The sequence below is a fragment of the Alkalihalobacillus sp. FSL W8-0930 genome, assembly GCA_037965595.1.
Lineage (GTDB): Bacteria > Bacillota > Bacilli > Bacillales > Bacillaceae_D > Alkalicoccobacillus.
Genome location: CP150183.1, coordinates 3,515,343 through 3,573,013 on the forward strand (window position 1 = coordinate 3,515,343; position 57,671 = coordinate 3,573,013).

Here is a 57,671-nt window from a genome sequence, read left to right on the forward strand (position 1 = left end):
TCATTCCCCTTAAGTCGTCTGGTGTTAACACTTCACGTGTTGTCATCAAATGCCTTTCACCATAAAGTGTGTTTGTTGTCACGACATCAAAGCCAATCTCCTTTAGCTCCTGCCTTTGCTCGTTAAACCAATCTGTTTCAGCTAGATAAAATAAATCGTCTACGTCATCTACAATGTAGGGAGCTGTTAGCACACCCATATCAGGAACAAAGTTCATCAGAAAATCATACCCCGTAAAAATGATGACGTTACTCCCGAACAGCGCTTGTTCGACCACATCTGCTTCCGAACCGAGCTGGGAGCTTGGATAAAGATTAAAATCCAGGCGGCCATCACTTTGTTCTTCAGCAAGCTCCTTCCATTTATGAGCAACCTGATCAACCGGCTCTCCAGGCTGGTTCCCGTATGCCAGGTTGACGGTGTATACTTTTTCCTCATCCGATGAGGTTGGTGTTGAACATGCTGTAAAAATAGTTAGAAGTAGAATAAAAGAAATAGAATGTAGTGCCTTATACATTGAGGTAGCCTCCTATTCTTAGATAACGCTTTCATATACATGTAAAGATGAACCAAATGAATAGGTTCATTTGGGTTCATCCCTCATACTTACAGCGTGACCATGGCTTTAATGACTTTTGATTCTGGTTTCAACCATTCTTCAAATGTATCAATTAACTCATCAAATTCGCAGCGATGCGTAATATAAGCGTCCATATCATACTGTTTTGAATCTAATAGCCGAGCCACATCTTCAAAATCCTTTTTTGCTGCATTTCGACTACCAAGCAGCGTTAGCTCTTTTTTATGAAAGTCTGGATCGTGGAACGTGAGATCTTGTTTGACTAAGCCAACATATACAAGCTTTCCACCAAATCCTACATAATGAAAGGCTTGTGTCATTGAGTGAACATTCCCTGTTGCATCAAAGACAACTGTCGGAAGCGCCCCCATCGTATCACGAAGATCAGACTCAGTTGGTTTGCTTGAACAGATGGTTTGATCAACTTGACCCCATCTTTCACAGAATTCCAGTCGTTCTTCATTGATATCGAGTGCGGTTACGTTTGCCCCTTTTTGTTTAGCGAAGGCCATGACTCCAAGACCAATTGGGCCTGCACCAATCACAAGAACATTCTCTCCTGCCTGAATCTCAGCGCGATTAACGGCGTGTGCTCCGATGGCAAGCGGCTCAATTAATGCAGCATGATCTAAGGATAGATGATTTGTTTTGATAACATGTGATGCCGGTACAGCTATTTGCTCTCGCATACCTCCATCCGTGTGTACACCAAGAACCTTTAATGACTCACAACAATTTGTTTTACCAGCTAGACAGGCTGAACATTTTCCGCAATGTAGGTACGGAATCACCGCTACCTGGTCCCCGACTTTATATTCTTTAACCTCTTCACCAACTTCCCCAACAACACCTGAAAGCTCATGCCCTAGTACACGCGGGTATTCAAAAAAGGGCTGATTACCCAGATAGGCATGTAAGTCTGTACCACAGATCCCTACACGCTTTAGTTGAATAAGAACTTCATTTCCTTTTATTGTAGGCGCTTTCATATCTTCTCTAAATATAAACTCTTTTGGTTGATTACAGACGATGCCTTTCATCAGTTCCCTCCTGCTCTTCTACTTACTGAGATTCTACCAAGTTCGACAAGTTATAGATAGTGCGTAATTTGACCACTTTATACCTTTTATTGATATAATCATAGGGAGGTGATCCTATGAAGCTTGTTCGCAAGTCCATTGATCCAGGCCAACATTTGCCCGTTTCGATGACATACAAGGATACAAAAACACAACGTAATGAACTTCCGCATCACATCCATGATTGGAACGAACTGATTTATGTTTATAACGGAAAAGGCACGTTGTTAATTGATCAAACGTTATACGAAGTAACCGCAGGCGACCTTTTTGTGATACCTGCGAACATTGTTCATCGGGCCTTGCCCTCATCTGAACATTTGATTACCTCTACAGCGATCTTTTTTAGTCCGGCGCTTGTTCAACAAGCCGCATTTTTGTATGCGCATACAAAACAGACGATCTTTCATGTGGCTAGATCAGAACAAAATTATCGTTTCCACATGAAGCAAGAGACCATTACTGAGTTAGAAGGCTATTTGTCTCAATTACATAAAGAGATGAACCAAACGGTTGTTGATTCTGAGAAAGCTATTTTTCTATGGTTACAGCTTATCCTAGTTCACCTGAATCGTCACTGTGTACGTAATACAACCACGAACAAGTCAACAAATGAACCTGAATGGATCCGAGACATCCTATTTTATATTGAGAATCACATTGATCAAAAGCTTGAGCTAGAGGAGTTAGCACGGATTGCGTCGATTTCAACCGCACACCTCAGTCGGGTATTTAAAAAGTATCTGGGCATTGGTCTCTCAGACTATATCACGTCTAAACGGCTCGCTAAGGCTAAGCATCAGCTTCTTTATACGGATATGAAGATCGAGAGTGTAGCCGATTCATGTGGGTTTGCAAGTATGCCTCATTTTTACCGAACCTTTAAAAGACATACAGACTTAACTCCCGCAGCCTACAGAAAAGCAGAAGCCATAGATACGTAGGCTTCTGCTTCATCTTCCTTATGACATGTTTGCGATCAGCTCTTCTTTCATTTGTTTCTTTACGATTTTGGCTGCTGCGACCTTTGTATTTAATACTGGAGATATGACTCGCGTGTATGCGCCAGCTTGGATTTCTTTCTTTAGTTCAGCGGCCGTCTCGCAATGACGTGCAAACCGATTGTGAACGGCACCTAGATGAATCGGATGATGAGAGTCACTTCCACATACAACCGGTCGGCTGAGAGATTCTGCAAAAGCCAATACGTTGCGCTCCATTGTCTCTACTCCGTGCTCAAATAGGTCCTTCCCGTTTAAATCAAAGGCATCTAACCGTTGCAGCTGACTTACCGCATGCTGTGTAAGTGGCGTGGTTGAACGCAAAGGGTGCGCTCCAATTTTTAAGAAATGAAAGGACTCACCAATTTGCAAGAGCTCATCAAACGGGATAAATGTTTCTTTCGTCGTATGATTCTCCAGTTGGTTTCTTGTATAGAGCAAGTCATCCCTATGTCCAGTAAACAAAATATGACCTACTTCCATTACATCGATCTCCATACCAGTAAACACTTTAAACCCGTCAACATCATAATAGTTTCCTTTGTAGTCATAGCGGTCATTTAACTGTTCATAAATATCATAAAAACGACTTGTGTTAAAATGCTCTGTCATCGCCAAAGCATCTAATCCTACTTCTCTTGCATTTAAAACCATCTCCTCAAAAAACGTGATATCAAAATCAACTCGTTTTGCAAGTTTTACGTGTGTATGAAAATCAATCTTCATGAATGTTCAATCCTCTCAACTTAAAGTGGTAAAACATATCCTGCTGTATAAATAAGCGCGGTTGCTGCAACGGTCCAAACGATAAAATACGTATCTGATTTCGTATAGGTTAAGTGCGCTAATTTCAATTTCTTTGAGGCGGAACTCTCAAGCGTATAACTAAACCCTCTTACCTCAAGCGCTTCAACCGTTGTACGTGTTCGCTTGGCAGTATTAAGCATCATAGGATAGAAGGCAACAACCGCCATCTTTGCGTAATATACAAGATAATAAAAATAGAACCATCCCTTTTTATCAGGCTTCTTCCCTCGTAAGCGAAAGGAATGAATTAAGTTCTCATATTCTTCAAGCAAAATCGGTAACATCCGGTATCCGTAAGAGACACCAAAACCAAACTTAGCTGGAACACCAAAGCTGAGCAATGAATCACTAAACTTCTCAGGATCAATGCTTGTAAACACAGCCATTGTTGCGAGTGAAATGACAAGTAGCTTTAATGTTAAAGGGATAATAGAGACCGCTGCACTAAAGCTCCCACCAAGGAAAATGGCGAGTGTCACAATGTAGAAGAACTGCGAAAAGATTCCGATTGCAAGCAAAATGATTAACAATGGACTAACCTTTGCCTGGTACGCAAGTGCGCCCATAAAAATCGATAGCCCAAGGAGAATCGTCAGGTTATGTGTGAACCAAGGTAAGATGGTAAAAACCGTACACCATACGATTAACATCCGTGGATCAAGTTTCGAGAAATAGGTTTCCCCATGACCAAATGCTGTTCTCATTAACTCAATTTTTATGTTCTCCACTGTCAGCTTCTCTAAAATATTATGAGATCCATTCACTCTTCTCACCTCTTTCCATACAAGGAAAAACCTTTTCCACAAAATCTTGAATACTCAAACTCACTGGTGACATTCCTAGTTCGTGGCACAGAGTAACGATTTGCGGCTCCACAAGCGAAGCCTTTTGAAGAAGTGCCTGGTCCTCAAATAATAGATGTGGCGGCAGATCGGCCAGTACATTACCTTCGTGCATCACAATCACTCGAGTCGCCCATTCGGCAACTAGCTGCATATCGTGAGTAGCAACGACCGCTGTTTTAATTTCTTCATTAAGATTTCCAAGGAGCTTCATCATTTCTTTTCTTGTTGCCATGTCTAAGCTAGACGTTGGTTCATCCATAAGCATGATTAGAGGCGTCATCGCCATTCCGATGGCAAGGGATGTTCTCCGTTGCTGCCCCCCACTTAACAGTCTGCCATCACGCTCAGCAAGCTCTGTTAAGTTAAAGGTTTCCATCACATCATTTATAAAGTCGTGCCGGCCTTCTACTTTCCTCGTATCTAAGAAATGAGAAACATCTTTTTGGATGGAGTCCTGAATAAACATCTCCTCAGGCTTTTGATAAATAAGCGCTACACGCTCTGCAATTTTTTCAGGAGATGTCTTTTTTGTCAGCATCCCGTCCGTAATGACGTGACCACGGTAAGGCTTAATAATTCCTGAGATTAGTTTGAGTAATGTCGACTTGCCTGCCCCATTACTCCCAACAAGGGCAATCCGTTCATTCTCAAAAAGTTTAAGAGATACCCCATCGAGCACTTCTTTTCGTTTTCTAGTGAGAGACTTGTATCCATACTTTACATCTTTCATTTCTACTAACATCTCACCACGTGGATAGATAGGTTGCATCTTCATTGCAGAGACGTTTGAAGCTGGAACATATGGTTGGATAAGCTCTCTAGCCTGCCTAACTGTAACAGGTAAAGTTCCTGTAGGTCCAAACAGAGAATGGGCCGCCACTGTGACTTGAGGCGGAAAGATATCTCTTTCTGAAAGCTCTTCAACCCGGTTGAGCGCCTCTTGAACTGGCTTTTTCCACTTTATTGATCCATCTTCTAAAAGAATGACCTGCTTACAGTAGCTTGCAACAAATTCTGTATGATGTTCAATCACAATAATCGTCTTGTTATAGTGTTCGTTGAGCATTTTCAACTTCTCGTATAATGAAATGGCATGAGCCGGATCTAGCTGTGCGACAGGCTCATCGATAATCATAATATCCGGATTAAGAGACAAGGCTCCAGCCAAAGCCACAAGATGCTTTTGGCCTCCACTTAACTGCCAAATGTATTCATGTGCGATATTCGTTAAACCCAGGATTTCAAGAGCTTCCATTCCTCGCTCCTTATAATCTGGGTAACCGTAATTTAACGGAGAGAAAATTACTTCATCATAAACAGTTGGACGAACAAGCTGATTCTCAAAGTCCTGGTACACATATGCGACATGCTTTGATAATTGACCTACATTTGAATTGATCGTGCTGATCCCGTTAATGGTGATATCCCCTTCCAAATCACCAACATAATAGAAGGGAATGAGACCATTCATGGCTTTACAAAAAGTAGACTTCCCTGCCCCATTTCCACCAATAATACCAACAAATTCTCCTGGTTCAACATCGATTGAGATATCCTTTAACACCCAGTTTTCTGCGCCTGGATATTTAAACGAAACATTCTTAAAAGAAATCATCCAAAAACTCCTTCGCTCAAATTATGCAGCCCGGTCATGTGATTTTTTGGGTGTTGCCTTTTTTCTTTTTAGTAAAGCAAAGACGGTGTAGCCAATAAGTACAATTGTAATGCCAATCGCTGAATAGCCGATCCATTCGTATCCATCTTCAAACTGACTAATGAAATCAGTAGACCAGAAGGCGAGGCTGATCTCAAGCTCTGCGATAAATTCGCCGATCATGGCGATGAATAATAAGAACACGGACAAACCCATTAAGCCAGGTGTGACAAACTGACTCATTTTTGCCTCAACCCTCTTCTCTCTTGGCTTCATACCAAGTAAAGGTTCAATTTTTCCATATAATTTAGGAACTAAGTAAAGTGTAGGAATAAGACCAAATAGGACACCTGTAATCAACATTTCATTAATGAAGCTAATTCCTTCAAGCATGACAATACTTTCTGGCAGACCTGGAACAGCTTCTAATTCTTCTACTCCAAACCATACTTTTCCGATATCAACGAGTGAACTTAGGATTTGATCAATCGCTACTCCAACAATGGATGCGACTCCGAGTTGCCATTTGTTTAGTGGATTACGAATAAGGAGGCCGGCTATGTACATGGCAAGAGATAGCTGTATAAATGACTCAAGAGCGCCAATTCCATCGAATTTGCCCAATAACAAATCAGCAAAGACTATTTTTCCAACGGCCGCACCAATGGCTACTTGTAATGGATGAAACAGGGCAACGAGAACAAGAGGAATAAAGGCAAAGTAAGAAACAGACAAATCAATCGGACCAAATTCAATAGACGGAATGATGTTTGCAATTAGTTTTGACACCCCAAACAGTGACATAGATAGAACAAACACCATCATTTTTTGGGACTGAGTTAACTTTCTTTCTTGATTTAATTCTTGTAACGTATTCACGTGTACCCGCCTCCTTTATTAGTCTTACAAGGCTAGTATAAGCTCGAGATATGAAGTAGATATTAACCATTTGTAAATTTATTTCTTTTTCGAAAAAATGATAATTAACTTTCAAAAATGAAGTACAATGGTGAGGAAGGAGGCGTATTATGGTCCATTTTGATGCATACACACTGACAAAAAGCCAGCAATCAATTGCTGACTATCTTAGTAAAAACAATCATTTAATTCCTTATCTAACCGAACATGAGATTGCACGTGCCTGCTCAGTTAGTGTGGCAACTGTTTCAAGGTTTTGGGAAGCAGTTGGGTACGATAACTTAAAAGCATTTAAACGTTCTTATAAGGATTACGAAGCAACCATCACTCCGGCTAAAAAAATGGAGAAGGCTGTGGCAAAACATGAGGATACGTATTTAAGTGGGATGTTTCAATCCTCCATTGGTTTCTTAGAGGAAACATTAAAACATATCTCTATAGAAGATTTTAAGAATAGTGTCTTAGCCATAAGTCGATCATCTACTGTACATATTTATAGTAGCGGCCCGGCTGACGGTCTCGCCACGTTTCTAAAGTTCCGGCTGCGTCGGTTTAATGTAGATGTCACAAAGCTCGCTCAAAGCGGTCATGAGATCTATGAGGATATGATTCATATAGAGCCTGGTGACACCATTGTACTGTTTGGCTTTGTTCACTTTTCTCCAGAGATTCAAGTTCTACTTGATTATGCAGCCACCCAATCAGTTACCACCATTTTGTTAACCGACTTATTGGTCTCACCTATGATTAATCAAGCTACCTATGTACTTTACACAGAACGGGGCGAAATTGGAGAATTTCATTCGATGGTCGCACCAACTGCACTTGTTGAAAGTCTAGTCGTTGCTGCAGGGAAAGAGATCGGACCAAACGCATTGGAGAAGCTGCATGAGCTACATACCTTAAGAAAAACGTATGCTGCGAAACTGCCGAAGAAATAAGATAGGAAAGAAGAGGGTAGAACATAACATTAATGTGGTTGACAAAACACGAACATAGCAATAAATCCGCTTCAGGAGAATCCCTCGCTTTCCACGGGAACGGCCTCAGCCCCTTTGGCGGAAAATGCGCCGCTACAGTGTCTTCACCGCGTTCTGTTCCGTAGGAGTCTCGGGTTCTCCTTACGCTTGTCTTACTAAATAATTCAAAAAACACGAATGGCGAATGAATCGATCGTATAATCATTCGCCGTTTTTTAGTTGATTTTTAATTTTGTCTCAGTCCTACTTTTATTTATTAAACTTTAGCCCTTAGAATGCAGCTGTCCAACCGGCATCGGCTGCAAGAACTACACCGTTTACAAAGCTTGATTGATCAGTTGCAAGGAATAGTGCAACCTTGGCAATTTCTTCAGATGAACCTACACGAGGCATAACCGATGTTGTCTTTTTAATCTTTTCTAACCCAAACATGTTTGGTTGCTTCAGATTGGCGGTAATGTTCGTTGCTACTCCCCCTGGAGCAATCGCGTTGCAACGGATGCCTTCATTTGCATACATGTAGGCAGTGTTTTTAGTTAGTCCAACAACCGCGTGCTTACTCGCTCCATACGCAGCACCCGCATGAGCTCCACTTATTCCACCAGTGGAGGCCACGTTCACAATCACACCTTGTTTCTTTTCTAAGAAAACAGGCAACGCCTTACGCATCGTATACATCACACTTTTTGTATTAATGTTGAACAGTAGATCCCATTTTTCATCGGAAATATCTCCAACAGGCTCAAATGCATCCATGATCCCTGCATTATTCACTAGAATATCAAGTGTTCCATACGTATTAACTGCTAAATCAATCATTGATTCAGCTTGTACCTTATCAGCAAGGTCCACTTGAGTAGCTACAGCTTCTCCACCGGACTCGGCAATGAGGTTAACCGTTTCCTCCACACCTTCTTTATTAATATCAGCAGCAACAACCTTTGCCCCTTCTTTAGCGTATAAAACTGCTATTTCCTTACCCATACCTGATGCCGCACCTGTTACGATCGCTACTTTGTTTTCTAATTGCATGATGACTTCCTCCTATTAAGTTGATTAGAATGAAACGGGCAATGATGAAAGACCTTGCGTAGAGTGCGTGAACTGCCACTTTACTTCCTCAGGCGGAATACTAAGCTCTATGTTCGGTAGCCTTTTTAAGAGCGTTGTAAAAGCGACGTCTCCTTCCACTCGAGCTAAAGGAGCTCCAAGGCACATATGCATACCAAAACCAAAAGCTAAATGTCGGTGAATTGAACGACTGACATCCAATTCTTCGGACTCAGTAAATACTTCTTCATCTCGGTTGGCTGACTTGACTAGTACGAGAATCATATCTCCTTTTTTGATCTCTTGCCCATCTATTTCCACATCCTCCTTTGCGAAACGAGGACCTACACTTGTGGAAGGACCGTTAAAACGTAGAAGTTCTTCAACAGCTGTTGGTACCAGCTCTAGGTTTGATTTTAATTTTTCCAATTGCTCCGGGTGCTCAAATAACATCATACTACCTGTAGCAATCAGGTTTGACGTTGTTTCATGACCTGCAAAGATAAGAAGCGTTATCATTGAGATCAGCTCTTCTTCACTTAGACGCTCTCCCTCTTCTTCAATCTGAATCAGTTGGCTGATGAGATCATCCTCTAAATGAATTCTTTTCTTTTCTACAAGCCTTTTTGTATAATCCCCAAAATCTTTTAGGTGCTGCTGCACCGCTGGATCTTGTTTCCCCCAGCCTAAGCCTTTAGCTATAGCCGAGGACCATATTTGTAGATTTTCATGGTCTTCTTTAGGTACTCCTAACATTTCTGATATCACAATAATCGGTAGAGGATAGGCATAATCTTTTACAAGATCCATCTCACCTTTTGATTCAACTTGATCAAGTAAACCGTCTGCTATTTCCTGTATACGAGGACGTAGCCCTTCCATATATTTCGGAGTGAATGCTTTCGATACGAGCATTCGTAATCGCTTATGATCAATACCGTCAATAAAAACCATAGACTTACCTGTAAAAAAGGTATCAGGAGAATCATCTGGATCTGAAACCATTTCCTCTCTAAATCCACTTTCCTTTTTAATCGATGCAGGATCAACCGTGAACCGTTTTGAATCCTTTAGAACCTTTGTTGCTGTATCCATCTTAGTGATGATCCAAGCATTTTTGTTTGGATCACCCATTGGGTTAGGGATAGAGACGACCGATCCCAAATCTCGGAGTTCAGCAAATAAATGAAACGGGTTTTCTCCACTTTTTCCACTTAAGAAGCCTAACACTTTCTCTTTTACGTTCGCAGCATGACTCATGTTCCTTCACCCTCTCTTAAAAATGTATGCAGCTTTCATAGTAGACTAGCTAAAAACAAGTTATGATAAAGAAATCTCTATCCCTTTCTAACGTAGATATGATACGCTTACGAAAATTATATTGTCACTCTGTGACAAAAGTCAACGGAGGAAACTTGTAAAAATGATGAATGAATCTGACATGAAAAACGAGAGCTTGCGAGAATTAAAAAAACGAAAGGCTTCAAATGACATCGAATCAACTGCATTGCGACTCTTTTTAGAAAAAGGATATGAACAGACATCCGTAAAAGACATCACAGATGAAGTGATGATGTCCTCTAGAACGTTTTTCAGGTATTTCGCTTCAAAAGAAGATGTATTAACTGGGTTACCAATTACAACAAAAGAAGAAAGGTCCGCGCTTCTGCACGATAGCCCCACACTGGAGTCAGCTCTTCAAGCCATTTTCTCTTTATTCTCAGACAAATATGAGCAGCAAAGAGAAAATATTGTGACTCGCTATCAAATTTCAAGACAAGCAGAATCCATCTCTTCTTTATTTCTGTACAAGCTTTTAGAACCAGAGCCAACGATCTGTAATGAGCTATTTACTACATTTGATCAGCACGATAAAGAACAGATTCGCTTATTAGTTGCTATCCATATGGCTGCATTTCGTGTGTCTGTAGAGCTTTGGTTAGAGAGTGAAGAATTGTATTCGTTAAAGGACTCTTTTTTTCGTCGAATCCATCAGTTTTTGAGTTAGCAAAAAAGACGAGTGCCCACGTCAAACGTGAACTCTCGTCTTTTTATTTTGCTTGATAACTCCTAACGGCCTCAGATAATCGTCTGACTCCTTCTTGTATGTCTTCTTCAGTTAAACTGCCATACCCTAACACCATCTGTCTTGTATGATGACCTTTTTTCATGGCATAAAACTCCACCGGATAGACGACAACTCCATGATGCTTGCAGTGAGCCACAAAAGACTCATCTACCACAAGGTTCTTCCACTCAACTACAGCATGCATTCCTGCAGCCTGTCCAATGATTTCAAGCGTTTTGAATGTATTCCTAAGAGCCGCAACGAGTGCTCTGCGACGCTTTTCATATATTCGTTTCATACGCCTGACATGTTGATCAAGATGCCCCTCTTCAATAAATCTGGCCATCACCTGCTGCTCGAGTGTAGCTGTGTGCCGATCAGAGAACCACTTAAGCTCCTTAAAGCGAGTGATAAGATGTTTTGGTAAAATCACATAGCCGATGCGCAGTGCCGGAGATAGAATTTTACTAAACGTTCCTACATAAATGACGCGCTCGGGATCGAGTCCCTGCATCGAATATACCGCCGTTCCCTCATACGTAAACTCACTATCATAGTCATCTTCTACGATGTAGGAATCCATTTTGCGTACGTATTCCACTAATTGAATTCTTCGTTGGATGGGCAATATCGCTCCGAGCGGAAATTGATGAGATGGAATAACAAAGACAAAGCTCGGCTTACGACTAGTGGGCAATTCAGTTGGCTGAATTCCGTTTCGATCGGCTTTTATCGGTTCAACCGTTGCTCCCGCCTTCACAAAGATGGTACGCATTTCATCTGTCACTGGATCCTCTACTGCTACGTACTCTCCTTCTTTCATTAAAAGCTGAGTAATGAGCGACAACCCTTGAGTGGCGCCTGCAGTAATCACAATTTGCTCCGGATGACATGACACGCCTCTTGTTCTTGCTAAATACGTAGTAAGAACCCTACGTAACGTCTCATCCCCAAGTGGCGAGCGATAGCCAAACAAATCATCGTGGGAATCATAACAAACCTCTTTGGCTAGTCTCCCCCATATCTTCCTCGGAAAATGGTCCATCGCAGGATGGCTCGCTCTAAAATCAATGACATCGTCGTCCTGTTGCTCTGTTTCAAGCCATTTGGTTAGATTTTCTTCTCGTTTCGCGTTTTCAGAAGCCTTGAGCACAACCCCCTTCGCCACATATGTGCCAGAACGAGGTTTAACAAAGACATATCCTTCTAAAATAAGCTGGTCATATGCCTCTGTTACGGTGTTTCTAGAAACTCCAATTGAATCAGCCAGCTCTCGCGTAGATGGGAGCCTCACACCCTCACCCAACTGCTCTGTTAATATCAGGTTCCTAATTTGTTTATATACTTGCTGCACCAGCAGCACATCTGACTTTCGATCAATTGGAAACCAAAGCAATCTCCATTCTCCTTTCAAACTGGCACCTTCAAATTCGTTCAAAGCTGGATCTTATTCAGTCCAGTATAACATGCTACGATATTCATACAGAGAAACAGGAGGGTGTCACATATGAAGACAATTGGATTAATTGGCGGCCTTAGCTGGGAATCAACGGCCATTTATTATAAATTCATTAATGAATATGTAAAAGAAGAATTAGGTGGACTTCATTCCGCAAAAATTGTTTTACACTCGTTTGATTTTCAAGAAATCGTTAATTTACAGAAGCTTGGACATTGGGACACGGCTACTGAAAAAATGATTGAAGCTGCTCAAGCGTTAGAGCGAGCTGGAGCCGATTCGATTGTGATCTGTACAAACACTATGCATTTGATGGCAGATGCGGTTCAAGAAGCGGTTTCCATCCCACTTATTCACATAGTAGATGCTGTAGCGGCTTCCATAAAAAAAGCGAACATCCAAAAGGTCGGTTTACTCGGAACTGCTTTTACAATGGAGAAGTCATTTTACAAAGATCGACTAGCTATGCAAGGGATTGAATGCATTGTGCCTTGTGAAGTGGGTCGCGAAACAGCTCACACGATTATTTTTAGTGAGCTATGTCGTGGAGAGATACGAGAAGATTCCAAACAAAGATATCAACAGCTTATTAACGAGTTAGCAGCAAATGGTGCCGAAGGAGTCATCTTAGGATGTACTGAAATTCCTCTGCTCATTAAACAAGAAGACTCTATCCTGCCTGTTTTCGACTCCACAACCTTACACGCAGAAGCAGCCATTAAAGCCGCTTTAAACGAGCTCCCTGTGTAATCGCTTTATTAAACGACCTGAATAAGGTCGTTTTTTTGTGGATAAAACCGAGTTATCCTCAGCTTTATCCACATATCCACCGCTGATCAAGCTCTTTTTATCAAAGTTTTTTAAAAGTTGTTCACAGAATTAAGGTTGTTTTAAGACAGATATCCACAACCTATTTAGGGATGATTATTTTATCCTTGAGTGGTAAAGCCTAACGCGTAAAGAGGTTTTACATCTGACCCTTTTTGGGTACGGAATGGTTACACAATCATACCAAGCGAGGTGACATCTTTGAGAAAACAATTGAAAATAGTCGTGATGCTAGGGCTGCTTCTTTTAACAGCCTGTAACGAGGATGGAACCATTGCTGATCCTCATGCAAACTCAAACAACTCTACAGCACATGAAGATATGAATCATTCGAGTTCCACGGGCGTTGTACCTGAGAACCTGAAAACGGAAAATAACCCCACCTTCCCAACTGGAAGTGAGGCAATTATCCAAACAAATCATATGGAATCAATGGATCAGGCAGAAGCTGTGATCTCTGGTGCCTATCAAACCACTGCTTACTCAGTCTCTTATAAACCGACTACTGAAGGTGAAACGGTCTGGAACCATAAGTGGGTTGTCCATGAAGAATTGAAGGATGCGGGAGACTCCCCACTTGAACCTGGTTCAAAGGTAATCTTAAACGCCGATCATATGAAGGGAATGAAAGGTGCCGAGGCAACCATTGAAACAGCGAAGGATACAACTGTTTATATGGTGGACTTCGTTCCTACAAACGGTGATGATGAAGTGATGAATCACAAATGGGTCATTGAAGACGAATTGACTGCGCGATAAAAAACAATCAACTAATAGAAAAAACGCGAGTATAGAGAATCCCGAGTTAGTCAGATAAAACTCAAAGAGGCTGTGACATAACTTTAACGTGGATAGCAAAACACTAACACAGCAACTAATCCACTACAGGAGAATCCCTCGCACCTGCGGGAACGGCCTCAGCCGCTTTCGCGGAAAAAGCGCCGCTAAAGTGTCTTCACCGCGTTCTGTTCCGCAGGAGTCTCGGGTTCACACCCGCTCGTCTTACTAAAACCCGAAAAACACACGAATGGCGAATGATTCGATCGTAGAATCATTCGCCATTTTCTAGTTGATTTATAGTTTTGTCTCAGCCCCCATTCATTTCTTCATTCTGTCCAAGCACTTTTTGTACGTATCTATTCCTTCACTACAATATAAACGGCTTCGTCTACGATCGATACGTTATACGTTTTTACACAGCCAACGTCAGGAGCAACTGCTTCGCCTTTTCTCAGATCAATTTTCCAATCGTGCATGGGACAGAACACATACTCTCCGCTGACGATTCCATCAGACAATACGCCGCCTTTATGTGGACAACGGTTTTCCACAGCAAGCACATCATCATTTTCTTGACGGAATAGCGCAAGCTCCAAACAATCAATGGTTACCTTCTTACCGATTCCAACAGATAATTCATGCAGCTGTGCAACGTAAATCGGTTCATTCAGTACTTGAGTCATGAGTTCGCCTCCTTAGTTAATGACTTCCACTTCTTTTTTCTCGTAAAGCGTTGCTTGTTTATCCTTGCTTTCAAGTACTTCATTCCACGGATCCTGTTGACCCGTTAAGGCAAGCTCCACTCGCTCAATAAGCTGCGTGCGTGTTTCATCATCTGCAAGCACCTTTTTGATATGATCCAGCCCCACTCGTTCTACCCAATGTGATGTACGCTCTAAATATCTTGCATCCTCACGGTAGAATTGAAGGAATGAGCTTATAAAGTCGATGACTTCCTGGTCTGTCGCTACTTTGGCAAATAAGTCACCACCACGCAGGTCAACACCGCCATTTCCTCCAACATAGATCTCCCATGCTCCTTCTACACCAACAATTCCAACATCCTTGATGCCTGATTCAGCACAGTTACGCGGGCAGGCAGATACAGCCATTTTCACTTTGTGTGGAGTGCTTAATCCTTCGTACTTCTTCTCGATGCGGACTCCGAGTCCAATTGAATCCTGCGTGCCAAAACGGCAGAAGCTTTCTCCTACACATGTTTTAACTGTTCGAATGGATTTTCCATATGCATAACCTGAGCGCATACCGAGATCAGTCCACACCTTAGGAAGGTCTTCTTTTGCAATTCCGAGTAGGTCGATTCGTTGCCCGCCAGTTACCTTAAGTAGTGGCACATTATATTTGTCAGCAACGTCTGCGATTTTTCTGAGCTGATCCGGATTTGTAACGCCTCCATACATTCTTGGTACCACGGAGAATGTTCCATCGTTTTGGATGTTTGCATGCAGTCGTTCATTTACAAACTTTGATGTAGAGTCATCTTTGTATTCAATTGGCTGATTTAAACCAAGATAGTAGTTTAGGGCAGGGCGGCACTTGGAGCATCCATTCTCAGTAGACCAACCAAGTACGTTCATGACCTCCCGGACGTAGTTTAAGCCTTTGTCTTTGATTTCAGCTGTCACTTCTTCGTGTGAAAGATCCGTACAACCACAAATGGGCTCCTTCTGATTTGAAGCTTCTTCTCCTGTTGCATGAGTGAGGAGCTCTGCAACAAGTGGTTTACATCCCCCACAAGAGCGTGATGCGTTGGTGCATGCTTTGACTTGATCAACTGTCGTTAACCCCTGATCATTAATGGCTTTCACAATGTCACCCTTTGTTACCCCGTTACAGCCGCAGATGGTCTCGCTATCAGCCATCGCAACCACTACACTTTCACGTTCATCTGATTCATTTTCAGAAGGAAGAATGGCTACCTTACTCATTTTTGAGATGTCTTGCTCGTTGCGCATCATGGTTAGAAGCCGCGGCGAATCAGACGTATCGCCAAACAAGACAGCCCCTATCACTTTATTGTTTTCAACAACAACCTTTTTGAAAATTCCTTCGAACTCATCATGGACGCGAATTGATTTCGTATGCTCCCCGTCTTGGAATCTGCCTGCTGAAAACACATCCACACCGGAAACCTTCAACTGTGTATAAACTATGGAGCCTTGGTAGCCAGGCTTTGATAGAGGTTGATCTGCACATACATGCTCAGCTAATGCCTTCCCTTGCTCATAGAGCGGAGCAACAAGTCCGTACACAACACCGGCGTGCTCTGCACATTCACCAACTGCATAGACATTTTCAACTGATGTCTGCATGTAGTCATTTACAACGATCGCACGGTTGACCTCAAGACCGGAATCTTTAGCTAAAGAAACATTCGGCTTAATTCCAACAGCCATCACAACTAAGTCAGCATCAAGCTGTGATCCGTCTTTAAACCGTACGCCATCCACTCGTTTTTTACCGGTTAAACGTTCCGTATGAGCGTTTAGACGGAATGTCATGCCTTGCTTTTCCAGTTCCTCTTTCAGCATCTTACCCGCTTGATCATCAAGCTGTCGTTCCATTAAGTAATCAGCGATATGAATGACTTCGACTTCCATATTTAAATTCAACAACCCTCGCGCCGCCTCTAAACCTAACAATCCTCCACCAATGACCGCTGCTTTTTTATAATGCTTCGCTGTATCAATCATCGTCTCGCAGTCTTGAATATTTCTAAATGCAATGACGCCTTCCTTATCCGCACCTGGAAGCGGGAGCATAAAAGGATTTGAACCCGTTGCAAAGATTAAATGATCGTACGAACGGCTTATGCCGTTTTGACTTGTAACCGTTTGGACCGAGGTATCTACTTTTACAACCGGATCACCTGTGAATAACTCAATTTGATGCTCCGCGTACCATTCGTAGCTGTTTAACACAATACTTTCAATACTCGCATCCCCCTGTAAAACAGAAGAAAGAAGGATGCGGTTATAGTTTGGATGAGGTTCTTCACCAAAGACTGTGATCTCAAATTTGTGTGGGTCTTTTTTGATAATTTCCTCTAGCGTTCTAATCCCAGCCATTCCATTACCGATCAAAATAATCTTTTGCTTCAAGATGTCTCTCTCCTTTTTATGTGTATGATTAAGGTCTACAGTGATCCATGTAAAGGTTCTGTCATTTGTACCTGAGCAGGTAGCAATGCCTCCGTTATTTGCTCAGCATTTATAGCTGCCACTTGATATACGTCAAATCCAGCCTCCCTTAAACGTAATTTAGTTGAAGGATCGCTACATATAAATGTGCAGGTTTTTAGTGAGTCCACATTGATTCCTGATAAATCGATATATTCAAAAAATTCTAGGCATTCTTGATGAGTAAGAAAACAGATTGTATTAATATGTTCATCTTCAAATAATCTCGTTAATACGAGCTGATCACGGTGTGAGTATGTTTTCTGTTTTAAAAATGGATAAGCATAAACATCTGCTCCCCGTTCTTTTAATTGAGACCCTTCCTGGCTGTAATCAGTAGCTGTTGGGATCAACATGCCTCTTCCACTTAAAGGTTTTTGTTCAAACCAATTAAGCTTTGCTCTTAACTTTACGACTTCACCAACAAGAATAATTGCAGGGTTTTGTATGTTTGCGAGCTCCGCTTTTGCCAAAATGGTTGCCAGTGTTCCGCAGACCGTACGTTGTTTGCTATATGTGCCCCATTGTACAAGTAAAATGGGTGTATCTTTTGACATGCCATGATGAATAAGCTCTTTAGAGATTGTGGGTAAGTGCTTCATACCCATGTAAAAAATGATCGTATCTACGGCACTTGCAAGTGAGCTCCAGTTCACCGCTGGCTGACCATCCTTCGTACAGGTATGACCTGTGACAGTAGCATATGATCCTGAAAGCTTTCTATATGTAACTGGGACCCCAGCATACATACTTGCTGCACTCCCTGACGTAATGCCAGGAATGATTTCATACTTAATCTGATGTTGTGCACAAAGCTCAGCTTCTTCGCCAACTCTACCAAAAACAGCAGGATCGCCACCTTTAAGCCGCACAACCGTTAAGCCTTTTTTTGCATGGATCAGAAGTTCCTTTTGAATATCTTCCTGCCTGAGCGTATGTTTACACGGCTGCTTACCACAATAGACAAGCTTTGCCTCGGGACTTGTTTCCGTTAATAAAAATGGGTTCACCAGCCGATCAAAAATAACCACATCCGCTTTTTGTAGTAAGCGAAGACCTTTAACCGTAATCAATTCAAGATCACCGGGTCCAGCTCCTACAAAATACACTTTGCCTTGTACCAACTAGTCCACTCCTCCCTATCTATTGTGACATCATAATGGAGATATCTTAATAATTACGGTGGTTGGTCAGCATTTCTAACAAGGTTTTTTAAACGAAAAGCTGTGAGATCTTTTTACTAAATTGAATTTAGAACTACGATAACCGCAAGGACAGCGGGATTGCTAACTGATTTTTAGAAAGATATAGGACCTCGTCTCCCTTTACTCATTCGAAAATCGTTTTTTTGAGAGCACGTTTATCACTCCTATTTATAAGATGGAAATAACGAATAAGGAGAGAAGTGCTCAGGCCATGATTGTTCCCATTTGATGTTCCATCGCTTTGATTCTTAATCCTATTGCATGGATCCTCTCTCCATCGCTTCGATCCATGACCCTATCGCATGGATCCTCTCTCCATCACTTCAATCCATGACCCTATCGCATGGATCCTCCCGCCATCGCTTCGATCCCGCACCCTATCGCATGGATCCTCCCGCCATCGCATTAATCCCGCTCCCTCCAAAATAAAAAAACAGCAAGCCCTCTCTCCAAGGACTTGCTGTTCAATCATTTAACTATGCACGCCTTTTCCAAGCCAGGATCCTGCGGCTTCGTAAAGGGCTTCTGAGATGGTTGGGTGTGCATGGACCATTGAATCCAGTTCTTCTACGGTTCCTTCCAAGTGCATAAAGGCTGTTGGTTCTGCAATCATTTCTGTTACATGCGGACCAACCATGGTTACACCTAAAATTTCACCATGTTTAACGTCAGCAATTAGCTTTACAAACCCTTCTGCTTCTCCCATAGCTAATGCTTTACCGTTTGCAGACAAATCGGTTTTGACCACTTTTACATCGAGACCGCGTTCTTTGGCTTCCGCTTCTGAGATACCAACACTTGCTACTTCAGGACTTGTGTACACACAGCGAGGAATGATTTTCCCTTTGATTGAATCTCTTTCTCCTGCTGCATTTCCTGCAGCTACAAGTCCTTCTGCACTGGCCGCGTGCGCGAGCTGCCAGCCTCCAATGAGATCGCCCACTGCATAGATGTTCGGCTGACTTGTTTGCATCATATCATTCACTTTAACAAATGGGCCATTCATCTCAAGAGCCAATTTAGAAATAGCTGATAAGTTTGGCTTTCTTCCGACGCAGATTAAAAGGTCTTCGGTACCGATCACCTCTGTTTTCCCTTTGTCTGATTCAACCACTACTTGTTGAATATCACCTGCTTGCTTTAGCTCTGTTACCTTTGTATTCGTTAAGAGACGGACGCCTTTTTTCTTTAGGGTCTTTGCCAGATGTTTTGAAGCGTCAGGATCTTCACTCGGTATGATTCGATCACCCATCTCCACAATCGTTACGTCTACACCAAGACTTGTAAAAATGCAGGCAAACTCCACGCCGATAATGCCTCCACCAATGATAACGATGGAATCAGGGATTTTCTCTAGATCAAACACCGTATCACTTGTGTAAAACCGAGCAGACTCAATACCTGCAAGCGGAGGTACAAACGGTGTAGATCCTGTTGCAACAATGATCTTGTCCGCTTTGATTGATGTCTCTTTCTCTTGACCTCTAATTTGAACTGTACCGTCTGCCTCTACCTCACCAAGTCCAGCAAACACCTCAATGTTACCTTGCTTCATTAAATATTCAATACCTGTGCGTAGCTTCTTGATCACTTGATCTTTTCGATTAAGCATCTTTTCTAGCGACAACGTCACCGGACCGGCCTCAATGCCCCAGTCCTTTGCCTTTTCAATTTGTTCAATGATTTCGGCATGACGCAACAAGGTCTTTGAAGGGATGCAGCCCCTGTTTAAGCATGTTCCTCCGAGGTGCCCATTTTCTACAAGCGCCACTTTTTTTCCAAGCTTCGCTGCACGGATTGCTGCCACATAGCCACCTGGACCTCCACCTATTACGGCGATATCATATGTCGACACAGTTCTCTCTCCTTTACGTTAGCAGTTGGTATGGGTTCTCAAGTACTTGCTTGAGCTCCGTTAAAAAGGCCGCTGCTGGAGCACCATCAATCACACGGTGGTCAAATGAAAGGCTAAGACTCATCATTGGACGTAGCTCGATTTGACCGTTTATACCTACTGCTTTTTCCTGTATTCTCCCTACTCCAAGAATGGCTGACTCCGGCTGGTTAATGATTGGCGTAAAGACGTCTACTGCATACATTCCAAGATTACTAATGGTAAATGTACCCCCACGCATGGCATCTGGACTTAGTTTGCCAGCTCTGGCTGCGGTAGCTAGATGTTTCGCTTCCTCTGTTAATGCGCCCAATCCCTTATGGTTAGCACGGTTGACGACCGGTACGACCAGTCCTCCAGGGATCGAAACAGCGATACCGATATGAGCATCTTCATGATAAACCACATCATCTCCATCAAGTGAGACATTAATCTCTGGATGACGTACCAATGAATGCGCAACAGCTTTTGCGATGATCTCCGTATAGGAAAGGCGCTTGCCAGTTTGTTGTTCAATAAGTGGAAGCAGTTGTTTACGGACCTCCATAGACGCCGTCATATCTACTTCGCTTGTCAGCGTTACATGTGGTGCAGTAAAGGCACTCTCTGCCATTCGCTTAGCGATCATCTTGCGTGTGCCACTTAGCTTCACGCGTTTCGGCTCGCTTGTTGATGCCTCGTGATTTGCACTGGCCACTGTATCAAGATCAGCTGTGTAGATTTTTCCGTTTGAGCCGGTGCCTGTAACCTCTTGTAGGTTCAGTCCTTTTTCAGCTGCAACCTTACGGGCAAGTGGAGTGGCTTTAACCTTCTCTCCTTGCTCACCACGAGCCTCTACATCCGCCTTTTGAACTCGACCTCTTGGGCCACTTCCTTCAATCTCTAGAAGCGAAAGACCCTCATCCTTGGCTACTTTTCTCGCAGCAGGGGTGGCACGTACCTTTTCTCCGCTTTCTTGCTTCTTCGGTGCAGCATTCTCCTCTTGGCCAGCTGGTTTTACCTCATCGGCAGGCTCTGCGTCTGCATCTGAGACACCTGGAGACGAATCTGGTACGGCCTCGTTTGCTTCTCCAATGTAGCCAATGACGTAATTCACAGGAACTTCTTCGTCTTCACTAACATAGCGCTTGAGCAAGACCCCTTCTTCATACGCCTCTACTTCAATATTGATCTTATCAGTCATAATCTCGAATAGAGGCTCTCCGACTTCAACCGTCTCGCCTTCTTCTTTAAACCACTCCAGTAGCGTACCTACCTGCATCGTACTGCTTAGCTTCGGCATAAAAATTTCTTTAGGCATGCATTATGTCCTCCTTCCTATAGTCCTTTTAGCGTATCTTTTACAGCTTCCACGATGTCCTGAACCTGTGGAACCGCTGCTTTTTCTAGCTCAGGATTATACGGAATCGGAACCGCTTTTCCGCCTAATCGTTTGATGGGGGCATCTAAATAATCAAACGCTTCACTCTCTGCAATCATACTTGCGATCTCTCCACCAAATCCGCCACGTTTCACTGCCTCATGAACAACAATGAGACGGCCTGTCTTTTTTACAGACTCAACAATGGTTTCTTCATCTAAAGGTACAAGAGTTCGGGGATCAACCACTTCTACACTGATGCCCTCACTCTCTAATTGTTCTGCTGCTTCAAGCGATTTGTGTACCATCATCGCTGTTGCAACAATCGTGACATCCTTACCCTCTTTTTTGATGTCTGCTTTTCCAAGTGGAATCGAGTAGGCTTCCTCTGGCACCTCACTTTTTGTGCGGTAGCAAAGCTTGTGCTCATAGAACACGACCGGATTATCATCATCCATTGCAGCTTTTAAAAGTCCTTTGGCATCATAGGCAGTTGAAGGCTGGACTACTTTTAAACCTGGAATATGAGTCATCCATGCTTCTAAGCTTTGTGAATGCTGAGCTGCTGCTCCTGTTCCGGATCCAGCAGGTGTACGCAGTACCATCGGAACCTTTCCTTCTCCACCATACATATATCTCAGCTTGGCAGCTTGGTTGACCATATTATCCATCGCAATCGTAATAAAATCGGAGAATTGAAGCTCTAAGATGGGACGCATACCTGTTAGCGCAGCTCCAATGGCCGTACCTGAAATAGCCGCCTCTGAAATCGGCGTATTCCGTATCCGCTCCGGTCCAAATTCCTCAATCATTCCGCGCGTTACACCAAACGCTCCACCATATACTCCGATATCTTCACCTAAAATAAATACGTCTTCGTTTGTACGCATTTCCTGACTCATTGCTTCTCTGACTGCTTCTAAATACGTTAGCTCTCTCACGGCTGCTCCCTCCTTAGGCATAGATATCCTCCATTAACGTCTCAAGACCTGGCTCAGGACTATTTTTGGCAAATTCAACTGAATCCTCAATTTCCTGCTTCGCTTCTTTGCGAAGTGCTTCTGCTTCTTCCTCTGTGAAGAACCCCTTGGCAATAAGCTGCTCCTTGTAACGAGCAATCGGGTCCTTCTCTCTCCACTCTTTTTCTTCTTCTCTTGTGCGGTACTTTTTCGCATCACTCTTAGAGTGACCTTTCCAGCGATATGTTTTGGCTTCAATAATCGTTGGACCTCCGCCATTTCGTGCAAAATCAACAGCTTCTTGAACGATGCTCATCACGTCAAAGACATCATTGCCTTCTACGACATGACCTGGAATTCCATACGCCTCGGCACGCTGTGCGATGTTTTCGATGTTCACCATCTCTTTTACAGGGCCTGACATGCCGTATTGATTGTTCTCACAGAAGAAGATGACAGGTAGCTTCCAAATTGATGCCAGGTTTACTGCTTCATGAAAACTTCCTTCATTCGATGCTCCATCCCCAAAGTAACAAAGCACAACCTTTCCTTGATTTTTCATCTTAGAGGTAAGAGCCGCACCTGTTGCGATTGAAAACCCGCCTCCAACAATCCCATTGGCACCAAGGTTTCCTTTACTGACATCAGCAATGTGCATGGACCCACCTTTTCCTTTGCAGTAGCCGGTTGTACGACCGAATAATTCGGCCATCATACGATTTACTTCTGCGCCCTTTGCAATACAATGACCGTGCCCACGGTGTGTACTCGTAATCATGTCGTCTTCATTAAGTACTGCACAAGATCCAACAGCCGTTGCTTCCTGTCCAACAGCAAGGTGAGTCGTCCCATGAATCATCCCTTTTGCAAAGAATTCATCTACTTTCTCTTCAAAATAACGAATTAACCACATCTGCTTGTAAAGCGGGATTAGTTTCTCTTTCGAATCAACGGTATCTTGCTTCAATTCGTTCATAATATAGCCTCCTATTTATCATTTGTTCAGACTACGAACAAATGTAATTATTAGCGAAAAAAAATGTCCGATTGCTCCTTCCCAATTCCCACAGGGTGGGAACAGGGAGTAGAGAACATTATCGGTCTTCGTTATCGTGGTCAAACTCTTTGATCACATCACGAGATTGCTTGATATCTTTAAACATACGATAGGGCTTACTGATAACTCGCACTGGTAACGAGAAGAGAAATCGACTTAAGTCTTCACGATATTCCTGCGTCATTCGTTTTGGCTTTGTCGCCACTCGTTTTTGCGTTTCCTCGTAAAACTCTTTATTTAAATCGAGATTAATCTCTAGATCATGACGGCACTCTAAGCATTCAATGCTTTTTAGTTGATTATTCACATACGTAATCTCATGTGGGACCTCTTCTTTACAATGAATGCAGTAGAGGTCCGCCTCCATTTGACTTGAATTCATGACACACACCGCCTTTCTTTAGGTGTTTGTGGCAATATTATTGAAGCGTATCGTCTTGTAGCTTGCGTAGCTGCCAGATGAACGATTCTTTTGTTTGAGTCACATCACTGTAAGAGATGTACTCTCCTTTTTTAATTGCACGGTTCACACGTACGTTCCGATCAACCAAACCAAGTGGTAGCAACTCTTTTTCTTTTGCTTCTTCTGCTTCTAAAATACTGCCATACACTGTAAACCCACCGATACTATCCAGATGCTCTCCAGCTTCTAGATCTCTTTTGGCAACCGTTACTGTTTCAGCAACAAGTCCTTTCCAAGGAGCAATCGTTGCTTCACCGTAGAAATAAGCGCGTGCAACAGAGATTGGTGTTTCAAGACTTGTTAAGTGGTATGGACGATACAGTACGTAGTAAGGTCCATCCCCCATGCTCAAGTATTTCATTTCATGGTTTACTTCCTCTTGATCGGATGCAATGATTGCAAATACCCCAGGAGCGACACCGTTTACAAATTCGACGATTTGCTTGTTTTGTACCTGCCCACCATCTGCGACAGAGCGGAACATAGCTGGTAGGTCTTTCACTTCGCCTGTTAATCCGTTCATACCTGGTTTGTCAGGTAAGAATCCTGTCGCGTTTGCAACCGCAGTCATCTCAACCATTGTTTTAGATCCATCCTGGAAGGAAGCAATCATTTTAGGACTTGCTCCTTTTTCAGCAGCCACTTGTGCAACAGAGTCTGGGTTAGCTTCTAGGTTAAGCGGGTTATTCTTACCTTTACCAAGAGCAATGACCTCAAATCCACTTGCATCTGCTAAGTCGTTTAACTCCATGACTGCTCCTGGCTCGTCTCCTGCAGAACCTGTGTATACGACGCCGCTTGAATCAGCTAGTTGCTTAAGAAGTGGTCCAACCGTTACATCAGCTTCAACATTTAGCATAACGATATGTTTTTTATTCATAATGGTATCCCAAGCAATTCTTGATCCAATATCTGGTACACCAGTTGCATCCACAACGACATCAACAGATGGTAGAGAAGTAACTAGACTTGAAGATGAAGTACTTACTACTTTTCCTAAGCTCACCGCGGACTCTGCTTCTTCTAGATTCGTTGTTTCCACAATTTGATCAGCTGCAACTCCTGCTTTTTTGTATGCGTTCACTGCATTCTCAACTTGAATGTCAGCCGTAATGACTACGCGCATCCCCTTCATTCCTTCAATTTGTGCAACCATTCCTCTACCCATTTGTCCTGCTCCGACTAAACCTACATTAATGACTTTCCCTTGTTGTTCTAGCTCTTGTAGCTTGCGATTAATTCCTAACATGTGACCACTCCTATTTTTCTATTTTTTAGTTAACCTCGATAGAATGCAAGTTTCCCGCCAACCTCAAGCTTTGGAACAGGTTTCTTCTCTACGCAAATCGTTCCTGGTAGGTCTGAGACAGACTGACCACTGAACTCAATCGTGCAATGACCTAGATCTCTTAATGTGTCATTGGCTTTTTCTCCTACAAAAAGAATCTTGTAATCGTTTTCTTGTATGCGCAACGTGTCCCCAATAGCTACTTCTTGCTTGAACTCTGTTTGTTTGTGAACAGCTGATATATTCTTCAGATCAGCTGGAACCGTTTCATTAAAAATGACAAGCATATTTTCTTCTAGGAATATTTCTGTCTGTTCTCCTAGTTCGATAAATGTTGATTCGTAGATGGTTGTTTTTGTTTGTTCCATCTTACACACTCCTTTTTAATGATTTTTTTAAGAATACATTCCAAAGCTAAATAGATACGCGATGATAACTGCTAAAGGACCTGTGATCATACGTGACATAAGTACGGCTGGCACACCAACCTCAATCGTTTCTGGTTGGGCTTCACCAAGTGTTAAACCCACTGGTACAAAGTCAGCCCCAGCTTGTGGGTTAATGGCAAACAATGCTGGTAAGGCAAGTTGTGGTGGAATATTCCCCCGGCCAATCTCAACCCCAATTAATACTCCAACTACCTGCGCAATAACGGCTCCCGGACCAAGCAGCGGAGACAATAATGGAACCGAACACAAGATTGATAGAATTAACAGTCCAACAAAGTTCCCAGCAAGTGGTGATACAAAGTTTGCGATGAGGTCACCAATTCCTGTGAATGTGATAATCCCTATTAACATACTTACAAAGGCCATAAACGGTAGAATGTTTTTAATGACTTGTTCAATCGTTTCACGACCAGCCTGATAAAAGACACCTACAACCTTACCGGCTCCTCTACCAACAACCTCAATGATATTGGCTTTCTTCTTAGGCTGTTGAAGCTTTGCTGCCTTTGCTTTTGCTTCTTCCTTAATACGGTTTGCTTCACTCTTATCCAAGCGAGTGGAGTCTTCTTTTTCAGTTGCAGCAGCCGTTTCTGGAGCTGCCCCTTCTTCTGCTTTTACATTTGAAACCTTTACACCCGATACAAAATTATCTTCTTTAATAAATCTCATTAGTGGACCTGATGGAGATGTCGGATTCAAGTTGATCGTTAGGACTCCCATTTGCGGATACACTCCGCAACGCGCCGTGCCACCACAATCAATAACCGCACACGCCATCTCTTCTTTATTTACAGAGGACTTGAATCCATCAACTGCCTCTGCCCCTGTCATGTCTGCAATGTGTTGAGCAAGTGGATCAATTCCCCCACCTGTTACTGACACAACATATTTCTTTTGTTCTGTTGGTTGGATGATGAGTGGTCCGCCCCAACCGCCGCTTCCTTTTTCAACTTTTACTTGTTTGTAGTCTGCCATGTTCATTACCCCCTACGATTCTCTTAAGCTTGTGAGGCAAGTTCTTGCTCTCTCTTTTTAATTAAGCGACCTGTGATAATTTCAGTAACGATTCCTCGAATGAGAATGACAATTAGACCTACAATAAAGAAACGAATAGCTAGCGGTCCAAGTGATAATCCAAGTGTTGTAATCCCAGAAGCGATGCCCATATACACGAAAAGCTCTGCCGGGTTACCATGTGGGAACAATCCTGTAATCGGGTGAACAAAGGATACTGCTGAGTCGTAAAATGCCGGTTTTTGATGCTCCGGTAGAAATCGTCCAAATGTGTAAGCCATCGGATTGGTTAAGAAGAAAACAGCTAAAAACGGGAAGAGTGAGTAACGTAAGATTATATTTTTTGTACTCTTCTGAGCTAATCGGTTAATCCGTTCCTCTCCTACCATTTTAATGACAGCGTTTACAGCGGTGATCAAACAAATTAATGTTGGAATAATTCCGGTCACCATCCCAATAAAGGTGGTACCGCCCTCTTCAAACATGCCAATAAATCCTTCAGCAAGCTGTACTAAAAAATCCATTTACGCTTCCCCCTATCCCACGAGTGTTTTCTTACGTTGTGTATTTATTTGTTCTAGAGATGATTCAATGGCCACGCGGAGTGGATGTTCATGGATCATTTCCTTTATTTCTTGAACTAAAAGTCCGTTAAATGTGTGAAATGGAGCAAATCGAGAAAAGACCGTGACACCTGCCATCTTTTGCCCATCTATTACCATTCCATTCTCGTCGGTTACAAGAATGACGATACTACCTACCCCAATTCGTTGCTTATGAATACCTACACCTAAGAATCCTGAGGAACGTTTACTCATTTCTTTTACTGTTTTCTGATAGTTCTTCATTTGCACTCGTGTTAAAACGAGTTGTAAGACCCAGGTGAAAGCAAATAATCCAATGAGCCAACCCCACATACCATCTCACCTCTTTTACATTTGTTCTTTACTGTTACTTATGTTTGTATTATAAAAGCGCTTTCAACATTCGTCAAGTAGATTTCTAAAAAATTTGTCGAACTCTACTTTTAAATTTGAAAGCGCTTTATAAAATATAGATTTAAACAAGCTCATTTAATAATGATTGTGCAGTTGAGTCATCAAGTATTAATACATTAAGGTAGCCTGTTTTTAAAGCGATAAGCAGACTTTCCACTTTATGCGCACCTTCTGCAACACCAACAACCTCTGGAATCTTTTTTAATTCATTAAGATTTAATCCAATAACTCGATCATTTAACGGATGTTTAATTTGCTCACCAATGACATCATAAAACCTTGATCCGATATCTCCTACAACCCCAGATTTACGTAAGGAAACTAAATCTTCTTCTTTTAGATAATCCATTGTACTCATTGTTGAATTTAAGAGGGGGTTTCCAATTCCAACTAGGGCCATCTGCACCTGTCTGCCCTCTTCAAGAACGTTTGCAATATCCTCACTTTCAATTAAGCGTTGCTTGAGGTCTTCACTCTCAACCATCGCTGGAGCATACAAGTATGAACAGGTTCCATTTACCTTTTGTGCAAGCTGATAGGCAAGTAGATTTGAATGAATGTCTACTAGTTTCCTACCCATCCCTCCGACTAGTGGCACGATGTTGAGGTCAGGTCGGTTTTCGTAAGGATATTCTTTAACGAGGTTATATAAAGCGGTCCCCCACGATATGCCCATGCTCGTAATACCTTCTAGGTTTTTACTGACATAATAAGCAGCTGCTTTACCAACTGAGCGCCGAATCATCTCGGGAGTTAAGCCTGCTGTCGGAACAACCATCGCTTCTTTTAAGTTAAACTTTTTTTCCAATTGGTGCTCAAGTGTTGCGGTATGGGCATTCTCATCCTTGATATAAATTTCAACAATGCCTAGCTCTCTCGCACGGTTAAGCATTTTTGAGATGACTGGTCTTGATACAGACATCTTTTTCGCAATTTGCGCTTGTGTCCAGCCATCAAAATAATATAGATTCGCAGCTTTGACGAGTAATCGACGATCTTCCCAGTTACTCATGCATTTCATTCCTTTCTCTCTATTGATCAATCTAGTTAAAGTATATAACAAATGTTCCACATGTGCACATACGTCTCCATGACATTAAAAACGCAAATAAATTCCAAGTGGTAGAAATAGTCCAAGTAAGATCGTAACAGATAGAAAAATAATAAAAGATATCGTTGTAAATCTCGTTAAATCGCCTTTATTTAGATGCATCAGGAAAATCTCACTCATTCCAAGACTTATAATCCCAAATAATAGTTTTGCTCCTCGAGCTAACGAAAATGGCATCAATGGAACAAGTAAGATACCCGTGGCAAGTACACCTAAAAAAGAGAGTCTCATAAATTGGTGTAGGATAATGGCTTTTTTTGTTTTTCCTCTTTTGTAGAAAAGAAAGACAAAAATAAATAGGATACAAGTAATGCTTAATGCAAGTAAGTGATAGCCTGTGATCAATGGAAAACCTCCTTTATGTCAGTGTACTTGAACAGGGTACATTAGACCAATGAACAATCCATAACAAAAAACGAGAATAGAACATTATAGTAAACCACTCATGAAAACACGAACATAGCAACAAATCCGCTCTAGGAGAATCCCTCCCTTTCCACGGGTACGGCCTCAGCCCCTTTCGCGGAAAGGCGCCGCTACAGTGTCTTCACCACGTACTATCCCGTAGGAGTGTCGGGTTCTCCTTTCGCTCATTTTTGCTAAAAGTACGAATGGCGAATGATTCACTCGTGGAATCATTCGCCATTTTCTCGTTCATTTTGAGTTATGTCCCATCCTCGTTAAACATGTTTACTTAATAATCTTAGGCTTCGCTGACCGGTACATGAGGTACAGGATATAAGGTGCCCCTATCAGTGCTGTTACAACACCTGCAGGTAGTTCCTTTGGTGAAAGTACAACCACTCCAATCCAATCAGCTGCTGCAAGTAACAGTCCACCGATTAACGCAGATATGACAACGGCCTGCCGGTGATGAGGTCCTACTAGCATTCTTGCAGCATGTGGAGCAAGTAATCCAATGAATCCGACTGCTCCAACATTTGCTGCAGCGATTGACGCGAGTAGCACAGCAATGATAGCCACATACAGCCTTGTTTGTTTTACCTTTAATCCAAGTCCAGTTGAGCTTTCTTCGCTAAAAGAAAGTAAGTCTACTTTTCTTCCTTGCCACCAGGCTAACACAAAGAGAATAATCACGGCTGGCACTAGCACACGAAGCTCACTCCAACCACGTCCATAAGCACTTCCTGCCATCCAGGTGAGGGCAGGGGCTACAGATACCTTTGCATAGACAATTAGGATATTAATAAAAGCGGCTCCTGCGGCTGCTACGGCAATTCCAACTAATGTTAGAATCATTGGATCAAGCCCACGTCGCCACGAAACAGCGTAGACAATGGCCGCAGCAACTGATCCCCCAATTACCGCTCCGATCGGAAGCCAGATCCCAGTGAGCGACGGGAACACAACAATAACTAACAACGCACCGACCCCTGCTCCACTTGTAATCCCAATTACTTGAGGATCACCTAATGGATTGCGAATCGTGTTTTGAATGAGACTTCCACTTACGGCGATCGCCATACCGGAAATTCCCGCAATGAGTAAACGTGGTAATCGAAAATCAAACAGGATTTTCTCGTGAATCGCTTGTCCTTGTCCAATTAAGGCGGCCCATACATCTGTTAGAGGAATGTACAAACTACCACTTGTTAAGCTGAGCGTCCATACAACTAGCATAAGAGTAGTGAATATCGATACTAGCAAGCCGAACGAACCAATTCGCTTAGAGCCTCCTACACTCATGGACATGTTTGAGCTAAAGCCCTTGCTTCCCTTCACTTGCTTCGACATGCGCAGAGCAAGCCAGATAAGCCACGGAGCTCCAATGGCTGCTGTAATTGCGCCAGCCGGCAATTCTCCATAACTATCAATAAAACTCCTCGCAATCGTATCTGCTAAAAGAAGAACTACAGAACCCCAGATTGCACTAATCGGCAACAGCCAGATATGCTTTGAGACACCCATCATTCGTACAAGATGCGGTGCGACTAGGCCGATGAATCCAATAGGTCCCACAATGCTTACACTTACACACGCAATCACGACCGCAATACCCATTGCTAAAAAACGAGTCAGTGCTACATTTTGCCCAAGGGACTTCGATGTTTCTTCCGTTAGCGTTAAGATATCAAGCTGACGTGCTGCAAAACAAACAAGCAGAATCCCACCGGCAACCCATGGCCACGAAAAGCTGGCTCCACTCCAGTCATTTTGGATAAGAGATCCAGAGCCCCAAAGAAAAATGCCTTGGACGGTTTGCTGGTTTAGCATGATAAGAGCACTTGTTATGGAAGAAAGAACAAGTGTTACAATCATCCCTGAAAGAGCCACACGAATCGGTGTGCTTCTTCTTCCGCCACCAAGCGCAAAAACGGCAGCCGCTGCTCCCGCCCCACCTGCAACCGCAATAGGAAAAGCAAATTGTGATTGAAGCGTAGGAAAGAAGATCATTCCCGCTACAACTGCTAAGTATGCTCCGGCATTTACACCAAGTGTTGTTTCAGATGCAAGGGGATTTCGCGTTACCGTCTGCATGAGTGCGCCTGCAACAGCGAGGGCAGACCCTGCAATAATCCCCATGACTGCTCTCGGAAAACGATTGGACCACACTAAATGGTGCTCCGTTATATCTTGACGATTAAACAGAGCTCCGACTACATCGCTCACGGACACATCTGCTCTCCCCTGTGTCAAACTAAAGAAAAGCGTCACAATTAAAGCAGCAAGACCACCAATACATAAAATTAGCGGTCTCAAGCTTTTTTTGCCTTGGAGATCCGAGGCTGCAAGTCCCATCTGTTTAGCAGCCTCAAACTCTCTTTTGTTCTTACTCATTGGTAATTGCGTTTACAACCTTTTCTGCGTAAACCTGAGCAGAGAGAGGTCCTCCATATGGCCACGCATCGCCACCTAATGGATAAATACGATCTTCTTCAACAAAGTTTAACCCGTTCCAGATTGGATTGTCTTTTAATTGATTTTCAATCACATTGTCGCTATCTTGAATAATCGTAAAGAAGTTTACATCTTCAATGGCAGGGAGCGCTTCAACGTCTGCGGTTGTGAAGCCATATCGTTCAAACTGCGATGATTGGAATCCATTCACCATTCCCATTTTTTCAATCATAGGTGCAGCCATTGACGTATCATCATGAAGACGGAAGGTCACAGCGTTCTGATCACTATAGGCCATAGCTACAACAAACTCCTCGCCACCTTTTCCTGCATCTTCAATTTTTTGTTTAGAGTCTTCATACATATCTTCGATTCCAGCAAGCACTTCTTTTGCTTCTTCTTCCTTGTCCATGATCGTCGCAATCTCATTAAACGTCTCAATCATGCGATCGTATTGAGTACCTTCGCCTTCCTCTGGATATGGATCATAGACAAGAGTTGGGGCGATATCGTTTAATTCATCATAGCTTGTCTCTACATTAGACTCGAGTCCTACAATCAAATCAGGCTGAAGTGCAGTAATTACTTCAAGGTTAGGGGTGTTACGCATCCCTATATCTTCTATTCCCTCTGGCATCTCCATACCGATATCAACCCATTGCTGCATTCCTTCGATATCAGCAACACCAACAGGTTCAATTCCAAGCGCTAAAAAGTCTTCAACATAACCCCATTCAAGTACAACAACTCGTTCGGGAACTCCTTCAATATCGGCTGTCCCTCTTGTATGTTCAAAAGAACGTGTTTCTGTTGCATCGCTTTCATTATTTGTATCAGTAGTTTCATTATCGGTCTCTCCATTGCCGCATGCAGCAAGCATAACGACGGATGTAGCAACCATTCCAGCAACCCATTTACCTTTTTTCCAATTCATCTTTCATTGCCCCCATTATATGTAATCGTTTTAAGCAGTAATAAAAATCATTCTCAATTAGAATAGCAAGTTAGCTTGGTTCCGTCAATATGCAGTTTATCATAGGTTCATTTCCTTTTAATTGTAAATGAACTCAAATTTATACCGATATACTCTATATATGTATAAGGGGGAAAAGCATTGAAGCTACGAATAAATAAATCAAAACCATCTGACCAATCAGAACTTGATGTAACCGTTCATTTTCAACCACCAAATGATATTAAACATCAGCTGGAAATGATTCAACTATCTAAAGATGATCTTGTTCATCTAATGAGATTGAAAGAGGTCGTGTGTATCTCTATTGACGAGGTAACCGATGTTTTTTACGAATCAATCATCAAACAACCGAACCTGCTTTCTATTATTAAACAACATTCTACAGTTGAAACATTAAAGAATACGTTAAAAAAGCACCTACTTGATATGTTTTCTGGCGTGTTGGATGACGAATTCGTTAGTAAGAGAAAACGTATTGCCACTGCACATGTTCGTATAGGGCTTGAATCCAAATGGTATCTGGCTGCGTTTTGTAACCTACAAACCGTTCTTTTTCAGATTATAGCAAACACCGACTCATTACCTTTGCAGCAAAAGTTTAATTCTCAAATTGCCTTGGCAAAATTATTAAGCTTTGAACAACAGCTAGTTATAGATTCCTATGAAGTGCAGAGTCAACGACTAAAAGAACAAGAGCTCATTCGACGCACGGAAATGCTTGAACAAATGAATCAATCAGCAAATGAGCTCGCAGCCATATCAGAGCAAACCAATACATCAATCGATTCTACAGAAGGATCTGCACACACGATCGATCAAATGGCAAAAGAATGTGCAGAGCGGGCATCGATTGCAGATGAGCTTTGTATAAATGGACGGAACGATATGCACACTCAAGAAGAGCAGATGTCACTATTACAACGCCATCTTAGCCAAGTAAATGGTCAAGCAGAACAGCTCCAAGTCACAACAAAAGATATCACGGCTATTGTAGAACTTGTTCAAAGTATTGCAGATCAGACAAACCTGCTTGCCTTAAATGCATCAATTGAAGCCGCTAGAGCAGGTGACGCTGGTAAGGGATTTGCAGTGGTTGCCTCAGAGGTTCGCAAGTTATCAGAGGAAACAAAGTCAGCTACTTCCACAATTGAAGAACTAGTAACAGCTACTACTGAGCAGGTGAATCAAGTGACTTCAGGACTTGAAACCATTGATACAGCGGTTAAGCAAACAGCTACTTTAACAATCCAGGCTGCATCTTCCTTCACCAGAATTCAAGAATCAACAAACCTCAGTAAACAGCAGAACGCCGCCATTACAGACAAAATTGCCGCTCTTCTTAACCAATTTAAAGAAATGAAGCAGAATGCATGGGGCGTGTCCCAAGCGGCCGAAAGGTTAAAGGACATGAATCAAGAATAATCCTCACGTAAAAGGCAAATGATTCCGTTTCGAATCATTTGCCTTCGTTTACTTTCTTAATCAATCAACCCAAATAATCGAGGTAACCATAAACTAATTTCTGGAATAAAGGCAACTGCCAGTAGGGCTACTACCATTGGAATATAGAAAATCAGTAACGGCTTAATTACTTTCTCGACGCTCACCCCACCAACTTTACTTCCAATAAACAGTACTGTGCCAACTGGCGGAGTTGTGGTTCCTATGGCCAAACCAAGTGACATAATCATCCCAAAATGAACAGGGTGTATACCAATAGATGTAGCAACAGGGAACAGAATAGGTGTGAAGATAAGAAGTGCTGGAGCGATATCCATAAAGGTTCCAAGCACAAGTAATAGTAAAAGCATGATTAACAGAAGCAGGATACCATTTTCCGTCACACCCAGTAGGGCAGTAGAAATCGCTTGTGGGATTTTTGAATAAGACAAAACCCATGACATCGCACTTGATGCCCCTATCAGCAGTAGAATGATCCCACTAAAAATAACGGTATCCTTTAAGATAATAGGGATATCTTTAAATTTTAGACTGCGGTAACAAAGACTTAAAAAGATTGAATATAAAACCGCTACTGCGGCCCCTTCTGTTGCTGTGAAAATTCCTGCAGCAATTCCACCTATAACAATGACGATTAAAAATAGAGAAGGTAGCGCCTGTAAAACGATTTTCATTCCCTCTGAAAAAGGTACCGCCGTTTCTACATGATACTTTTTCCGCTTTGCAATAATATACGCCACGAGCATAACTAATAGCGCCATTAAAAAACCTGGTAAGTAACCGGCTATAAATAAAGCACCTATTGATGTCCCACCTGTTAATAGAGAATACAAAATTGGCGTTCCACTTGGTGGAATTACTAACCCGGTAGGCGCAGATGCAATGTTAACAGCGGCCGAATAGGAAGGATCATACCCTTCTTTCTTTTGCATTGGTCCCATAATTCGACCCATTGTTGCTGCAGATGCAATGGCTGAACCCGAAATCGAACCAAACAATGTGTTCCCTATTACATTTGTATGGGCTAGTGAACCTGACATTCGGCCACCAATAAGCTTGGCCAAATTGATCAGGCGAAGGGCTATTCCTCCTGTGTTCATGATACTTCCAGCTAGTGTAAAGAACACTAATGCAAGTAAAACAAAGCTATCAATTCCGGTGACAAATTGCTGTGTGATAACCATCAAAGCGTCCCAAAAAGGCATAATAACCAGCCCTGCAGCTAAAGAGGCAATTCCAATACTTATACTTATTGGTACACCGATGACAATCAAAAGAAAAAACACAGCAAAGAGAACGATTCCAGTCAACACGATACTACTCATGCGGCTTCCCTCTTTTCTCTTTCCAATTCTGCTGCATCTATCTTAATGTTGATGATCTGATAGAAGATGATTAACACGCCCGCTAATGGTAACACTCCATACACAATACCCATTGGCAGTCCTAGTACTGGGGAAATTTGATTTAGCGTTGAGAGCACAAGTCTCATTCCTCCAATGACAAAGACGACCAATACAAAAGCAATGATACAGCCATCAATAACTAGGTTTGACACATTCTTTTTTTCCTTCTTAAGCTTTGACGTTAAAAAGGTTAAAGCAAGATGTTCTTTATGGCCAAACGCATAGCTTGCACCTAAGAACCCAACCCATATAAGTGAAAATCGCAACACTTCCTCTGTAAAAACGCTGGGATTTTGTAATACAAATCGTGTGAACACCTGCCAGATGGCTCCTGCTACCAGAAACACAACAAGCACACTTGCAATTCCTATAATCGTTCGATCAATCCATTGCTTCGCTCTCTCCACGTTAGACCCACCTTCTACTCTAGATTTGAAAACGCATCCAAAATTTCTGCCACCTGTGGGTTATCTCTACTCTCTTCTAGTAAAGGCTCTACTAATTCTCTAAATGGCTCCTGGTCGACCTCATTAAATGTGACACCCATTTCTTCTTCAGCTTGGACCACCCCTTCTTCCACCATGTCCTTCCAACGAATGTTATGTTGAACAGTTGAAGCTCGAGCTTCTTCTTTTACAATGTTCTTCTCTTCATCTGTTAAGCCGTTCCACGTGTCTTCACTCATAATCAGGAAATCAGGAATTCGTGTATGCTCATCGTAGGAAAAGAACTTTGCCACTTCTCCATGATTCGCATCAACTAAAGCCATTGAGCTACTTTCTGCTCCATCAATGACACCCTGCTGAAGTCCTGTATACACCTCTGATGCTGGTAATGGAGTTGGAGCGGCTCCGAGTAATTTCATCGTATCGATTGACGTTTTATTCGTCATCACTCGAATTTTTAGTCCTGCCAAATCCTCAGGCTTTTCAATTGGATGATTTGCCGTATAGAAGCTTCTTGCCCCTGCATCAAAGTAGGTTAACCCTCTCAAACCAATATCAGATAGACTAACGTACATATCTTCAACGGTTTCAGAATCCATGACACGCTCAAAATGATCTTCATCACTAAACACATACGGCAAGCTAAACACCGAAAAAGATGGATCAAAGCTTTCAAGTGCTCCTGCATTGACCTTAACCATATCGATGACACCGGTTTGAACTAGTTCAAGCATGACACGCTCATCACCTAACGCACCATTTGGAAAGATCTCAAGATCCAGGCGATCTCCAGCTCTCTCTTCGACACCCTGTGCAAACTCCTCAAGACTCTGATAAACAGGTGCAGAGTCATTATGGATATGAGCAATGGTTAATGTTTTCTTATCTGCACTTTCTGCAATCATTTTCGGAAGAATGAATGAAGCGCTTCCAATTAAGAGTACAGATAAACCTATGCCCAAGCCTTTGACTGCTTTCATTTTTCACACTCCTTTATCATTACGCACGAAAAAACTGTTAATATAATGATACAAATCCCATTATATTAACAGTTTATCGATGCGTCTTATTGGAATAAGAAATCGTTCTCAAAATCGGAACTATATTGCATAATTAGACAAAAAGAGTAGAGATCGTCCCTTTTTGAAAGGCTTCGGTTAATTGCTCACGAACTCCTTTGGCATATAGTAGCTTTGTACTCGATTCATATCTCTTTAACTCTTCCGGAAACTCTTTGACGTGATCAAGCTGGTCATTTATCTCTCCTAATACCTGAACATGAGTAGCTGCTGTCTTAAAGTCACACGGCGGAGTTGCATTCGTTTCATGTACAGCCTTTAAGCACCAATTTAATTTATCAATATGAGGGACATGTGGATTTCCATAGTCCTCTGTTGTGCCATCCTTGAAGGTCGCTCGCATGGAAGGCTCCGCGTCTTCTGCACTAAAGCTGATTGAGCCCTTTTCGAATTCATATTGAAAAATAGGCCCTTCCGTTTCTTTAACGGCATGAGAGGCTAGGAACAGCAGATCCACATTGTCTGTTGTTTTCATTTGAACGGCGCATGTGTCAAAGGTTTCGATTGGGTTTACACGATATAACTCGGCTTCTACCTTGTTCACGGATGCACTAGTTTCGATTGCATCTCCTAATATATAGAACATATTGTGTAGAAAATGAGCGGTTGCATTATTCGCAATGCTATCCATGATATACGTACCATCCGGGCTATACTTTTTGCCAGCCCAAGCTGAGCGATTAAAGTACTCTTCCGTACGTGGCCAAAGCACTAATGTCTTCAGCTGAATGGCACGGCCAAATCGACCGTTTAGAATGTCTTGCTTTAATGCTTGAATGGATTCCGTAAAGGACCAGTTAAAACCGACCGCAGCCCACTTTCCTGTATCTTTAGAGACAGATTCCCAGATAGGCAAATCATTCGGATCTCCAGTTAATGGCTTCTCGCATAGCACATGACTCCCATGCTCCATTGCATACACTGCCTGCTTAGTATGCAGATGAATGGGCGTGGAGATGATCGCTAACTCTGCGTTATGATTCTCATAAAAAGCCTCAATTGTTTTATAGATTGGTATCGATCTTTCTTGGAGAACGTCAAAGAAGCCACTCTTCTCAGCAGCAATTTCAACAACTCCCTCGAGGGTTGCATCCTCACGTTCTAATAACCAACGCAGATAACTCGCCCCATATCCATTTATTCCGATTAATACAACCTTTGCTTTAGTCCCGTTGGTCATTTGATTTCCTCCCAGCCAGTTAAACGCACGGCTTGTTCCTGTGCTTCAATTGCAAGTTCAGACACGCGGAATACATGCTCTTGCGTCATGGCCTGATCTGTTCCATTTTGACAATCCTTGATGAGATCGTAGAAGTATGGCTTACCGACACGTCCTTCTACCGGTACATGCAGCTCCTCTTTTTGATCAACGATGTACAAATGATTTCCTTCCGATGTACGCCCAACATCAAGAGACTTACGTAGCTCGATATATCCATCGGTTCCGAACAAAACTGTGCGACCGTCTCCCCATTTTGCCAATCCATCAGGCGTAAACCAGTCCACGCGAACATATTGTGTGGCTCCATTATTACCTAGCAATGTAGCATCACCAAAGTCTTCCCAATCCTCAAATTCAGGATGATGATAATTAGCTGTTTTACTATGCATAACTTTTGCATCTGTTGCACCTGTATAGATTAGAAATTGATCAAATTGATGGCTTGCAATATCAATGAGGATGCCTCCATTTTTGTTTCGATCAAAAAACCAATCATCTCTTTTTTCCTTACTTAATCTGTGCGGCCCAGATCCAGTCACTTGATACACCCGACCGATCAAGCCCTTGTCAACAAGAGCTTCTGCAAGGATCGCTGATTCCACTCCTAAACGTTCTCCAAAGTAGATTGACCAGCTCTTTGTTGAAGCACCTACAGCCTCACGTGCCTGCTTCACTTGATCTAATGTTGTAAAACCTGCTTTCGCAGAAAAGAAGTGCTTATCCTGAGCAATGACTCGCAGACCAAGTGCTGCCCGCTCCGCAGGGATAATAGCTGTTGCGACCATGTCCGATGAATCTTCTAATACCTGTTCAATAGATTCGGCAGCTATAGCTGTTGGGTATTTGTCCAGAAGCTTCTGTTGCTTCGCTTTATCACGATCATACACATGATGAAGGGTTGCGCCTGCACGGCATAACCCATCCACCATACCAAAGATATGTCCGTGATCCATTCCTATCACAGAAAAAGAAAAAGGCTGATCAATTTGACGGTCTTGTTCAAATGACTGAATGATCTCTTCGATCGTTTCTTTTAATCCCATTGATGAACCTCTCCCACCTATCTTTTTTATACGTGTTCTACAAATCTTTCTTTCATTAGCTTAAGAACTTCATCCCCCGGACGGTCCCAAAGCTCTTGATTCATAATCTCTACTTCAATCGGTCCATGGTAACCAGCGGCTTCGACTTGCTTACGCATGCCATAAATGTCAATTGCGCCATCACCCATCATGGAACGACCTTTAAACATATCTAAAATAGGAACCTTCCAATCAGACACATGGAAGCCCAGTATCGTACCTTTTGCTGCTTCGATTTGCGCTGCAAGTTCAGGATCCCACCAAACGTGGAACACATCTACAACTACGCCAACTTGTTTTGATTGATACTTCTGCACAAGAGCGTTCGCCTGTCCGAGTGTATTCACAACGGAACGATCTGCTGCATACATCGGGTGCAATGGTTCAATTCCTAGCTTAATACCATGCTGTTCGGCATGAGGAATGATAGCCTCAATTCCTTCTTCTACCCATCTTCGTGCTTGCACAAGGTCCTTATCCGGAGCCGGTCCGCATACTAAAACTAAAGTATCGGTTCCAATCTCTGCTGCTTCTTCAATTGCGCGCTTGTTATCATCAATCCGTTTGGCACGTTCCTCGCTTGTTGCTGCTGGGAACATCCCTCCACGACAAAGACTGGAAACCTTAATACCACTTTGCTTTAGGTGTGCGGCTGTTTGCTTCACACCATATTCTGCAAGCTTGTGACGCCAAATCGAAATCCATGGTACCTCGTTTCGCTCACAGCCATCGATTGCTTCTTTAAGCGACCAGTTCTCCGTTGTAATCTGATTTAAACTAATTTTACTGAGGTCTGCCTTGTCACTCATGCGTGTACCTCCTGTTCAATTCCAGCTAGTTGAAGTACTTTATCCATTCGTTTGATGGCAAGCTCCTGATCTTGAATGAGGTTTGCCTCATCCATTAACTTAAAGAGCTTCGTTAAATGTTGAATAGATCGAGTCCCTTCTGCTCCACCAATCATTTTGAAATGAGACTGATGCCCATTCAAATAAGCCATAAAAACAATTCCTGTTTTGTAAGCATAAGTTGGTGTTTGGAAGATATGACGACTTAGCTCAACCGTTGGCTCGAGTACTCGCTTGTACGTCTCTAGATCATGATGATCTAATGCACGTAAAGCGTGTGCGGCCGCAGGGGCAATCGCATCAAAAATTCCAAGAAGAGCGTGGCTGTACCCTTGCTCATCTCCTGCAATCAGTTCCGGATAGTTAAAATCGTCCCCCGTATACATCCGTACAGATTCTGGTAACAATCGACGCATCTTAATCTCTTTATCTTTATCTAGTAGCGAGATCTTAATGCCGTCTACCTTCGCTTCGTTTTTATGGATCATTTCTAAGCAAATGTCCATTGCCCGGTCATAATCCTCTTCTCCCCAATATCCTTGTAGTGCAGGGTCAAACATTGGTCCAAGCCAATGTAAAATCACTGGTCTAGCCGTTTGACCAAGGATCTGACTGTAGACTTGAAGGTAGTCCTCAGGTTTCTTGGCCGTTTTTGCTAGTGCTCGGCTTGCCATTAAGATAATTCCACTGTCCTGACTTTCAACAAATTCACATTGCTCTGCATAGGCGCGAACAATATCGTCCAATGAGTGCTCCACACTCAAATCAAGATGATCAGTGCCTGCACCAGACGCAATTAATCCACCAGCACGCTTCGCTTCAACAGAGGATTGTTTGATTAACTCCTGTGCACTTTCCCAGGATAAACCCATTCCACGCTGAGCCGTATCCATCGCTTCAGCTACGCCAAAGCCAAGGGACCACAAGTGTCTACGGTAGTGCAGTGTTCGTTCCCAATCAATGTCTCCCCCAAGTACGGGATGACTAGAAGATAAAGGATCTGCTACAACATGGGCTGCAGAGTAAGCGGTACGGGAGGAAAATCCTCCCGAACTGCTGAATGCAGATGGCGACCCTTTTAGTTCATATGTTTCAAGTGTACGATTTTCTGTTGGAAGTTTAATTGAATAACCCATCATACGCCTCCTATAAACTTAAGTCTGGTACGTCTACCCACTTACGTCCGTGCCAAGCTTCTAAGCCAAGATCAGATAGCTGTGTTCCTTTTGCTCCTTCAAGTAGATCCCATGGGAATGCATCATCTTGATGAATATGCTTAAGGAAAAGCTCCCATTGAATCTTGAATCCGTTATCATAGACTTCGTTCTCAGGTACCTGCTCCCACTGCTCCTGGAAGTTGAATGGATTCGGGATATCCGGATTCCATGTTGGACGAGGAGTCTGCACGCGATGCTGCGTCTTGCAGTCACGTAGGCCTGCCACTGCACTTCCAAGCTTTCCATCTACCTGAATGGTTAACAGATCATCACGATCGACACGAGTTGTCCATGATGAGTTCGCTTGGATGACGGCTCCGCTCTTCATTTCAAAAATAGCATACGCTGCATCATCCGCTGTTGCTTTATACGTTTCACCGTTTTCATCTACACGACTTGGAATGTGTGTCGCACCTAAGCAAGTAAGTGATTTGATTTCACCAAACAGGTTATCAATCACATAACGCCAGTGCGCAAACATATCAACAATGATTCCGCCGCCGTCCTCTTCTCTATAGTTCCAGCTTGGACGTTGACCTTCCTGCCAATCTCCTTCGAAAACCCAATATCCAAAGTCAAGTTTCACAGAAAGAATTTCTCCAAAATATCCGCTATCAATTAAACGTTTTAATTTTAATAGTCCTGGTAGGAATAATTTATCTTGTACAACTCCATTTTTCACGCCAGCTTCTCTTGCTAATTTTGCTAGTTCAAGTGAACCTTCTACGCTAGTAGCAGTTGGTTTTTCACAATAGATGTGTTTGCCTGCAGCAATTGCCTGCTTAATTCCTTCTGCACGACGATTGGTTGTTTGGGAATCAAAGTAGATCACATTATGATCATCGGCAAGGGCCGCTTCAAGATCTGTCCCAATTCGATCAATTCCGTGTGTATCTGCAAGAGCTTGAAGCTTTGCTTCATTACGTCCAACAAGAATTGGATCTGGATAAAGAACGTCTCCATTTGCGAGCTTAACTCCGCCTTCAGAGCGAATCGCCACAATCGAACGAATTAAGTGTTGGTTCGTCCCCATTCTTCCTGTTACACCATTCATGATAATACCAATTTTGTGAGTTGCCATTGTCTTGTTCCCCTCTCTCCCTTTGAATATCTCTATCATAATTAAAGCGCATACATAAATCTTATTAGTTCAGGTAACAAATTCTCAATTTCGGAACTAGTTTTATCGACAATCTCTAGCCATATTCACGACAATCTCTGCATATACTTCCTATGGTCAAAACAAAGGAAAGGATGATTTATGTGAATGAGCAAATCGAATGGACCATATCAGATCCGTATGTATACGCAAAAGCATCAGAACTTGTTGGGGCAATGGCGGAGGTGCAAACAACTCATGGCGCGGTTCGAGGAACGTTAAAGGATGTTCAACCCGATCATATTGTCGTTGAGATGGGTGGCACTCCTTTTTTCATTCGCACGCAGCAGATTGTCTGGTTTTTCCCTGTTTCTTAAACTGAACAAATTCAATGAGGAACGGAGGATGTCTTTATGATTAAACGAATTAATAAGTTAGCCATTGAACTGCCACGTCCTGAGCATGGTGATGCCAACGCTGCAGCCGCTGTTCAAGAATTGTTAGGTGGAAAGTTTGGTGAAATGTCTACCTTAAATAACTACATGTTTCAATCCTTTAACTTTCGTGGCAAGTCAAAGTTCAAGCCCTTTTATGACTTGATTGCAAGTATTACAGCTGAGGAGTTCGGGCATGTTGAACTCGTAGCGAATGCCATTAATCTTGTCTCATACGGCACGACATTCCCTGGAGATCCTGACACAGCCCCTCTTCAAAATGGCAAGGATAAACGATACTCAACCCATTTCACAACGACCGCACAAACAGCGTTTCCTGGAGACGGAATGGGCAGACCCTGGAACGGAACGTTTGTGACCAATAGCGGGGCCTTGGTTGAAGATCTCTTACACAATTATACCTTGGAAATCGGAGCCCGCCACCATAAGATGAGAGTATATGAAATGTCAACAAACCCTACCGTCCGAGAACTATGTGGGTACTTACTTGTCAGAGGCGGTACCCATATTATCGCCTACGCAAAAGCGATCCAAGTCGCTACAGGTGTTGATATTGGTAAGATGCTTCCTGTTCCTTATCCGGACAATACGAAATTTAGCGAAGCCAACAAATTCATTGATCAAGGCCTCTACAATGTCCTCTACACATGGGGCGAGCCGGAGTACCGCGACATTGCTCAGATCTGGAAAGGTGAAAATCCTGAAACAAAAGAGCCGCTTCGTGTCATTGACGGTGTACCCGAAGGCGCACCAATTCCGGATTTAGAAGAAACACCACAGCTATTCGCTCCAGGAGTCGACCCAGATGACTATGCGAAAATTTTAAAACGACTAAAAGAAAATATCTAACAAACTGACAGAGACCGGGAAAAACTATAAATCAACTAGAAAATGGCGAATGATTCTACAATTGAATCATTCGCCATTCGTGTTTTTCGTATTTTAGTTAGACGAGCGGGTGTGAACCCGAGACTCCTACGGAACAGAACGCGGTGAAGACACTGTAGCGGTGCTTTTCCCGCGAAAGGGGCTGAGGCCGTTCCCGGCGGGTGCGAGGGATTCTCCTGTAGCGGATTTGTTGCTATGTTCATGTATTCATCAGCGAATGAATGTTTTGTTTCAGTTTCAGTCTTTTTTTAATGAAATTTACCCTAAAAAACCACGTAAGCGCAGTCATTTTTTGAACTTTTTCTTTTTGAGTGATATGTCTAGACATCACCCCGATTATGTTTTATCATAACCGCTTGTGCTGGTAAAAAAGTTGATTGTGAGGGGTGATGAAATGAATCGTTTACAGGCTTCAAGAAGAACTGTTCTCATCATATTTATGCTTTCCACATTTGCAATTGGAATGACTGAATATGTAGTGACAGGACTGCTTACTCAATTCTCGAATGATTTAGATGTACCAATTTCCACAACAGGGCTACTGCTCAGTGTATACGCATTAGGTGTTGCAGTATTCGGACCGATTTTACGAATGATTACGATAAAGTTCTCCACTAAAAGATTACTCATTGTATTCATGGGGATTTTTGTAGTCAGTAATGTTATTGCGGCTACCGCACCTAACTTTGAAATGCTGCTTGTTTCGAGACTATTGTCTGCAACGATGCACGCGCCATTCTTTGGGTTAAGCATGGCTGTGGCGGTTAACATTTCCACCCCTGAGAAACGCACGGCAGCAATTGCCGCTGTACAAGGTGGATTAACGATTGCCATCATGCTTGGTGTTCCATTCGGATCTTACCTCGGTGGGATTTTTGACTGGAGATATGTGTTCTGGTTTATCGCTTTACTTGGTGCGATTGCCTTCATCGGGATTATCTTAACGACACCAAATCACAAACCAATTGATACACCTAATTTGAAAAAAGAACTTGGAATGTTTAAAAATAAAAGTGTACTTCTCGTCATTGCAATCATTGTCTTTGGATTCTCTGGAGTCTTTACAGCGTATACTTTTAAAGAGCCAATGCTCCGTGAATTCGCTGGATTTGAAGTAACGGCCATAACCGCAGCTCTGTTCTGTTTTGGGCTCGGAGCCGTCATTGGAAACTTTGTCTCAGGACGCGTCCTTCCACGACTACTCACTGAACGTTTAATGGCAGCGCTCGTTATGCTTGCCGTTGTTCTGGTATCGTTCACGTACCTGTTACAATTTTCAATTACAGCGTTTGTTGTCTGCTTCTTATTTGGTGTTGGAACCTTTGGAACCACACCATTACTCAACTCAAAGATTATCATTGCAGCAAGAGAGGCTCCTTCTCTTTCAGGTACGGTTGCCGCCTCTGTGTTTAATCTAGCCAATGCCATCGGTGCCTTTCTTGGTACTCAGGTGCTTGAGGCGAGTGGTAGCTATACAACCGTCACGTTTGTTGCAGCGAGCTTAATAACACTTGGACTTGTGATTACGTTTATTACGCACAAGGTTGAAGATAAAGCATTGTATGAATGAGAAAAAGGCATCTTCCGTTTTTTGGAAGATGCCTTTTTTTGTTCAGATCAAAGTACGTTTCTATCTTTCAATTGTAAGCACATCTGTCTGATAATCAGCTTTTTGAACTGCTTCTGCTAGAACGCTTTTGTAATCTCCTGTATTTGTGATAATCAGAGGAGTAACTGTAGAATATCCTGCTGCAGTAATCTTTTCTAAATCAAATGTAAGCAAAGTATCTCCTTTTTTAACTGTTTGTCCTTGTTCAGCTTTAGCAGTAAAATATTTCCCCTCTAGATTCACTGTATCGAGCCCAACATGAATAAGAAGCTCAACTCCACTATCTGATCTAATTCCAATCGCATGACTAGTTTTAAAGAACGTCACGATTTGACCATTAAATGGTGCTTTAACAACACCTGTTGAAGGTTTAACTGCCACACCCTTACCCATAATCTCTTCAGCAAAAGTAGCATCTGCCACTTTGTTTAAAGGTACAACTTCACCTTCAATAGGACTTTGGATGATAACTTTTGATCCTAACTCTGATTTTTCAGAAGATGAGACATTTGGATTCTCTTCTTCTCGCTTCTTCTTACCACCATCATCCTTAAATCCAAAAATAAATGTCAGCGTCATCGTTAGAGCAATATTAATTGCAAAACCAATAATAAGATAAATGAATTGCGGACCAGTAAAGACTGGCAGAGCTGTCAATCCTGGTAGAACAAATGCAGATGCAGTGACATTAAACCCTGTAATAAATGCACTACCTACACCAGCCCCTATAAGAGCAGCAATAAACGGTCGTTTAAGAGGTAAGTTAACACCATACATAGCTGGTTCTGTAATTCCGAGGAACGCAGAAACAGTTGAAGAACCAGCTATTGTCTTACGCTTCTTGTCTCTCGTTTTGATAAATACGGCTAGAGCTGCAGCTGCTTGTCCCATATTCGCCATAAAGAATACCGGAATTAAATAATCAAAGCCAAGGACAGCTACGTTCTGAATCGCGATTGGCATTAAGCCATAATGCATACCCACGATAACAAGAAGTGGACGTGCGGCACCTAGCAACCCACCAGCTAGAATTCCAGCATGCTCAAATAACCAAGTAACTCCTTCAGCTAATCCAAGTCCAAGATATGAACCCAGTGGTCCAATGGCAATTAACTCTAGTGGAATCATTATTAATAAAACAATAGTTGGTGTAAAGATCACTCGTACTGCATTAGGCATGATTGCATCTACCCAACGACTTACGTAACTAAGTAACCAAACAGCAATAATAATCGGTATAACAGTAGAACTATATTGAATAAAAGGTAATGGTAAACCTACTATTGAAAGTCCTGTGGGACCACCTTCCGCAATGGCTTGAGCACCTTGGAGAATGGTCGGATACATTAATCCCCCTGCAAGAGCAATCGCAATAAACTCGTTGGTTTTAAATTTGCGAGCCGCTGAAACGGCTAAAAAGAATGGCAAGAAATAGAAAACCGTATCAGAAACTAGAGATAGTAATCGTACAATATCACTGTCAGCTGGTGCCCAGTTAAATGCAGTAACAAGTCCTAGTATTCCCTTTATTAACCCCGCTCCAGCAATAGCAGGAATAACTGGTGTAAAGATTGCAGCAATTACTTCAAAGAAACGTCCAATCAAGTTGCCTTTTTTCTCTGTAGGCGGTTTACTTTCTCCATTATCTTCCGTTAATTGATCATCTAAATTTAACGCTTTGTAGACTTTAGCTACTTCATTCCCAATGACGACCTGAAGCTGTCCACTTTGCTCCTGAACTTTAATTACACCTGGCAGTTCTTCTAATTCCTTTTTATCCACTTTACTATCGTCTTTTAGATTGAACCGCAATCGTGTGTAACAATGTGTTGCATAGCTTATATTGGTTTCTCCGCCGATACTTCTTAGAATATCATTTGCTATTTGCTTATGATCCATAGTGCTTTCACACCTTTCTAAAAATTTACATATAAAAAAATGACCTAATCAAAGAACCTAAATAGTATCCACTCTTTTTAAGAGGGTCTACTTAGTCCTTCTAATTAGGTCATGCCTGCTTCCCAGTAACAATCCTAGTAAGAATGTATTTAGTTTTAAACAGTGGTCAGTCGTTGTATATGGATCGTTAAATAGGTTAGTTCATCATAATGAACCTTCCAATTCATCGAAGTTTCGAGTAACTTTTTAATTTTAATAGCGCATTCATAAGCCTTAGGATACTTTTGCTGAATAACGCCTTGGAATACATCCTCTTCTTCTGACGTATTCTCTTCTCCTGCCATCTGACGAAGTATAAAATATCGTAAATGAGTGATAAAGCGTGCGTAGTGAAGAGAATCTTCATTTAAATCTACAAAGTAATGATAATGAATAACATCAATGATTTTTGATACTAACGCTGTCATTTCATAGGTTTGATGATAACTATTTGCTCCATAACGGGCATTTACAAAATGCATCGCAATAGGGACTACTTCCGAGGGAGGCAATACCCTACGCGTACGTTTTTGAATAGTTTGCAATGCTTTTTTAGCAAATGTATATTCCTCTGGATACATGTGCTTCATTTCCCATTTTAGAGGGTAATCTATTACCGTTTGATCATCTAATCGCTTTAAAGCGAACCAAATATGATCTGATAGGGGAATAAGAAGATGATCCCCCACATGTTTTCCTAATAAAACTTGACCATCCTGGATGAGATCGCTTGTTAATGCAACAATCTCTAAAGGAATCTCATCAAAAAAAGTTGTTAATTTTTCTAGTGGATGACTACCTAAGGACAAAACAAAAGTTTTCTCAATCAGCTGTGTATCTACTTCATCTCCTGATTGCTTTTGAAAACCAATACCTTTCCCCATTAATATTTTTTCTTCGTCACCATCTTTAACGAGTGAAACATTATTATTAAACACCTTTTTTATAATCATTTACATTCCCTCGCATTTGCTTTTACTCATCCAAATGGTCAGTACAACCGTTTAATCTATAGCTTTTCTCCATTAGATTGAATGACTTCTTGGTACCAGTAAAAACTGTTTTTCTTAATTCGTCTCATATCTTTGAGATCAAAGTTCTCGCGGTTAACATAGACAAATCCGTAGCGCTTGTCCATTCCATTTCTACCACTAACGACGTCCATGAATGTCCACGCACAGTAACCGAACACGTCTACACCATCATTTAAAGCTAGTTTAACTTGTTTAATATGCTCCTTTAAGTAAGAAATACGGTATTCATCCTTAATAGAACCATCGTCTTCTAGCTTATCATAAGCTCCCATACCGTTTTCTGTAATAATAATAGGCAATTGATAACGTTCATGAAGTTCACGTAATGTTAACCTAAGTCCTACAGGATCAATCTCCCAACCCCAATCCGTAGCTTGAAGTCGTTCATTTTTTACAACTTCAAATACTCCAGATTCAGCTTCAGCAAGTAGCGCCTCTTTTTGATATCCAAGTGGGTACTCATCTGATACAGGAAACGCTTGAACCGTCTCTGAGAAGTAATAATTCACCCCAATCATAGTAGGGGGGTTTTGCTTCATCAGCTCCAGATCTCCATCTTCCATCTTAGGGGTGAACTGACGATCTTTAAGATACGTTTGGAACGGTTTAGAGTAAATCCCATAACAATGAAGATCAAGTAAATAGTTATGTTTGATTAACATAGCATCCTTACTAGCTAAGACATCCTCTGGTGCAGAGGTTGCTGGGTGGACCATGGAATACGATACGGCAGGCCCAATCTTTCCAGGTAACCCCATGCTGTGATAAAGCTCAATTGTTTTTGCTGTTGCAACGCACATATGGTGATTGGCTTGATATCCTAGTCTCATTTGTTCATATCGATCATCTCCTGTTAATCCCAGCCTGCTAGGAATGCGAACAACATGATCTTGTTCATTAACAGTTAACCAATATTTCACGCGATCTCCATACGTTTTAAATAGGAACTCTGCATAATTTTTATAGTCATCGATACTCTCTCTGTTCATCCAACCACCGTACTGCTCAACGAGACCTTGAGGATAGTCGAAATGATAAATTGTTACTAGGGGCTCAATTCCTTGTTTAATCAATTCATCAATTAAACGGTTATAAAAGTCTACGCCTTTTTGGTTAACTTCTCCATTTCCTTCAGGGAAAATACGTGTCCATGCAATGGAGAAACGGTAAACCTTTAATCCTAACTCTGCCATCATTGCTACGTCTTCTTCCATTCGATGGTAATGATCAGAAGCAACGGAGAAATCGGTGATATTTGGATTCTTCTTCATTACATCGATAACAGATAATCCTTTTCCATCTTCTTTCTGAGCACCCTCTACCTGAAAAGAAGAAGTAGCTGCGCCCCACAAAAAACCGCTTCCAAAAGACTCATTATGCTTAACTTCCATGTCACACATTCCTTCCTCTGATCCTGACTAATGGCATAAAAAAAGACCTAGAAGCAGACCAGTAGCCAAAAGCAAAAACTGGTGTTACTTCTAGGTCATGCCTGATCGAATCAGTAACAATCCTTATTTATTTAGAGAGTATCATCGTTGTCGAATAATGTCAACAGTCATACGATCTTCTATTGTTCAGTTCCCAAATACGTAGTCCGGTACCGATTCGGTGGGACCCCCACCTGCTTTTTAAACACACGGTAAAAAGTAGAAAGTGATTCAAAGCCCACTTCAAAACAAATGGTCACAATATCCAGATCTGTTTCCGTCAGCATTTTCTTCACACGGGTTAATCGGACTTCGGTTAAGTAACGCATAGGCGTTTGATCATACACTTCCGTGAACATCTGATTCATATACCTGGAGCTAATCCCCATCTTTCCAGCCATCTCTTCTATACTGGTAATTTGATAAAAGTTTGAATCAATATACTCCTTAAGCCAACTAGAGCGGAGCGTATTCGAGTCCAGCTGCGCCATCGACTGATTGGTTCTCATGAGGATAAAGAGAAGCTGACTAAGCAACAGCTTAATGCCGAGCTTATACTCGATGCTCTCCTGCGATTGTTCGTACAGCATTTTTCTTAGTAATTGTCTAACCTCACTACTAATAAAAAGATTAAGACTCCAGACCTTTGGTTCCTTGAAAACTGGTTTGATCAACAATTCTCTCGTATCCGCATCGACATGAAGATGCGAGAATTCCAAAATAAGCACCGTCATTTTAGACGCTGCGAGAATGGAATGTTCCGTATGAGGGGGAATGACAATCATGCTATCTGGCTTTAATGGAGTCGTATGCTCATTTAACTGACATCGTCCCTGCCCATCCAGAACATACAAGATTTGATGCGTTTGATGACTATGAGGCTGAACAAAATCCTTTTCCTGATGTTTGCTTTCATATAAAATGACATCCTGCAAATTCGGCATATCGACACTCCTATCCTCGTATCTCTCTCGTTCTATCATAGCCGAATAAGCAGGGATCACAAAGCAATTTACTCTCATTAAATCGTTGTTGATTTTAAAATATGATCCTTTAAAATACGTGGATTGTTTGTTGTAATGTATACGTCCTCGTACATTGTGCGGCCACGATTCACAATAAGCTCATCATCAATTGTCCAGACTCCCACATGTATGCCGTGTTCCTGCAAATGCTTAATGAGTGTTGCATCTGCAAAATGGTGCTCAATCATCACATAATCTGCACTCACATAATCAAGCTGTTCTAAAATGAGGTTAGGAAGCTGACCAATGATTAGCCCTCTACTCGCATGGGGAGCTAACTGTTCAATTCGTTTCACCGCTGTATGATCGAATGAGGCAAAAATGACCTGGTGCATCATATTCAGTTGTTCAACAACCTCCACAACAGCCTCTTCCATCCCAATATAACGTGAGCCCACTTGTTTTAATTCAATGGTCACTTTCTTACCTGAATCCTTCATTGCAGATAGAGCCTGTTCTAAGCTTGGAATCCGTTCATCTGAAAAAGACTCGCGGCACCAGCTGCCTGCATCAAGCTGAGATAGTTCGCTGAACGTAAAGTCTCTTACTTCACCTTCTCCATTGGTTGTTCGCTCCAATGTGTGATCGTGTATCACAACTGGAATTCCATCCTTACTTAAATGAACATCGAGTTCAATTCCGAATATCCAGTCATGGTCTAATGCTTTGTAAAAAGCAGCCATCGTATTTTCCGGGGCATAACTTGACCAACCTCTATGTGCGATACACTTCATCTCATTCATCCTCTCTTATTTCACTCCAGTATAGGTAAAGGCACGGATAATCTGACGTTGCGCCATAAAAAATACAAATAGAACAGGGATTACCAAAAGCATATTTCCAGCCATTAACGTATTCCAGGACACTCCACCCTCTGTATTACGCAGCTGGGCAATTCCTACTGGAAGTGTTCGGGCATCATTATTTGTCGTCATAACAAGCGGCCAGAAATAATCGTTCCAATGAGTAATGAAGCTAAACAAGGCAAACGTAATTAAAGTTGGCTTAGCAAGTGGCACCATGACACGCCACATGATTTTCCACTCACTTGCATCATCGAGCCTTGCCGCTTCAATCAGTTCATGTGGAACCTGTTTAAACGACTGCCTCAAGAGAAAGATTCCAAATGCGCTTGAAGCAAATGGCAAAATGAGTGCCCATACCTGATTCAGCAGGCCCCAATTACTCATTTGAATATAAACCGGTAGAAAAATTAACTGCGCCGGGATCATTAATGTAATCATAATGAGACCAAACAAGATCTTCTGACCACGAAATTGATACCTGGCAAATGCGTAAGCTGCCGGTACAACCGTAATAAATTGAAAAACAAGAATCCCGCCTGTAACCAGCAAACTATTTGTTAAGTACTGCAGAAACGGACCAGAATTCCATGCCGAAACAAAGTTCTGCCACTGCAACGAATCCGGTAGCCATTTAGGCGGAAATGTCATCGCTTCACCTAATGTTTTGAGAGATGTTGATACCATCCACAAAAACGGAAACAGAAACACAAGAGCAAGCAGCACAAGACCTACCACATTGACTGAACGTTTTACTCCATTCATACTGAAGGCTCCTTTCCTTATTGATAATGAACACGACGTGATAAGAGCCAGAAGTAAATCGCCGTAAACACACTAATAATGAGTAATAACAACACACCTGCTGCTGATGCATAGCCAATCTTAAAATATTGGAAACCATACTCGTAAATGTAGTACACCATCATATTTGTCGAATTAATTGGACCACCCTGTGTCATAATCGAGATTGTCTCAAATACCTGGAATGAGCCTATTAAATTGATAATGACAAGAAAGAAGATGGTCGGTGAAAGCATCGGTAACGTAATTTCCCGAAACCGACTAAACCTTGTAGCGTCATCTAAATCGGCTGCTTCATAGACGGACTTCGGAATACTTTGAAGACCCGCAATAAAAATTAATGTATTAAAGCCAAGCCCCTTCCAAACGGCTACAACAATAAGCGAAAATAAGGACGTTTCTGGCGCATTTAACCACTGGATGCCATCTAAGCCAACAAGGTTTAATGCCCAATTCAATAAGCCATAATCCGGCTCCATCATCCACATCCATAACAAGGCAATGGATACAAGCGAGATGACATGCGGACTAAAGATCGCCCCTTGCAAAAATGTATAAAACCAGCCTTGTTTATTAAGCCAAAGTGCAAGAAAGATTGAGAGAATGGTTGTTACACTCACGCTTGCCACCGTATACACAGTGGTGTTCAGTAATACCTCTCTAAATTCAGTATCCTGAAAAAGCTGAACGAAGTTTTCGAGACCAATAAAGTTCATCTCTGGGCTGATAAAGTTCCAATCATGCAGACTGAGCTGAACCAAGTAACCGATGGGATAGAGAAAAAAGAGTCCAAACACAATAAGTGATGGCAGAATCATTAAATAGGGCTGAGCTTTTTGCATCATGCTTCAATGCCCACCTCTTCGTGAACAACGTGAGGCTTCGTTATCGCCACCCCATTTTGATCAAAGTAGTGTAGATGCCCTCTTGCAACACTGATATACACCTTATCTCCCATTGAAAGAGGTGGTTCAATACTTTTGGCAACCATCCCTCCAAAGGACGTTTCAAGCTGATACAACGTTTCAGATCCTAACGTTTCAACGGTCTTAATCTCCGCTTTGACAATCGCTTTTTCTCCCGATAGAGCAAGACTTTTGGAAATGGTGACATGCTCTGGACGGAATCCGATTTGGTTGACCTTTTGCCCCACATGCTGAAATGACTCTGGGAGCTCATCTACAGTGAACACATTCATGGCAGGTGTGCCAATGAACTGGGCAGAAAAGACATTTGCCGGGTGATGATAAATCGTCATCGGTTTATCCATCTGTTGAATAAGTCCTTTATGTAAAATGACAATCTCATCACCCATTGACATCGCCTCTGTTTGATCATGCGTGACATACACAAACGTTGTACCGAGGCGTTTGTGTAGCTGAATCAGCTCTGTACGCATCTGCCCTCTTAGCTTGGCATCAAGATTAGAAAGAGGTTCATCAAATACAAAGACTTTTGGCTTCTTCACCATTGCTCTTGCAAGGGCTACTCGTTGACGCTGTCCACCTGAGAGAACCTGAGGCTTTTTTGATAGATAAGGAGTCAAACCCACGATACTAGCAATATCGTGGATCAGTGCTTCCCGTTCTGCTTTTGGTACCTTCTTATTTTTAAGACCAAATTCAATGTTCCCTTTAACCGTCATACTTGGGTAGAGGGCATAGTTTTGGAACACCATTGCAATATTCCGTTTTCCCGGAGGAAGATGATCGATGCGCTCGTCATCGATCCAGATCTCGCCCTCTGACTGCTCTTCAAGTCCCGCGATCATCCTAAGTGTTGTCGATTTCCCACATCCAGAAGGACCAACAAACACGGTGAAGGATCCGTCTTTAATGTGTAGATTCAAGTTATCAATGACCCTTTCATCTCCAAAGCGTTTGCTGATGTTCTTAAGGGTAATACTTGCCATAGTCCCCTCTCCCTTCCTTAATTATTTCAGAACAGCTTCCGCACGTTTTTCTGCATTATCTAAGGCATCCTGACTTGTACCATCCTGCAGAACCGCTCGTGTGATTTCCTCCACCAATGCATTAACGACCTCAGGATAGCCTTCTACCATTGGACGCTCATGTGCATATTCAAGCTGATCAACTGCTGTTTTATATTGAGGAACTTCTTCGTATACCTTCTGCATCGCCTCTGTCTCAGATGCGGAGTGTCTACTTGGCAAATAACCCGTGAATTCACTTGCATACGCAGTTTGGTCGGTATCTGTCATCCACTTAATAAATGTCCAAGCGGCCTCTTGTTTCGCCTCGTCCAAGCCAGCTGTCATCACAAGATTCGCTCCCCCAGTCGGAACCCCAAACTGCTTGTTCTCAGGCATAAAGGCTGTATCTACTTCATATCCCTGATCACTCGCATTTGTCATTAAATACGTAAGGTCAGCTGTTGAACTGAGCATCATTCCTGACTTTCCATTGACAAAGTCCTGCTTCGCCGTATCTCCGGCAACATCTCCAGTAGGAACTTTTATGGAGCCTTCCTCATACATCTCTTTTATAAAATCAATCGCTTCAGCTCCTGCCTCACTGTTAAACGCAGGCTGACCATTATCATCAATCATGGTTCCGCCAGCTTGTGTCACAAAGGCTTCATAAAACCAAATATCGATCGGCATCGTTGCACCCTTCATTGTTCCATCCTCAGACAGGACAGCCGCATATTCCTTAAACTCATCCCACGTTTTTGGACCAGCAGGATCAAGCCCTTTTTCCTCGAGTATGGTTGTATTCAGATATAAAATTGGAGTACTTCGTAAATACGGAAGAGCATAGATCTCCTCATCCACATACGAATTCCCCATTAATCCTTCATTAAAATCGTCGATATCAAGATCATCTGCATCAATAAACGGCTGTAAGCTTTCCGTCATTCCGTTTTTAGCAAAGGTCTCAACCGAGGCAATTTCATTTTGAGTGACCTCTGGTGCATCCTTAGCCGCGAAGGCTGCCTGCGTTTTTGCATGAAGCTCATCATATGTACCTTGAAACTCTGCCGTTACTTGAATGGTCGGGTGCTCTTCGTTAAACTGCGCCACAAGATTTTCATTGTTCTCTCCAATCTTGTCTCCCCACGCATACCAATATGTAAGTTCTATAGGCTCATCAGGTGTTGCTCCACTCACTGTATCTGAAGACGGAGTTGAACCACACCCTGTCATCATAAGTAAAGCAATCGCTGCCGTGCTCCCTATCGTCCAGTACGTTTTCATGTATCTGCCTCCTAGAATTGTGATATTGGATTACTAGCTCCTATGCTACGTTTTGTTCATTAAGCATCTATGAATGGAAGATAAAGTGTTTTTTAAAACGATAGGAAAAGCATGGAGAATGTTAAGCGAGGATGTTTGTTGTAAAGAAGGTTTGAGGATGTGTGGATGATTTTTGTCGGAGGTGATCGAGGGAGCGTGAAGGTTCGGGTTTTACGTAAAGGGGGACGCGAGTTATCGTTTTACTCTACCCTCTACTTATCTATTGAACTCCTCTCCCACCCGGTTTATAATGGAAACAACATTTAATGGTCTGACCATATGACGAAACAGGAGTGAGAAGTATGAACGTATCATTATTTATTACATGTTTGGCAGATGTATTTTACCCAAATGTCGGAAAAGACGTGGTTGAGGTATTGGAACGACAAGGATGCACCGTTGATTTTCCCGGAAATCAAACCTGTTGCGGGCAGCCTGCGTTTAACAGCGGCTACCACAAAGAAACAAAGGAAGTCGCAAAAAAAATGATTCGTGCGTTCGAACACTCTGAGTATGTGGTAGCACCTTCAGGATCGTGTGCTGCGATGCTCCATGAGTACCCGCACCTTTTTAAAGAAGACTCCGCCGTTTGGTTAAAACGTGCCGAAGAGCTTGCAGCTAAAACGTATGAATTCACTCAATTTCTAGTAGATGTGCTCGGTGTTGAAAGTCTTGGTGCAACGTGTGACGCTAAGGCTACGTATCACTCTTCTTGTCACATGACAAGGTTACTGGGAGTGAAAGAAGCACCAGCCAAACTACTAAAACAGGTTGATGGTTTGGATTATACAGAGCTCCCTGGTAAAGAAACCTGTTGTGGCTTTGGTGGAACATTCTCCGTGAAAATGAAACCGATTTCAGAACAAATGGTAGATGAAAAGATTGCCCACATTGAAGAAACGGGTTCAGATGTGTTAATTGGGGCAGATTGTGGATGCCTGATGAATATTGGAGGGCGCCTTGAGCGACTTGGCAAGCCTGTTCAGGTTAAGCATATTGCTGAGATATTAAATCAACAAAAGGTGTAAGGAGGATACCAACATGCCAATGAAAATTGGAGATAAACCATTTTTTGATCGAGTGAATAAAGGACTTGATGATTCATTTATGAGAGGATCTGTTGTTTCGGCACAGGAGCGCCTAAAAAATGCAAAAACAAAATCCTCAGATCAACTAGGCAACTGGGAGGATTGGCGTGAGCAAGCAGAAGAAATTCGTCAGCATACACTTGAAAACCTAGATTACTATTTAGAACAGCTTGCTACCAATGTAAAAAAAAGCGGCGGACATATTTTCTTTGCGCAAACTGCTCAAGAAGCCAATGACTATATAAAAGAGGTGGCCGCGAACAAAGAAGCTAAAAAGATCATTAAGTCTAAATCAATGGTAACCGAGGAAATTGGAATGAACCAAGCACTCGAGTCCATAGGATGTGAGGTCATTGAGTCTGATCTAGGAGAGTACATTCTTCAGCTCGATGATCATGATCCGCCGTCTCATATCGTGGCGCCTGCCCTTCACAAAAATCGGGATCAAATTAGAGAAACCTTTGATGTGAAACGCCAATATAGAGGGACCTCATCACCTGAAGAATTAGCACTGTTCGCAAGAGAACAGCTACGACAGGAATTTCTAACAGCTGATCTTGGAATTACTGGCTGTAATTTTGCAGTGGCCGAGTCAGGTT

At 42.3% G+C, this 57,671-nt stretch carries 54 protein-coding genes (2 of these 54 cut by a window edge); 11 read left to right on the top strand and 43 right to left on the bottom strand.

What is annotated here, in order from left to right; translation table 11 throughout:
• Positions 1 to 517, bottom strand: the 5' portion of a protein-coding gene (locus tag NSQ54_18260) for a C4-dicarboxylate TRAP transporter substrate-binding protein (protein WYP26248.1). 485 nt of this gene lie to the left of the window's left edge; 517 of the gene's 1,002 nt are visible here — the first part of the coding sequence; its start codon is at positions 515 to 517; its stop codon lies beyond the left edge, outside the window.
• A gap of 89 nt (positions 518 to 606) precedes the next feature.
• Positions 607 to 1,620 carry a zinc-binding alcohol dehydrogenase family protein gene (locus NSQ54_18265; GenBank protein ID WYP26249.1) on the bottom strand — a complete coding sequence of 338 codons (1,014 nt, stop codon included), beginning with the start codon at positions 1,618 to 1,620 and terminating at the stop codon, positions 607 to 609.
• A 116-nt stretch (positions 1,621 to 1,736) separates the two neighbouring features.
• Between NSQ54_18265 and NSQ54_18270 the strand changes: the two genes are divergently transcribed.
• Complete coding sequence (locus NSQ54_18270; GenBank protein ID WYP26250.1) at positions 1,737 to 2,603, top strand: AraC family transcriptional regulator; 867 nt, start codon at positions 1,737 to 1,739, stop codon at positions 2,601 to 2,603.
• 18 nt (positions 2,604 to 2,621) lie between these two features.
• Here the strand turns inward: NSQ54_18270 and NSQ54_18275 are convergent, their stop codons facing one another.
• Genes NSQ54_18275 through NSQ54_18290 form a run of 4 tightly spaced genes read right to left on the bottom strand, consistent with a single transcriptional unit; the run spans position 2,622 to position 6,845 of the window.
• Positions 2,622 to 3,386: a PHP-associated domain-containing protein gene (locus tag NSQ54_18275; GenBank protein ID WYP26251.1), complete on the bottom strand. Its 765-nt coding sequence runs from the start codon at positions 3,384 to 3,386 to the stop codon at positions 2,622 to 2,624.
• A 20-nt stretch (positions 3,387 to 3,406) separates the two neighbouring features.
• The gene (locus NSQ54_18280) at positions 3,407 to 4,231 is read right to left on the bottom strand and encodes an energy-coupling factor transporter transmembrane component T (GenBank protein WYP26252.1); all 825 of its coding nucleotides are present in this window, start codon (positions 4,229 to 4,231) and stop codon (positions 3,407 to 3,409) included.
• Entirely contained in the window at positions 4,215 to 5,927 is a 1,713-nt protein-coding gene (locus NSQ54_18285; GenBank protein WYP26253.1) for an energy-coupling factor transporter ATPase, read from the bottom strand. Before NSQ54_18285 ends, NSQ54_18280 begins: the two co-directional genes overlap by 17 nt.
• 21 nt (positions 5,928 to 5,948) lie before the next feature.
• Positions 5,949 to 6,845 (bottom strand): cell division protein FtsQ, encoded by an 897-nt coding sequence (locus NSQ54_18290; protein ID WYP26254.1) that lies wholly within the window; start codon positions 6,843 to 6,845, stop codon positions 5,949 to 5,951.
• A 149-nt stretch (positions 6,846 to 6,994) separates the two neighbouring features.
• Between NSQ54_18290 and NSQ54_18295 the strand changes: the two genes are divergently transcribed.
• Positions 6,995 to 7,825 (top strand): MurR/RpiR family transcriptional regulator, encoded by an 831-nt coding sequence (locus NSQ54_18295; GenBank protein ID WYP26255.1) that lies wholly within the window; start codon positions 6,995 to 6,997, stop codon positions 7,823 to 7,825.
• A gap of 309 nt (positions 7,826 to 8,134) precedes the next feature.
• On the opposite strand, the gene NSQ54_18300 is transcribed toward NSQ54_18295, so the two are convergent.
• Both NSQ54_18300 and NSQ54_18305 read right to left on the bottom strand, forming a co-directional pair.
• Positions 8,135 to 8,896 carry a glucose 1-dehydrogenase gene (locus NSQ54_18300; GenBank protein WYP26256.1) on the bottom strand — a complete coding sequence of 254 codons (762 nt, stop codon included), beginning with the start codon at positions 8,894 to 8,896 and terminating at the stop codon, positions 8,135 to 8,137.
• A gap of 24 nt (positions 8,897 to 8,920) precedes the next feature.
• Entirely contained in the window at positions 8,921 to 10,174 is a 1,254-nt protein-coding gene (locus tag NSQ54_18305) for a cytochrome P450 (protein WYP26257.1), read from the bottom strand.
• A 163-nt stretch (positions 10,175 to 10,337) separates the two neighbouring features.
• Here NSQ54_18305 and NSQ54_18310 point away from each other — a divergent pair, with 163 nt between their 5' ends.
• Positions 10,338 to 10,922: a TetR family transcriptional regulator gene (locus tag NSQ54_18310; protein ID WYP26258.1), complete on the top strand. Its 585-nt coding sequence runs from the start codon at positions 10,338 to 10,340 to the stop codon at positions 10,920 to 10,922.
• A gap of 43 nt (positions 10,923 to 10,965) precedes the next feature.
• Here NSQ54_18310 and NSQ54_18315 read toward each other — a convergent pair whose 3' ends face one another.
• Positions 10,966 to 12,378 carry a PLP-dependent aminotransferase family protein gene (locus NSQ54_18315; protein ID WYP26259.1) on the bottom strand — a complete coding sequence of 471 codons (1,413 nt, stop codon included), beginning with the start codon at positions 12,376 to 12,378 and terminating at the stop codon, positions 10,966 to 10,968.
• A 111-nt stretch (positions 12,379 to 12,489) separates the two neighbouring features.
• Here NSQ54_18315 and NSQ54_18320 point away from each other — a divergent pair, with 111 nt between their 5' ends.
• Both NSQ54_18320 and NSQ54_18325 read left to right on the top strand, forming a co-directional pair.
• Positions 12,490 to 13,191 (top strand): aspartate/glutamate racemase family protein, encoded by a 702-nt coding sequence (locus NSQ54_18320; protein ID WYP26260.1) that lies wholly within the window; start codon positions 12,490 to 12,492, stop codon positions 13,189 to 13,191.
• A 270-nt stretch (positions 13,192 to 13,461) separates the two neighbouring features.
• A complete protein-coding gene (locus NSQ54_18325) occupies positions 13,462 to 14,028 on the top strand; it encodes a YdhK family protein (protein WYP26261.1) in 567 nt (188 codons plus the stop codon).
• Between the two features lie 377 nt (positions 14,029 to 14,405).
• On the opposite strand, the gene nirD is transcribed toward NSQ54_18325, so the two are convergent.
• From nirD to NSQ54_18410, 17 genes are all read right to left on the bottom strand, one after another.
• The gene (gene nirD / locus NSQ54_18330) at positions 14,406 to 14,732 is read right to left on the bottom strand and encodes a nitrite reductase small subunit NirD (protein ID WYP26262.1); all 327 of its coding nucleotides are present in this window, start codon (positions 14,730 to 14,732) and stop codon (positions 14,406 to 14,408) included.
• A 12-nt stretch (positions 14,733 to 14,744) separates the two neighbouring features.
• A complete protein-coding gene (gene nirB, locus NSQ54_18335; GenBank protein WYP28589.1) occupies positions 14,745 to 17,174 on the bottom strand; it encodes a nitrite reductase large subunit NirB in 2,430 nt (809 codons plus the stop codon).
• Positions 17,175 to 17,206: 32 nt separating this feature from the next.
• Positions 17,207 to 18,373 (bottom strand): uroporphyrinogen-III C-methyltransferase, encoded by a 1,167-nt coding sequence (gene cobA / locus NSQ54_18340; protein WYP26263.1) that lies wholly within the window; start codon positions 18,371 to 18,373, stop codon positions 17,207 to 17,209.
• A 553-nt stretch (positions 18,374 to 18,926) separates the two neighbouring features.
• The gene (gene lpdA / locus NSQ54_18345) at positions 18,927 to 20,309 is read right to left on the bottom strand and encodes a dihydrolipoyl dehydrogenase (protein ID WYP26264.1); all 1,383 of its coding nucleotides are present in this window, start codon (positions 20,307 to 20,309) and stop codon (positions 18,927 to 18,929) included.
• A gap of 13 nt (positions 20,310 to 20,322) precedes the next feature.
• Entirely contained in the window at positions 20,323 to 21,648 is a 1,326-nt protein-coding gene (locus tag NSQ54_18350) for a dihydrolipoamide acetyltransferase family protein (GenBank protein WYP26265.1), read from the bottom strand.
• Between the two features lie 17 nt (positions 21,649 to 21,665).
• Entirely contained in the window at positions 21,666 to 22,649 is a 984-nt protein-coding gene (locus NSQ54_18355) for an alpha-ketoacid dehydrogenase subunit beta (GenBank protein ID WYP26266.1), read from the bottom strand.
• 13 nt (positions 22,650 to 22,662) lie between these two features.
• The gene (locus NSQ54_18360; GenBank protein ID WYP26267.1) at positions 22,663 to 23,643 is read right to left on the bottom strand and encodes a thiamine pyrophosphate-dependent dehydrogenase E1 component subunit alpha; all 981 of its coding nucleotides are present in this window, start codon (positions 23,641 to 23,643) and stop codon (positions 22,663 to 22,665) included.
• 118 nt (positions 23,644 to 23,761) lie between these two features.
• Positions 23,762 to 24,106, bottom strand: coding sequence for a bh protein (locus tag NSQ54_18365; GenBank protein ID WYP26268.1), 345 nt, complete (start codon positions 24,104 to 24,106; stop codon positions 23,762 to 23,764).
• A 37-nt stretch (positions 24,107 to 24,143) separates the two neighbouring features.
• Positions 24,144 to 25,436 (bottom strand): NAD(P)-dependent oxidoreductase, encoded by a 1,293-nt coding sequence (locus NSQ54_18370; GenBank protein WYP26269.1) that lies wholly within the window; start codon positions 25,434 to 25,436, stop codon positions 24,144 to 24,146.
• A 29-nt stretch (positions 25,437 to 25,465) separates the two neighbouring features.
• Positions 25,466 to 25,843, bottom strand: a complete 378-nt coding sequence (locus tag NSQ54_18375; protein ID WYP26270.1) for a PTS glucitol/sorbitol transporter subunit IIA — start codon at positions 25,841 to 25,843, stop codon at positions 25,466 to 25,468.
• A gap of 27 nt (positions 25,844 to 25,870) precedes the next feature.
• A complete protein-coding gene (locus NSQ54_18380; GenBank protein WYP26271.1) occupies positions 25,871 to 26,899 on the bottom strand; it encodes a PTS glucitol/sorbitol transporter subunit IIB in 1,029 nt (342 codons plus the stop codon).
• A 23-nt stretch (positions 26,900 to 26,922) separates the two neighbouring features.
• The gene (locus NSQ54_18385; GenBank protein WYP26272.1) at positions 26,923 to 27,462 is read right to left on the bottom strand and encodes a PTS glucitol/sorbitol transporter subunit IIC; all 540 of its coding nucleotides are present in this window, start codon (positions 27,460 to 27,462) and stop codon (positions 26,923 to 26,925) included.
• 12 nt (positions 27,463 to 27,474) lie between these two features.
• Positions 27,475 to 27,855, bottom strand: coding sequence for a transcriptional regulator GutM (locus NSQ54_18390; protein WYP26273.1), 381 nt, complete (start codon positions 27,853 to 27,855; stop codon positions 27,475 to 27,477).
• A gap of 142 nt (positions 27,856 to 27,997) precedes the next feature.
• Positions 27,998 to 28,948 carry a sugar-binding transcriptional regulator gene (locus NSQ54_18395; protein WYP26274.1) on the bottom strand — a complete coding sequence of 317 codons (951 nt, stop codon included), beginning with the start codon at positions 28,946 to 28,948 and terminating at the stop codon, positions 27,998 to 28,000.
• A gap of 84 nt (positions 28,949 to 29,032) precedes the next feature.
• Positions 29,033 to 29,392 (bottom strand): DUF1516 family protein, encoded by a 360-nt coding sequence (locus NSQ54_18400; protein WYP26275.1) that lies wholly within the window; start codon positions 29,390 to 29,392, stop codon positions 29,033 to 29,035.
• A 345-nt stretch (positions 29,393 to 29,737) separates the two neighbouring features.
• Entirely contained in the window at positions 29,738 to 31,846 is a 2,109-nt protein-coding gene (gene fhuB, locus NSQ54_18405; GenBank protein ID WYP26276.1) for a Fe(3+)-hydroxamate ABC transporter permease FhuB, read from the bottom strand.
• Positions 31,839 to 32,840: an iron-siderophore ABC transporter substrate-binding protein gene (locus tag NSQ54_18410; protein WYP26277.1), complete on the bottom strand. Its 1,002-nt coding sequence runs from the start codon at positions 32,838 to 32,840 to the stop codon at positions 31,839 to 31,841. Before NSQ54_18410 ends, fhuB begins: the two co-directional genes overlap by 8 nt.
• Positions 32,841 to 33,020: 180 nt before the next feature.
• Here NSQ54_18410 and NSQ54_18415 point away from each other — a divergent pair, with 180 nt between their 5' ends.
• A complete protein-coding gene (locus NSQ54_18415; protein ID WYP26278.1) occupies positions 33,021 to 34,304 on the top strand; it encodes a globin-coupled sensor protein in 1,284 nt (427 codons plus the stop codon).
• Between the two features lie 56 nt (positions 34,305 to 34,360).
• On the opposite strand, the gene NSQ54_18420 is transcribed toward NSQ54_18415, so the two are convergent.
• The 8 genes from NSQ54_18420 to NSQ54_18455 form a co-directional block, all read right to left on the bottom strand.
• Positions 34,361 to 35,668, bottom strand: a complete 1,308-nt coding sequence (locus NSQ54_18420; protein WYP26279.1) for a TRAP transporter large permease — start codon at positions 35,666 to 35,668, stop codon at positions 34,361 to 34,363.
• The gene (locus NSQ54_18425; GenBank protein ID WYP26280.1) at positions 35,665 to 36,156 is read right to left on the bottom strand and encodes a TRAP transporter small permease; all 492 of its coding nucleotides are present in this window, start codon (positions 36,154 to 36,156) and stop codon (positions 35,665 to 35,667) included. The genes NSQ54_18420 and NSQ54_18425 overlap by 4 nt, the downstream gene beginning before the upstream one ends.
• A 14-nt stretch (positions 36,157 to 36,170) precedes the next feature.
• Positions 36,171 to 37,175: a TRAP transporter substrate-binding protein gene (locus tag NSQ54_18430; GenBank protein ID WYP26281.1), complete on the bottom strand. Its 1,005-nt coding sequence runs from the start codon at positions 37,173 to 37,175 to the stop codon at positions 36,171 to 36,173.
• 133 nt (positions 37,176 to 37,308) lie between these two features.
• Complete coding sequence (locus tag NSQ54_18435; protein WYP26282.1) at positions 37,309 to 38,454, bottom strand: Gfo/Idh/MocA family oxidoreductase; 1,146 nt, start codon at positions 38,452 to 38,454, stop codon at positions 37,309 to 37,311.
• Positions 38,451 to 39,539: a Gfo/Idh/MocA family oxidoreductase gene (locus NSQ54_18440; protein ID WYP26283.1), complete on the bottom strand. Its 1,089-nt coding sequence runs from the start codon at positions 39,537 to 39,539 to the stop codon at positions 38,451 to 38,453. The genes NSQ54_18435 and NSQ54_18440 overlap by 4 nt, the downstream gene beginning before the upstream one ends.
• Positions 39,540 to 39,565: 26 nt before the next feature.
• Positions 39,566 to 40,387 (bottom strand): sugar phosphate isomerase/epimerase family protein, encoded by an 822-nt coding sequence (locus NSQ54_18445; protein WYP26284.1) that lies wholly within the window; start codon positions 40,385 to 40,387, stop codon positions 39,566 to 39,568.
• Positions 40,384 to 41,562, bottom strand: a complete 1,179-nt coding sequence (locus tag NSQ54_18450; protein WYP26285.1) for a dihydrodipicolinate synthase family protein — start codon at positions 41,560 to 41,562, stop codon at positions 40,384 to 40,386. Before NSQ54_18450 ends, NSQ54_18445 begins: the two co-directional genes overlap by 4 nt.
• 10 nt (positions 41,563 to 41,572) lie before the next feature.
• On the bottom strand, positions 41,573 to 42,724 hold the full coding sequence (locus NSQ54_18455; GenBank protein ID WYP26286.1) for a Gfo/Idh/MocA family oxidoreductase: 1,152 nt from the start codon (positions 42,722 to 42,724) through the stop codon (positions 41,573 to 41,575).
• A gap of 182 nt (positions 42,725 to 42,906) precedes the next feature.
• Between NSQ54_18455 and NSQ54_18460 the strand changes: the two genes are divergently transcribed.
• The 3 genes from NSQ54_18460 (at position 42,907) to NSQ54_18470 (ending at position 45,655) form a co-directional block, all read left to right on the top strand.
• Complete coding sequence (locus NSQ54_18460; GenBank protein WYP26287.1) at positions 42,907 to 43,119, top strand: YuzF family protein; 213 nt, start codon at positions 42,907 to 42,909, stop codon at positions 43,117 to 43,119.
• Between the two features lie 36 nt (positions 43,120 to 43,155).
• A complete protein-coding gene (locus NSQ54_18465) occupies positions 43,156 to 44,046 on the top strand; it encodes a manganese catalase family protein (GenBank protein ID WYP26288.1) in 891 nt (296 codons plus the stop codon).
• Between the two features lie 433 nt (positions 44,047 to 44,479).
• The gene (locus NSQ54_18470; GenBank protein ID WYP26289.1) at positions 44,480 to 45,655 is read left to right on the top strand and encodes an MFS transporter; all 1,176 of its coding nucleotides are present in this window, start codon (positions 44,480 to 44,482) and stop codon (positions 45,653 to 45,655) included.
• Positions 45,656 to 45,715: 60 nt separating this feature from the next.
• On the opposite strand, the gene NSQ54_18475 is transcribed toward NSQ54_18470, so the two are convergent.
• From NSQ54_18475 to NSQ54_18515, 9 genes are all read right to left on the bottom strand, one after another.
• Complete coding sequence (locus tag NSQ54_18475) at positions 45,716 to 47,593, bottom strand: beta-glucoside-specific PTS transporter subunit IIABC (GenBank protein WYP26290.1); 1,878 nt, start codon at positions 47,591 to 47,593, stop codon at positions 45,716 to 45,718.
• A 155-nt stretch (positions 47,594 to 47,748) separates the two neighbouring features.
• On the bottom strand, positions 47,749 to 48,585 hold the full coding sequence (locus NSQ54_18480; protein ID WYP26291.1) for a PRD domain-containing protein: 837 nt from the start codon (positions 48,583 to 48,585) through the stop codon (positions 47,749 to 47,751).
• A 56-nt stretch (positions 48,586 to 48,641) separates the two neighbouring features.
• Positions 48,642 to 50,057 carry a glycoside hydrolase family 1 protein gene (locus tag NSQ54_18485; GenBank protein ID WYP26292.1) on the bottom strand — a complete coding sequence of 472 codons (1,416 nt, stop codon included), beginning with the start codon at positions 50,055 to 50,057 and terminating at the stop codon, positions 48,642 to 48,644.
• 179 nt (positions 50,058 to 50,236) lie between these two features.
• Positions 50,237 to 51,040, bottom strand: coding sequence for an AraC family transcriptional regulator (locus NSQ54_18490; protein ID WYP26293.1), 804 nt, complete (start codon positions 51,038 to 51,040; stop codon positions 50,237 to 50,239).
• A 77-nt stretch (positions 51,041 to 51,117) separates the two neighbouring features.
• Positions 51,118 to 51,855, bottom strand: coding sequence for a glycerophosphodiester phosphodiesterase family protein (locus NSQ54_18495; GenBank protein ID WYP26294.1), 738 nt, complete (start codon positions 51,853 to 51,855; stop codon positions 51,118 to 51,120).
• Positions 51,856 to 51,870: 15 nt separating this feature from the next.
• On the bottom strand, positions 51,871 to 52,689 hold the full coding sequence (locus NSQ54_18500; protein ID WYP26295.1) for a carbohydrate ABC transporter permease: 819 nt from the start codon (positions 52,687 to 52,689) through the stop codon (positions 51,871 to 51,873).
• A gap of 17 nt (positions 52,690 to 52,706) precedes the next feature.
• Positions 52,707 to 53,573 carry a sugar ABC transporter permease gene (locus NSQ54_18505; GenBank protein ID WYP26296.1) on the bottom strand — a complete coding sequence of 289 codons (867 nt, stop codon included), beginning with the start codon at positions 53,571 to 53,573 and terminating at the stop codon, positions 52,707 to 52,709.
• Positions 53,570 to 54,640, bottom strand: coding sequence for an ABC transporter ATP-binding protein (locus NSQ54_18510; protein WYP26297.1), 1,071 nt, complete (start codon positions 54,638 to 54,640; stop codon positions 53,570 to 53,572). Before NSQ54_18510 ends, NSQ54_18505 begins: the two co-directional genes overlap by 4 nt.
• 21 nt (positions 54,641 to 54,661) lie before the next feature.
• The gene (locus NSQ54_18515) at positions 54,662 to 55,945 is read right to left on the bottom strand and encodes an ABC transporter substrate-binding protein (GenBank protein WYP26298.1); all 1,284 of its coding nucleotides are present in this window, start codon (positions 55,943 to 55,945) and stop codon (positions 54,662 to 54,664) included.
• Positions 55,946 to 56,286: 341 nt separating this feature from the next.
• Between NSQ54_18515 and NSQ54_18520 the strand changes: the two genes are divergently transcribed.
• Both NSQ54_18520 and NSQ54_18525 read left to right on the top strand, forming a co-directional pair.
• Positions 56,287 to 57,012: a (Fe-S)-binding protein gene (locus NSQ54_18520; protein WYP26299.1), complete on the top strand. Its 726-nt coding sequence runs from the start codon at positions 56,287 to 56,289 to the stop codon at positions 57,010 to 57,012.
• A 13-nt stretch (positions 57,013 to 57,025) separates the two neighbouring features.
• A protein-coding gene (locus tag NSQ54_18525; GenBank protein ID WYP26300.1) for a LutB/LldF family L-lactate oxidation iron-sulfur protein crosses the window boundary here: on the top strand, positions 57,026 to 57,671 show its 5' portion. It continues 788 nt past the right edge of the window; only the first 646 of its 1,434 coding nucleotides appear in the window; its start codon is at positions 57,026 to 57,028; the stop codon falls past the right edge of the window.

Excerpts from the sequence above, each read along its gene's own strand:
- NSQ54_18495 (WYP26294.1), bottom strand. The coding sequence starts at position 51,855 with ATGAAGTGTATCGCACATAGAGGTTGGTCAAGTTATGCCCCGGAAAAT.
- NSQ54_18375 (WYP26270.1), bottom strand. The coding sequence starts at position 25,843 with ATGGAACAAACAAAAACAACCATCTACGAATCAACATTTATCGAACTA.
- NSQ54_18510 (WYP26297.1), bottom strand. The coding sequence starts at position 54,640 with ATGGCAAGTATTACCCTTAAGAACATCAGCAAACGCTTTGGAGATGAA.
- NSQ54_18390 (WYP26273.1), bottom strand. The coding sequence starts at position 27,855 with ATGTGGGGTTGGCTCATTGGATTATTTGCTTTCACCTGGGTCTTACAA.
- NSQ54_18295 (WYP26255.1), top strand. The coding sequence starts at position 6,995 with ATGGTCCATTTTGATGCATACACACTGACAAAAAGCCAGCAATCAATT.
- NSQ54_18520 (WYP26299.1), top strand. The coding sequence starts at position 56,287 with ATGAACGTATCATTATTTATTACATGTTTGGCAGATGTATTTTACCCA.
- NSQ54_18350 (WYP26265.1), bottom strand. The coding sequence starts at position 21,648 with ATGCCTAAAGAAATTTTTATGCCGAAGCTAAGCAGTACGATGCAGGTA.
- NSQ54_18435 (WYP26282.1), bottom strand. The coding sequence starts at position 38,454 with ATGACCAACGGGACTAAAGCAAAGGTTGTATTAATCGGAATAAATGGA.
- NSQ54_18445 (WYP26284.1), bottom strand. The coding sequence starts at position 40,387 with ATGAGTGACAAGGCAGACCTCAGTAAAATTAGTTTAAATCAGATTACA.
- NSQ54_18450 (WYP26285.1), bottom strand. The coding sequence starts at position 41,562 with ATGGGTTATTCAATTAAACTTCCAACAGAAAATCGTACACTTGAAACA.
- NSQ54_18455 (WYP26286.1), bottom strand. The coding sequence starts at position 42,724 with ATGGCAACTCACAAAATTGGTATTATCATGAATGGTGTAACAGGAAGA.
- nirD (WYP26262.1), bottom strand. The coding sequence starts at position 14,732 with ATGACTCAAGTACTGAATGAACCGATTTACGTTGCACAGCTGCATGAA.
- NSQ54_18480 (WYP26291.1), bottom strand. The coding sequence starts at position 48,585 with ATGATTATAAAAAAGGTGTTTAATAATAATGTTTCACTCGTTAAAGAT.
- NSQ54_18410 (WYP26277.1), bottom strand. The coding sequence starts at position 32,840 with ATGAATTGGAAAAAAGGTAAATGGGTTGCTGGAATGGTTGCTACATCC.
- NSQ54_18515 (WYP26298.1), bottom strand. The coding sequence starts at position 55,945 with ATGAAAACGTACTGGACGATAGGGAGCACGGCAGCGATTGCTTTACTT.
- NSQ54_18475 (WYP26290.1), bottom strand. The coding sequence starts at position 47,593 with ATGGATCATAAGCAAATAGCAAATGATATTCTAAGAAGTATCGGCGGA.
- NSQ54_18420 (WYP26279.1), bottom strand. The coding sequence starts at position 35,668 with ATGAGTAGTATCGTGTTGACTGGAATCGTTCTCTTTGCTGTGTTTTTT.
- NSQ54_18395 (WYP26274.1), bottom strand. The coding sequence starts at position 28,948 with ATGAGTAACTGGGAAGATCGTCGATTACTCGTCAAAGCTGCGAATCTA.
- NSQ54_18285 (WYP26253.1), bottom strand. The coding sequence starts at position 5,927 with ATGATTTCTTTTAAGAATGTTTCGTTTAAATATCCAGGCGCAGAAAAC.
- fhuB (WYP26276.1), bottom strand. The coding sequence starts at position 31,846 with ATGAGTAAGAACAAAAGAGAGTTTGAGGCTGCTAAACAGATGGGACTT.
- NSQ54_18440 (WYP26283.1), bottom strand. The coding sequence starts at position 39,539 with ATGGGATTAAAAGAAACGATCGAAGAGATCATTCAGTCATTTGAACAA.
- NSQ54_18505 (WYP26296.1), bottom strand. The coding sequence starts at position 53,573 with ATGATGCAAAAAGCTCAGCCCTATTTAATGATTCTGCCATCACTTATT.
- NSQ54_18380 (WYP26271.1), bottom strand. The coding sequence starts at position 26,899 with ATGGCAGACTACAAACAAGTAAAAGTTGAAAAAGGAAGCGGCGGTTGG.
- NSQ54_18430 (WYP26281.1), bottom strand. The coding sequence starts at position 37,175 with ATGAAAGCAGTCAAAGGCTTGGGCATAGGTTTATCTGTACTCTTAATT.
- NSQ54_18275 (WYP26251.1), bottom strand. The coding sequence starts at position 3,386 with ATGAAGATTGATTTTCATACACACGTAAAACTTGCAAAACGAGTTGAT.
- NSQ54_18485 (WYP26292.1), bottom strand. The coding sequence starts at position 50,057 with ATGGAAGTTAAGCATAATGAGTCTTTTGGAAGCGGTTTTTTGTGGGGC.
- NSQ54_18365 (WYP26268.1), bottom strand. The coding sequence starts at position 24,106 with ATGAATTCAAGTCAAATGGAGGCGGACCTCTACTGCATTCATTGTAAA.
- NSQ54_18465 (WYP26288.1), top strand. The coding sequence starts at position 43,156 with ATGATTAAACGAATTAATAAGTTAGCCATTGAACTGCCACGTCCTGAG.
- NSQ54_18270 (WYP26250.1), top strand. The coding sequence starts at position 1,737 with ATGAAGCTTGTTCGCAAGTCCATTGATCCAGGCCAACATTTGCCCGTT.
- NSQ54_18500 (WYP26295.1), bottom strand. The coding sequence starts at position 52,689 with ATGAATGGAGTAAAACGTTCAGTCAATGTGGTAGGTCTTGTGCTGCTT.
- NSQ54_18360 (WYP26267.1), bottom strand. The coding sequence starts at position 23,643 with ATGAACGAATTGAAGCAAGATACCGTTGATTCGAAAGAGAAACTAATC.
- NSQ54_18320 (WYP26260.1), top strand. The coding sequence starts at position 12,490 with ATGAAGACAATTGGATTAATTGGCGGCCTTAGCTGGGAATCAACGGCC.
- NSQ54_18470 (WYP26289.1), top strand. The coding sequence starts at position 44,480 with ATGAATCGTTTACAGGCTTCAAGAAGAACTGTTCTCATCATATTTATG.
- NSQ54_18300 (WYP26256.1), bottom strand. The coding sequence starts at position 8,896 with ATGCAATTAGAAAACAAAGTAGCGATCGTAACAGGTGCGGCATCAGGT.
- NSQ54_18310 (WYP26258.1), top strand. The coding sequence starts at position 10,338 with ATGATGAATGAATCTGACATGAAAAACGAGAGCTTGCGAGAATTAAAA.
- NSQ54_18265 (WYP26249.1), bottom strand. The coding sequence starts at position 1,620 with ATGAAAGGCATCGTCTGTAATCAACCAAAAGAGTTTATATTTAGAGAA.
- NSQ54_18370 (WYP26269.1), bottom strand. The coding sequence starts at position 25,436 with ATGTTAGGAATTAATCGCAAGCTACAAGAGCTAGAACAACAAGGGAAA.
- NSQ54_18490 (WYP26293.1), bottom strand. The coding sequence starts at position 51,040 with ATGCCGAATTTGCAGGATGTCATTTTATATGAAAGCAAACATCAGGAA.
- NSQ54_18305 (WYP26257.1), bottom strand. The coding sequence starts at position 10,174 with ATGAGTCATGCTGCGAACGTAAAAGAGAAAGTGTTAGGCTTCTTAAGT.
- NSQ54_18385 (WYP26272.1), bottom strand. The coding sequence starts at position 27,462 with ATGGATTTTTTAGTACAGCTTGCTGAAGGATTTATTGGCATGTTTGAA.